49 protein-coding genes, 1 tRNA gene and 3 pseudogenes are annotated in these 50,550 nt (G+C 70.3%); 29 read left to right on the top strand and 24 right to left on the bottom strand.

Annotation, left to right across the window (positions count from 1 at the left end; genetic code table 11):
• Positions 1 to 193 precede the first annotated feature (193 nt).
• From AB0G17_RS33760 to AB0G17_RS33735, 6 genes are all read left to right on the top strand, one after another.
• Positions 194 to 1,270 carry a nitronate monooxygenase gene (locus AB0G17_RS33760; RefSeq protein WP_361390881.1) on the top strand — a complete coding sequence of 359 codons (1,077 nt, stop codon included), beginning with the start codon at positions 194 to 196 and terminating at the stop codon, positions 1,268 to 1,270.
• A 10-nt stretch (positions 1,271 to 1,280) separates the two neighbouring features.
• Positions 1,281 to 2,033 (top strand): 16S rRNA (uracil(1498)-N(3))-methyltransferase, encoded by a 753-nt coding sequence (locus AB0G17_RS33755; protein WP_361390879.1) that lies wholly within the window; start codon positions 1,281 to 1,283, stop codon positions 2,031 to 2,033.
• Positions 2,034 to 2,108: 75 nt separating this feature from the next.
• The gene (locus AB0G17_RS33750) at positions 2,109 to 2,618 is read left to right on the top strand and encodes a hypothetical protein (protein WP_361390877.1); all 510 of its coding nucleotides are present in this window, start codon (positions 2,109 to 2,111) and stop codon (positions 2,616 to 2,618) included.
• Positions 2,619 to 2,752: 134 nt separating this feature from the next.
• Entirely contained in the window at positions 2,753 to 3,112 is a 360-nt protein-coding gene (locus AB0G17_RS33745) for a histidine triad nucleotide-binding protein (protein ID WP_361390875.1), read from the top strand.
• A gap of 96 nt (positions 3,113 to 3,208) precedes the next feature.
• A complete protein-coding gene (locus tag AB0G17_RS33740; RefSeq protein WP_361390873.1) occupies positions 3,209 to 4,120 on the top strand; it encodes a ribonuclease Z in 912 nt (303 codons plus the stop codon).
• Between the two features lie 49 nt (positions 4,121 to 4,169).
• Positions 4,170 to 5,177, top strand: a complete 1,008-nt coding sequence (locus tag AB0G17_RS33735; protein ID WP_361390871.1) for an adenosine deaminase — start codon at positions 4,170 to 4,172, stop codon at positions 5,175 to 5,177.
• Between the two features lie 311 nt (positions 5,178 to 5,488).
• Here the strand turns inward: AB0G17_RS33735 and AB0G17_RS33730 are convergent, their stop codons facing one another.
• Together AB0G17_RS33730 and AB0G17_RS33725 are read right to left on the bottom strand one after the other, a co-directional pair.
• Positions 5,489 to 5,854 (bottom strand): hypothetical protein, encoded by a 366-nt coding sequence (locus AB0G17_RS33730; protein ID WP_361390869.1) that lies wholly within the window; start codon positions 5,852 to 5,854, stop codon positions 5,489 to 5,491.
• A gap of 104 nt (positions 5,855 to 5,958) precedes the next feature.
• Positions 5,959 to 7,158, bottom strand: coding sequence for an MFS transporter (locus AB0G17_RS33725; RefSeq protein ID WP_361390867.1), 1,200 nt, complete (start codon positions 7,156 to 7,158; stop codon positions 5,959 to 5,961).
• A 289-nt stretch (positions 7,159 to 7,447) separates the two neighbouring features.
• Here AB0G17_RS33725 and AB0G17_RS33720 point away from each other — a divergent pair, with 289 nt between their 5' ends.
• The 6 genes from AB0G17_RS33720 to AB0G17_RS33695 all read left to right on the top strand — a co-directional run bounded on the left by AB0G17_RS33720 (position 7,448) and on the right by AB0G17_RS33695 (position 13,539).
• Positions 7,448 to 8,755 carry a glucarate dehydratase family protein gene (locus tag AB0G17_RS33720; protein WP_361390865.1) on the top strand — a complete coding sequence of 436 codons (1,308 nt, stop codon included), beginning with the start codon at positions 7,448 to 7,450 and terminating at the stop codon, positions 8,753 to 8,755.
• Between the two features lie 215 nt (positions 8,756 to 8,970).
• On the top strand, positions 8,971 to 10,113 hold the full coding sequence (locus tag AB0G17_RS33715; protein WP_361390863.1) for a PfkB family carbohydrate kinase: 1,143 nt from the start codon (positions 8,971 to 8,973) through the stop codon (positions 10,111 to 10,113).
• Positions 10,114 to 10,373: 260 nt separating this feature from the next.
• A complete protein-coding gene (locus tag AB0G17_RS33710; protein WP_361390861.1) occupies positions 10,374 to 11,390 on the top strand; it encodes a PhoH family protein in 1,017 nt (338 codons plus the stop codon).
• Between the two features lie 12 nt (positions 11,391 to 11,402).
• A complete protein-coding gene (ybeY, locus tag AB0G17_RS33705; protein WP_101388248.1) occupies positions 11,403 to 11,900 on the top strand; it encodes an rRNA maturation RNase YbeY in 498 nt (165 codons plus the stop codon).
• Positions 11,897 to 13,189 carry a hemolysin family protein gene (locus tag AB0G17_RS33700; protein ID WP_361390859.1) on the top strand — a complete coding sequence of 431 codons (1,293 nt, stop codon included), beginning with the start codon at positions 11,897 to 11,899 and terminating at the stop codon, positions 13,187 to 13,189. The genes ybeY and AB0G17_RS33700 overlap by 4 nt, the downstream gene beginning before the upstream one ends.
• Positions 13,186 to 13,539, top strand: a complete 354-nt coding sequence (locus AB0G17_RS33695; RefSeq protein WP_361390857.1) for an MmcQ/YjbR family DNA-binding protein — start codon at positions 13,186 to 13,188, stop codon at positions 13,537 to 13,539. The genes AB0G17_RS33700 and AB0G17_RS33695 overlap by 4 nt, the downstream gene beginning before the upstream one ends.
• 4 nt (positions 13,540 to 13,543) lie before the next feature.
• Here the strand turns inward: AB0G17_RS33695 and AB0G17_RS33690 are convergent, their stop codons facing one another.
• The gene (locus AB0G17_RS33690; protein ID WP_361390855.1) at positions 13,544 to 14,959 is read right to left on the bottom strand and encodes an MFS transporter; all 1,416 of its coding nucleotides are present in this window, start codon (positions 14,957 to 14,959) and stop codon (positions 13,544 to 13,546) included.
• Between the two features lie 170 nt (positions 14,960 to 15,129).
• On the opposite strand from AB0G17_RS33690, the gene AB0G17_RS33685 reads away from it, so the two are divergent.
• The 6 genes from AB0G17_RS33685 to era all read left to right on the top strand — a co-directional run bounded on the left by AB0G17_RS33685 (position 15,130) and on the right by era (position 20,976).
• Positions 15,130 to 15,951 carry a helix-turn-helix transcriptional regulator gene (locus AB0G17_RS33685; RefSeq protein ID WP_361390887.1) on the top strand — a complete coding sequence of 274 codons (822 nt, stop codon included), beginning with the start codon at positions 15,130 to 15,132 and terminating at the stop codon, positions 15,949 to 15,951.
• A 48-nt stretch (positions 15,952 to 15,999) separates the two neighbouring features.
• Entirely contained in the window at positions 16,000 to 16,353 is a 354-nt protein-coding gene (locus tag AB0G17_RS33680) for a cytidine deaminase (protein ID WP_361390853.1), read from the top strand.
• Positions 16,354 to 16,912: 559 nt separating this feature from the next.
• Positions 16,913 to 17,389 carry a hypothetical protein gene (locus AB0G17_RS33675; protein ID WP_361390851.1) on the top strand — a complete coding sequence of 159 codons (477 nt, stop codon included), beginning with the start codon at positions 16,913 to 16,915 and terminating at the stop codon, positions 17,387 to 17,389.
• 274 nt (positions 17,390 to 17,663) lie between these two features.
• Complete coding sequence (locus AB0G17_RS33670) at positions 17,664 to 18,986, top strand: beta-xylosidase (RefSeq protein WP_361390849.1); 1,323 nt, start codon at positions 17,664 to 17,666, stop codon at positions 18,984 to 18,986.
• A 59-nt stretch (positions 18,987 to 19,045) separates the two neighbouring features.
• A complete protein-coding gene (locus tag AB0G17_RS33665; RefSeq protein WP_361390847.1) occupies positions 19,046 to 19,981 on the top strand; it encodes a DUF916 domain-containing protein in 936 nt (311 codons plus the stop codon).
• 53 nt (positions 19,982 to 20,034) lie between these two features.
• Positions 20,035 to 20,976 (top strand): GTPase Era, encoded by a 942-nt coding sequence (gene era, locus AB0G17_RS33660; protein ID WP_361390845.1) that lies wholly within the window; start codon positions 20,035 to 20,037, stop codon positions 20,974 to 20,976.
• Between the two features lie 317 nt (positions 20,977 to 21,293).
• Here era and AB0G17_RS33655 read toward each other — a convergent pair whose 3' ends face one another.
• The 3 genes from AB0G17_RS33655 to AB0G17_RS33645 are packed head-to-tail and all read right to left on the bottom strand — an operon-like array spanning position 21,294 to position 23,515.
• Complete coding sequence (locus AB0G17_RS33655; RefSeq protein WP_361390843.1) at positions 21,294 to 22,094, bottom strand: GNAT family N-acetyltransferase; 801 nt, start codon at positions 22,092 to 22,094, stop codon at positions 21,294 to 21,296.
• 46 nt (positions 22,095 to 22,140) lie between these two features.
• Positions 22,141 to 22,407, bottom strand: a complete 267-nt coding sequence (locus AB0G17_RS33650; protein WP_361390841.1) for a protealysin inhibitor emfourin — start codon at positions 22,405 to 22,407, stop codon at positions 22,141 to 22,143.
• Positions 22,408 to 22,453: 46 nt separating this feature from the next.
• Positions 22,454 to 23,515: a M4 family metallopeptidase gene (locus tag AB0G17_RS33645; protein ID WP_361390839.1), complete on the bottom strand. Its 1,062-nt coding sequence runs from the start codon at positions 23,513 to 23,515 to the stop codon at positions 22,454 to 22,456.
• A 322-nt stretch (positions 23,516 to 23,837) separates the two neighbouring features.
• Between AB0G17_RS33645 and leuA the strand changes: the two genes are divergently transcribed.
• Both leuA and AB0G17_RS33635 read left to right on the top strand, forming a co-directional pair.
• Positions 23,838 to 25,637, top strand: a complete 1,800-nt coding sequence (gene leuA / locus AB0G17_RS33640) for a 2-isopropylmalate synthase (protein WP_361390837.1) — start codon at positions 23,838 to 23,840, stop codon at positions 25,635 to 25,637.
• A 196-nt stretch (positions 25,638 to 25,833) separates the two neighbouring features.
• Complete coding sequence (locus AB0G17_RS33635) at positions 25,834 to 26,511, top strand: TerB family tellurite resistance protein (RefSeq protein ID WP_361390835.1); 678 nt, start codon at positions 25,834 to 25,836, stop codon at positions 26,509 to 26,511.
• A gap of 147 nt (positions 26,512 to 26,658) precedes the next feature.
• Here AB0G17_RS33635 and AB0G17_RS33630 read toward each other — a convergent pair.
• Positions 26,659 to 26,888, bottom strand: a pseudogene (locus tag AB0G17_RS33630) (hypothetical protein); the annotation flags it as partial.
• A gap of 216 nt (positions 26,889 to 27,104) precedes the next feature.
• Here AB0G17_RS33630 and AB0G17_RS33625 point away from each other — a divergent pair.
• Positions 27,105 to 27,458 carry a hypothetical protein gene (locus tag AB0G17_RS33625; RefSeq protein ID WP_361390833.1) on the top strand — a complete coding sequence of 118 codons (354 nt, stop codon included), beginning with the start codon at positions 27,105 to 27,107 and terminating at the stop codon, positions 27,456 to 27,458.
• Between the two features lie 146 nt (positions 27,459 to 27,604).
• Here AB0G17_RS33625 and AB0G17_RS33620 read toward each other — a convergent pair whose 3' ends face one another.
• Positions 27,605 to 29,338, bottom strand: coding sequence for a hypothetical protein (locus AB0G17_RS33620; RefSeq protein WP_361390831.1), 1,734 nt, complete (start codon positions 29,336 to 29,338; stop codon positions 27,605 to 27,607).
• Positions 29,339 to 29,482: 144 nt separating this feature from the next.
• On the opposite strand from AB0G17_RS33620, the gene AB0G17_RS33615 reads away from it, so the two are divergent.
• Positions 29,483 to 29,632, top strand: a complete 150-nt coding sequence (locus AB0G17_RS33615; RefSeq protein WP_361390829.1) for a hypothetical protein — start codon at positions 29,483 to 29,485, stop codon at positions 29,630 to 29,632.
• A 126-nt stretch (positions 29,633 to 29,758) separates the two neighbouring features.
• On the opposite strand, the gene AB0G17_RS33610 is transcribed toward AB0G17_RS33615, so the two are convergent.
• The 8 genes from AB0G17_RS33610 to AB0G17_RS33575 form a co-directional block, all read right to left on the bottom strand.
• On the bottom strand, positions 29,759 to 32,884 hold the full coding sequence (locus AB0G17_RS33610; RefSeq protein ID WP_361390827.1) for a tetratricopeptide repeat protein: 3,126 nt from the start codon (positions 32,882 to 32,884) through the stop codon (positions 29,759 to 29,761).
• Positions 32,885 to 33,815: 931 nt separating this feature from the next.
• Positions 33,816 to 34,859: a serine hydrolase domain-containing protein gene (locus AB0G17_RS33605; protein ID WP_361390825.1), complete on the bottom strand. Its 1,044-nt coding sequence runs from the start codon at positions 34,857 to 34,859 to the stop codon at positions 33,816 to 33,818.
• Positions 34,860 to 34,970: 111 nt separating this feature from the next.
• A complete protein-coding gene (locus AB0G17_RS33600; protein WP_361390823.1) occupies positions 34,971 to 36,092 on the bottom strand; it encodes a glycosyltransferase family 4 protein in 1,122 nt (373 codons plus the stop codon).
• On the bottom strand, positions 36,089 to 36,625 hold the full coding sequence (locus AB0G17_RS33595) for a deoxycytidine triphosphate deaminase (RefSeq protein ID WP_189855731.1): 537 nt from the start codon (positions 36,623 to 36,625) through the stop codon (positions 36,089 to 36,091). Before AB0G17_RS33595 ends, AB0G17_RS33600 begins: the two co-directional genes overlap by 4 nt.
• The gene (gene dcd / locus AB0G17_RS33590; RefSeq protein ID WP_361390821.1) at positions 36,622 to 37,161 is read right to left on the bottom strand and encodes a dCTP deaminase; all 540 of its coding nucleotides are present in this window, start codon (positions 37,159 to 37,161) and stop codon (positions 36,622 to 36,624) included. Before dcd ends, AB0G17_RS33595 begins: the two co-directional genes overlap by 4 nt.
• The gene (locus tag AB0G17_RS33585; protein ID WP_361390819.1) at positions 37,158 to 38,393 is read right to left on the bottom strand and encodes a bifunctional metallophosphatase/5'-nucleotidase; all 1,236 of its coding nucleotides are present in this window, start codon (positions 38,391 to 38,393) and stop codon (positions 37,158 to 37,160) included. The genes dcd and AB0G17_RS33585 overlap by 4 nt, the downstream gene beginning before the upstream one ends.
• Positions 38,390 to 39,673 (bottom strand): UDP-N-acetylglucosamine 1-carboxyvinyltransferase, encoded by a 1,284-nt coding sequence (locus tag AB0G17_RS33580; RefSeq protein ID WP_361390885.1) that lies wholly within the window; start codon positions 39,671 to 39,673, stop codon positions 38,390 to 38,392. Before AB0G17_RS33580 ends, AB0G17_RS33585 begins: the two co-directional genes overlap by 4 nt.
• Positions 39,674 to 39,705: 32 nt before the next feature.
• The gene (locus AB0G17_RS33575; RefSeq protein ID WP_361390817.1) at positions 39,706 to 40,143 is read right to left on the bottom strand and encodes an ATP-binding protein; all 438 of its coding nucleotides are present in this window, start codon (positions 40,141 to 40,143) and stop codon (positions 39,706 to 39,708) included.
• A gap of 175 nt (positions 40,144 to 40,318) precedes the next feature.
• Between AB0G17_RS33575 and AB0G17_RS33570 the strand changes: the two genes are divergently transcribed.
• Together AB0G17_RS33570 and AB0G17_RS33565 are read left to right on the top strand one after the other, a co-directional pair.
• Positions 40,319 to 41,590 carry a helix-turn-helix domain-containing protein gene (locus AB0G17_RS33570; protein WP_361390883.1) on the top strand — a complete coding sequence of 424 codons (1,272 nt, stop codon included), beginning with the start codon at positions 40,319 to 40,321 and terminating at the stop codon, positions 41,588 to 41,590.
• Complete coding sequence (locus AB0G17_RS33565) at positions 41,587 to 42,132, top strand: flavoprotein (protein WP_361390815.1); 546 nt, start codon at positions 41,587 to 41,589, stop codon at positions 42,130 to 42,132. The genes AB0G17_RS33570 and AB0G17_RS33565 overlap by 4 nt, the downstream gene beginning before the upstream one ends.
• Here the strand turns inward: AB0G17_RS33565 and AB0G17_RS33560 are convergent.
• Positions 42,133 to 42,465: pseudogene (locus AB0G17_RS33560) on the bottom strand (mobilization protein); the annotation flags it as partial. It abuts the gene before it with no gap.
• Here AB0G17_RS33560 and AB0G17_RS33555 point away from each other — a divergent pair.
• A pseudogene (locus tag AB0G17_RS33555) lies at positions 42,465 to 42,819 on the top strand (tyrosine-type recombinase/integrase); the annotation flags it as partial. The pseudogenes AB0G17_RS33560 and AB0G17_RS33555 sit on opposite strands and share 1 nt — an antisense overlap.
• Before the next feature lie 78 nt (positions 42,820 to 42,897).
• On the opposite strand, the gene AB0G17_RS33550 reads toward AB0G17_RS33555, so the two are convergent.
• The 3 genes from AB0G17_RS33550 to AB0G17_RS33540 all read right to left on the bottom strand — a co-directional run bounded on the left by AB0G17_RS33550 (position 42,898) and on the right by AB0G17_RS33540 (position 43,846).
• A complete protein-coding gene (locus AB0G17_RS33550; protein ID WP_361390813.1) occupies positions 42,898 to 43,233 on the bottom strand; it encodes a deoxyxylulose-5-phosphate synthase in 336 nt (111 codons plus the stop codon).
• Positions 43,234 to 43,337: 104 nt separating this feature from the next.
• Positions 43,338 to 43,670 (bottom strand): hypothetical protein, encoded by a 333-nt coding sequence (locus AB0G17_RS33545; RefSeq protein WP_361390811.1) that lies wholly within the window; start codon positions 43,668 to 43,670, stop codon positions 43,338 to 43,340.
• Between the two features lie 113 nt (positions 43,671 to 43,783).
• A tRNA-Arg gene (locus AB0G17_RS33540) sits at positions 43,784 to 43,846 on the bottom strand.
• Between the two features lie 50 nt (positions 43,847 to 43,896).
• Between AB0G17_RS33540 and recO the strand changes: the two genes are divergently transcribed.
• Together recO and AB0G17_RS33530 are read left to right on the top strand one after the other, a co-directional pair.
• Positions 43,897 to 44,646 (top strand): DNA repair protein RecO, encoded by a 750-nt coding sequence (gene recO, locus AB0G17_RS33535; protein ID WP_361390809.1) that lies wholly within the window; start codon positions 43,897 to 43,899, stop codon positions 44,644 to 44,646.
• A gap of 16 nt (positions 44,647 to 44,662) precedes the next feature.
• Positions 44,663 to 45,505, top strand: a complete 843-nt coding sequence (locus AB0G17_RS33530) for an isoprenyl transferase (protein ID WP_361390807.1) — start codon at positions 44,663 to 44,665, stop codon at positions 45,503 to 45,505.
• A gap of 30 nt (positions 45,506 to 45,535) precedes the next feature.
• Here the strand turns inward: AB0G17_RS33530 and AB0G17_RS33525 are convergent, their stop codons facing one another.
• A complete protein-coding gene (locus AB0G17_RS33525; protein WP_361390805.1) occupies positions 45,536 to 46,204 on the bottom strand; it encodes a ScbR family autoregulator-binding transcription factor in 669 nt (222 codons plus the stop codon).
• A gap of 144 nt (positions 46,205 to 46,348) precedes the next feature.
• On the opposite strand from AB0G17_RS33525, the gene AB0G17_RS33520 reads away from it, so the two are divergent.
• Positions 46,349 to 47,302 carry a ScbA/BarX family gamma-butyrolactone biosynthesis protein gene (locus AB0G17_RS33520; protein WP_361390803.1) on the top strand — a complete coding sequence of 318 codons (954 nt, stop codon included), beginning with the start codon at positions 46,349 to 46,351 and terminating at the stop codon, positions 47,300 to 47,302.
• Between the two features lie 29 nt (positions 47,303 to 47,331).
• Positions 47,332 to 48,177 (top strand): SDR family oxidoreductase, encoded by an 846-nt coding sequence (locus AB0G17_RS33515; RefSeq protein WP_361390801.1) that lies wholly within the window; start codon positions 47,332 to 47,334, stop codon positions 48,175 to 48,177.
• An 83-nt stretch (positions 48,178 to 48,260) separates the two neighbouring features.
• Here AB0G17_RS33515 and AB0G17_RS33510 read toward each other — a convergent pair whose 3' ends face one another.
• The 3 genes from AB0G17_RS33510 to AB0G17_RS33500 form a co-directional block, all read right to left on the bottom strand.
• Positions 48,261 to 49,493, bottom strand: coding sequence for a cytochrome P450 (locus tag AB0G17_RS33510; protein ID WP_361390799.1), 1,233 nt, complete (start codon positions 49,491 to 49,493; stop codon positions 48,261 to 48,263).
• Between the two features lie 60 nt (positions 49,494 to 49,553).
• Positions 49,554 to 49,769, bottom strand: coding sequence for a hypothetical protein (locus AB0G17_RS33505; protein ID WP_361390797.1), 216 nt, complete (start codon positions 49,767 to 49,769; stop codon positions 49,554 to 49,556).
• A gap of 97 nt (positions 49,770 to 49,866) precedes the next feature.
• On the bottom strand, positions 49,867 to 50,550 hold a 684-nt coding region (locus AB0G17_RS33500; RefSeq protein WP_361390795.1), incomplete at its 5' end, for a thiamine pyrophosphate-dependent enzyme.

Here is a 50,550-nt window from a genome sequence, read left to right as displayed (position 1 = left end):
CGCAGTTCCCCGCGCCCCTGGGTAGTTAGGGGCGCGGGGAACTGCGCGCCCAGCCCACCACGGTCCGCAGGTAAAGACGGGGCCCGGGGCGGAGCCCAGGGGCGGCCCGCAGGCCGAGCCGGGTCCGAGGGTGCAGCCCACATGGCGGGACGGGCGATTCGGTGCCGGAGCGGGCCCGTGGCACGATGCGGGCATGGCTTTGACCGATCTCTGCCGGTATCCGATCGTGCAGGCTCCCATGGCCGGTGGCGTCTCCGCCCCCGGTCTGGCCGCCGCGGTCTGTGACGCCGGTGGACTCGGGTTCCTGGCCGCCGGGTACAAGACGGCCGACGGGATGTACCAGGAGGTCAAGCAGCTGCGCGGGCTCACCGCGCGGCCGTTCGGGGTCAACCTGTTCATGCCGCAGCCGACGCACACCGACCCGGCCGTCATCGAGGTGTACCGCAACCAGCTGGCGGGCGAGGCCACCTGGTACGAGACGCCGCTGGGCGACGCCGACTCCGGCGGTGACGATGGCTACGAGGCCAAGCTGGCGATCCTGCGCGACGACCCGGTCGCGGCCGTCTCCTTCACCTTCGGCTGCCCCGAGCGCGAGGTGCTCGCCGCGTTCGCCACCCTCGGCACGTACACCGTCGTCACCGTGACCACCCCCGACGAGGCGCTGGCCGCGCAGCTCGCCGGGGCCGACGCCGTGTGCGTCCAGGGGATAGAGGCCGGCGGCCACCAGTCGACCCACCGCGACGACCCGCAGGCCGACGGCTCCGGGATCGGGCTGCTCTCGCTGATCACCCAGGTCCGCGAGAGCGTACGCCTGCCGGTGATCGCGGCCGGCGGGCTGATGCGCGGCGCCCAGATCGCGGCGGTGCTCGCGGCGGGCGCCGACGCGGCGCAGCTCGGCACGGCCTTCCTGGCCTGCCCCGAGTCCGGCGCGCACGCGCTGCACAAGCAGGCGCTGACCAACCCGCTGTTCGTCCGTACGGAGTTGACGCGGGCGTTCTCCGGACGCCCGGCGCGGGGCCTGGTCAACCGGTTCATGCGCGAGCACGGGCCGTACGCCCCGGCCGCCTATCCGGAGGTGCACCAGCTCACCGCCGGGCTGCGGCGGGCCGCCGCGGCGGCGGGCGACGCCCAGGGGATGGCGCTGTGGGCGGGGCAGGGGCACCGGCTGGCGCGGGCGCTGCCGGCCGGGCGGCTGGTGGAGGTCCTGGCGGCCGAACTGGACGCCGCGCTGGCCGCGTTGGCCGACGCATCGAGAAAGCGAACCACATGAGGAGTGCGTCATGACCGCCCCGGTCTTCGTCGTCGACCGTTTCCACGAGTCCGGGCCGGGCGGCCGGTACGTCCTGGACGGCCCCGAGGGGAGGCACGCCGTCTCCGTGAAGCGGATGCAGCCCGGCGAGGACGTCGTCCTGACCGACGGGCTCGGCAACTGGGCGGACTGCGTGGTCCTGGAGACCGAGGGCAAGGACCGCCTGATCGTCCAGCTCGACTCACTGGCGACGGAGCCCGAGCCGGAGCCGCGCATCACCGTCGTCCAGGCGCTGCCCAAGGGCGACCGGGGCGAGGTCGCCGTCGAGACGATGACCGAGACGGGCGTCGACGCCGTGGTGCCGTGGCAGGCCTCGCGCTGCATCACGCAGTGGAAGGGCGACCGGGGCGCCAAGTCCCTCGCCAAGTGGCGCGCGACGGCGCGGGAGTCGGGCAAGCAGTCGCGCCGGGTGCGGTTCCCGGAGGTACGGGACGCGATGACGACCAAGCAGGTTGTCGCGTTTTTGGCCACGGCTGATTTCGCCGCCGTGCTGCACGAGGACCGGGAGGCCCCGAGCGAGCCGCTGGCCACGGCCGAACTGCCCGCCCAAGGGGAGATCGTCCTGGTGGTGGGCCCCGAAGGGGGCGTCTCCCCCGAGGAGTTGGCGGCCTTCGCCGAGGCGGGCGCCCGGCCGTACCGGCTCGGCCCGAGCGTTCTGCGCACCTCCACGGCGGGCACGGCGGCGGCCGCACTGCTGATGGGGCGCATCGGACGCTGGTCGTGACGTCGTAAAGCCCTCTATCGCGCCCGGCGCGGTGGTGGGACGCTGGCGCGTATGGGGGCAAGGAGATACGTAACGTTGCCGCTGCGCCACCGGCGCGCGCTCGCCGCGCTCGGCCTGGCCGGGGCGGCCGCCGTCGGCGCCGCGGCGTGCGACCCGGTCGGCGGCATGAGCTCGGTCACCGTCTCGGTGACCACCGACAAGGTCGCCACGAGCAAGCTGGAGCACGACGGCATCAAGGTGCGCTACTTGACGTGCACGGCGAAGGTCGACGGCGGCGGCACCTCGACGCGTACCCCGTCGGCCGGTTCGACCCGCACGGTCGCCACGGTCGACTGCCGGGGCCGCACCGACGACAACAAGAAGATCAGCGTCACCGGCAAGGTCACGGAGGAGCGCGAGGACCGCTGCGTTCGGGGCGACCTGACGGCGAAGGTCGGGGACCGCACGGTCTTCCACGCGAACGTCCTGGGCGACTGCAACGCCCCGCCCCCCACCAGGACCACCCCCAGGCCCCCGGGCAAGCCGGGCAGCCGCCCGACGGTGACGGTCACGGTGACCGTGACGGAGACGTTCCAGGGCAAGTGACAAACCGGAGCGGGCGGGTCCGGGGCGGCGGGCCCGGGTGGACGGATCCGGGGCGAATGGGGATCGGCGGGCAAACGTCAGTAGCATGCCCCTAGCTGATCCACTGTTCCACCGCGACCGAGGAGCTCAGGACCGTGGCCGGAGAGCCGCAGGCGGACTGCCTGTTCTGCAAGATCGTCTCGGGGGACGTCCCGGCGACCGTCGTCCGGGAGACCGAGACCGTCGTGGCGTTCCGCGACATCAACCCCCAGGCGCCGACGCACATCCTCGTCATCCCGCGCGTCCACTACCCCGACGCCGCCTCGCTCGCGGCCGCCGAGCCGGTGATCGCCGCCGATGTCCTGCGCGAGGCCGGGGAGATCGCCGCCGCCGAGAAGATCGACGGCAGCGGGTACCGGGTCGTCTTCAACACCGGCAGCGGCGCGGGCCAGACCGTCTTCCACGCCCACGCCCACCTGCTCGGCGGGCGCGGCCTGCAGTGGCCGCCGGGATAGGACCGGGCCGCTCTTTCCGGGGGCGACCCCCAGCCGGACAGGCGGGCGCTCCCGGGTGCTCGGCAGGTCTTCGTGAGGCAATCGGAGTAACAGGCGTTGTCCGTACGTGAATTGGTGGTGCTCGGCACCGCCAGCCAGGTCCCGACCCGGCACCGCAACCACAACGGCTATCTGCTGCGCTGGGACGGCGAGGGCATCCTCTTCGACCCCGGCGAGGGCACCCAGCGGCAGATGCTGCGGGCCGGCGTGGCCGCGCACGACATCGACCGGATCTGCGTCACGCACTTCCACGGCGACCACTCGCTGGGGCTCGCCGGGGTGATCCAGCGGATCAACCTCGACCGCGTGCCGCACCCGGTCACCGCGCACTACCCGGCGAGCGGGCAGCACTTCTTCGACCGGCTGCGGTACGCGACGGCCTACCGCGAGACGGTCGAGCTGGCGCAGGTGCCGGTCGAGGGCGAGGGGGCGGTGCTGGCCGCGACCGACGCGTACACGCTCGAAGCGCGGCGGCTCTCGCACCCGGTCGAGTCGTACGGCTACCGGATCACCGAGCCGGACCGGCGGCGGATGCTGCCCGCGCTCCTGGCCGAGCACGGCATCGCCGGGCCGGACGTGGGCCGCCTCCAGCGCGAGGGCGCGCTCGGCGGGGTGACGCTGGACGACGTCAGCGAGACGCGGCGCGGCCAGCGGTTCGCCTTCGTCATGGACACCCGGCTCTGCGACGGCGTGCCGGAGCTCGCCGAGGGCTGCGACATGCTGGTCGTGGAGTCGACGTTCCTGGACGAGGACGCGACGCTCGCGGAGGACCACGGGCATCTGACGGCGGGTCAGGCCGCCGGGGCGGCCCGCGACGCGGGGGTCCGCCACCTCGTCCTCACGCACTTCTCGCAGCGGTACGCGGACCCGGCCGCGTTCGAGGAGCAGGCGCGGAGGGCGGGGTTCGAGGGGGAGCTGACGATCGCGGCCGACCTGACGAGGGTGCCGCTACCGAAACGGTCGGCGTAGCCGCCGTCCTACTGTTCTTTCTTACCAGCCACGTTCAGGAAGCGCCTCCATGCCCCTCCCCAAAGCCGAACTCCACCTTCACATCGAAGGCACCCTCGAACCCGAGCTCGCCTTCGAACTCGCCGCGCGCAACGGCGTACAGCTGCCGTACGCGGACACCGAGGAGCTGCGCAAGGCGTACCTCTTCGACGACCTCCAGTCCTTCCTCGACCTGTACTACTCGCTGATGGCGGTGCTGCGTACGGAGGACGACTTCGAGGCGCTGGCGGAGGCGTATCTGGCGCGGGCCGCGGCGCAGGGGGTGCGGCACGCGGAGATCTTCTTCGACCCGCAGGCGCACACGGCGCGCGGGGTGGCGATCGGGACGGTCGTGGAGGGGCTCGGCCGGGCCCTGGACCGCAGAGAGGCCCGGCACGGCATCACGACGCGGCTGATCCTCTGCTTCCTGCGCGACCAGTCGGCCGAGTCCGCCCTGGAGACGCTGGAGGCGGCGCGGCCGTATCTGCACCGGATCGTGGGCATCGGCCTCGACTCGGCGGAGGTCGGGCATCCGCCCGCGAAGTTCCGCGAGGTGTACGCGGTGGCGGACTCGCTGGGGCTGCGGAAGGTGGCGCACGCGGGGGAGGAGGGGCCGCCGTCGTACATCACCGAGGCGCTCGACGTGCTGGGGGTGGAGCGGGTGGACCACGGGCTGCGGGCCCTGGAGGACCCTTCGCTCGTCGCCCGCCTCGTCCGCGACCGGATCCCGCTGACGCTGTGCCCGCTCTCCAACGTCCGGCTGCGGGCCGTGTCCGCGCTGGAGGAGCATCCGTTGCGGCGGATGATGGACGCGGGGTTGATGTGCACGGTGAACTCTGACGATCCGGCGTACTTCGGGGGGTACGTCGGGGACACGTTCGACGCGGTCGGGGCGGCGCTGGATCTGTCTCCCGAGGATCTGCGGACGCTCGCGCGCAACTCGTTCCTGGCGGCGTTCTTGGAGGGGGAGGAGGGGGTGCGAGAGGGGTACCTGGCGGAGGTCGACGCGTATGAGTTCCCCACCCCGCCCCTTCCCTAGACCCTCCGGGGGTGGGGGTGGGCTGAGCTGGTCCCCCGGGGGCTGCGCCCCCGGCCCCCGCCCGCGGGGCCTGCGGCCCCTGCACCCCGCTTACGGGGCTTCGCCCCGGCGCTCGTGTTTGTCTGCGGGCCGGTGGGGGCTGGTCGCGCAGTTCCCCGCGCCCCTGGGGGGCGGCTGGTCGCGCAGTTCCTCGCACCCCTGGGGGGGCGCGTCCAGGGGGGTGCCGGGAATGGGGCGTCTCCGGCGGGCAGAGGGTCTTGTCGGCCCCGCCCGCAACCTGTGGCTCGCCGGGCCATAAGCCGCTGTCGAACTCAGCTCATCTGGGTCTTGATGTGCTCGACCACCTCGTGGAACTCCTTCGTCGGCGAGAAGTCCACGTACTCGCAGTCCTCCAGCGCCTCGGGGGCGTGGCCGGGGGGCCAGTAGAATGCCTGTCCCTCCTCGTAGACCTCATCGCCATGCCGCGTCCGCATTTTGAGGGTGCCCTTGAGCAGGTATCCCCAGTGCGGGCACGGGCACAGGTCGTCGGGTAGCCCCTTGCAGACCGGCGCCATGTCCGTGCCCTTGGGGAAGCGCGCGAAGACCGCGGCCATGTTTCCCCCGACCTCCCTCATACGCACCTCCACGCCGCCGCCCTCGATCACGACCGGAGCATCACTACGCGTCGTCGCTGGCATCGCCGCGCTCCTCTCTTTTGCCGTCCCCTTCCACTCTGCGACTCATCCGCGCCGTCGGCCACGCGGCAGCCTCGGCCCAGCCCCCACCGGCCCGCAGGCGGCGCTCACACCGAGAGGCTGAACTCGCTCCCGCCCGCAGGGTGGAGCGTCTGGGGCGTCGGGCCGGGGATGGGCGCGGTCGCAAGGGGGCGGTGGCGGGCCAGGGTCGTCAGGGGTGCGGCCACCACCAGTAGCACCAGCCCCAAGACCGCCCCCATCCCGCCGTACCCCGCCTGGGACGACAGCACGCTCCCCGCCAGCGGTCCGCACGCCACCCCCAGGGACGACGCCGAGCCCGCCAGGACCGCCCAGCGGCCGCGCGGGTCCAGGGACGCCGCCAGGGCGAGCAAGTACGAGAGCACCACGGGGTAGAAGACGTTCCAGAGGATCTCGCCGCACGCGAAGGACACCAGACCCCGCGCCGACGAACTCAGCACCACGCACCCCGCGATCACCACCGTCCCCACCCCGATCGGCACCGCGCGCCCCAGCCGCGCGCCCAGCGCCCCCGCCCCGGTCACCCCGAGCAGGCCCGCGCCCAGCGCCACGGCGAACACCGCGCCCACCGTGACCTCGGTCAGGCCGGCCTGGGTCAGGCCGATGCGGCCGCTCACGCCCCACAGCGCGTTCTGCGCCAGGGACCAGCAGAGCATCGCCGCCGCCAGGACCGAGCCCGAGCGGCGGCGCGGCAGGCGGGGAGACGGCAGACGCTCGGCCACGTGGACCGGCGCCGGGCCCGGCAGGTGCGTCGTCACCGGCCACACCGACCCCGCCACCCCCGCGAGCGCCGCGAACGGCAACCCGTGGCCGCCCCCGAAGTGAGGGATCGTCAGATACAGCGCCCCGGCCGTCGCGGACACGGACAGCAGCCCGAACGTGGTCAGCCGGTGCGGGTCCCGCCGCGCGGCCATCCCCGACGCGGCCACCGCCGTCGCCGTACCGGACCCGAAGCCCCCGACCACCGCCCCCGCCACGACCAGCGGGAGCAGCGACGTGAGCGCGGCGGCGCCGTAACCGCCCAGCGCGAGCAGCAGGCCGAGCCGGGCGAGGCGGCGCTCCCCGTACCGCTCCACCCGCGCCGCCAGCGTGAAGCCCGCCGCCGCCGAGCTCAACAGCAGGGTGGAGCCGATGAGTCCGGCTTGGGTGGGGGAGAGACCGAGGCCGGAGGAGAGGCGGCCCACGACGGTCGGGAGCAGATAGGCGGCGAGGTAGCCGGCCGTGAAGACGGCGACCAGAGGCCAGGCGGCACGAGGGCGTGCGGACATGGGCGTTCCAGGGAGCGGTGCCCGAACGGGCAGGAGGTGCGGAGAGGCAGAGCAGAGCAGAGGAGAAGCGGAGAAAGTTCAAAGAGGGGGATACGGCCCGGTGTTGGCACGCACGGGAACGCGGCCCAATTTGTATCAAGCGCCCGGAGTGCACGAAAAGGTAGACTGTAGTGATCTGGGTCACATTTTGTTTGGAGCGGTGGGGGCGTGGGCAGACCGTCGTTTCCCCGCCTCCGCTCCGGCGGTCTTCCCTTGACCCGCCTCGTTCACATATCTAGCCTCCATTCCCATGGATATACGCGAGCACCGCATCGTCGACATCCGGCTCACCCCTGTCCTCATCTCCGACCCCCCGCTCCTCAACGTCCAGGGCGTGCATCAGCCGTACACCCCTCGCCTCGTCGTCGAAGTCGTCACCGACAGCGGTGTCACGGGGGTGGGGGAGACCTACGGCGACACCAAGTACCTGGAGCTGGCCCGGCCGTACGCCGCCTCCCTCCTCGCCGCCGGGCACCACCTCTCCGACCTCCCAGGGCTGTTCACCCTTATGAACGAACTGCCCGTCAACGGCGATCGCGTCGACCACTCCGTCGACGTCGGCGGGCTGCGCGGTGTGCAGAGCGCCGACAAGCTGCGGCTCTCCGTCGTCTCCGCCTTCGAGGTCGCCTGCCTCGACGCGCTCGGCAAGACGCTCGGTGTGCCCGTGCACACCCTCCTCGGCGGCAAGGTCCGCGACAGCGTGGAGTACAGCGCCTATCTCTTCTACCGGTGGGCCGAACACCCGGGCGGGGCGGGCGAGAAGGACGACTGGGGGGCGGCTCTCGACCCCGCCGGGATCGTGGCGCAGGCGCGCCGGTTCGTGCGCGCGTACGGGTTCACCTCCTTCAAGCTGAAGGGCGGTGTCTTCCCGCCCGAGCAGGAGGTCGCCGCGGTCCAGGCGCTCGCCGAGGCCTTCCCGGGGCATCCGCTGCGGCTCGACCCGAACGGCGGCTGGAGCGCGGCCACTTCGCTGCGCGTCGCGGCCGAGCTCGCGGACGTACTGGAGTACCTGGAGGACCCGGCATCCGGCACGCGCGCGATGGCGGAGGTCTCCGCGGGCACCTCCGTCCCGCTCGCCACCAACATGTGCGTGACCACGTTCCCCGAGATACGCGAGGCCTTCCGCAGCGACGCCGTGCAGGTCGTCCTCAGCGACCACCACTACTGGGGCGGGCTGCGCAACACCCGGGAGCTGGCCGCCGTCTGCCGCACCTTCGGGGTGGGCCTGTCCATGCACTCCAACACCCATATGGGCATCAGCCTCGCCGCGATGACCCACGTCGCCGCGACCGTGCCCAACCTCGACTACGCGTGCGACAGCCACTACCCGTGGCAGAGCGAGGACGTCGTCGTGGACCGCCACGTCTTCCGGGAGGGGCGGCTCGCCGTCTCCGACGCGCCGGGGCTCGGCGTCACCCTCGACCGGGACGCGCTCGACCGCCTCCACCGGCGCTGGCTGGAGGACGACGGCACCCTGCGCGACCGCGACGACGCCGCCGCGATGCGCCGCGCCCCCGGCCACGAACAGTGGCGCACACCGTCCCTGCCGCGCTGGTAGGACCGCCCACCGGACCGCCACCGGACCGCCACCGGACCGCCCACCGGACCGCCACCGGACCGCCCACCGGACCGCCCACCGGACCGCCCACCGGACCGCCCACCGGCCGGTCACCGGGCCGCTCGCCGCCCCTCGCCGGGGCCGTCCGCGGCCCCTCCCCCGCGTGTACGGATCGGGCACACTGGCCCCATCCGTACGCGAACGGGGAGCCCGCCGTGACCACATCCAGCAGAGAGCAGCAGGACCGCGCCGCCCAGGGGGGCCACACCGCGGGCGTCGACCCGCTGGACAAGGTGCGCCGGCCACGCGACCCGGAGTGCGACGTCTTCCTGACCGGGACCGTCTTCCTCGACATCATCTTCACCGGGCTCGACTCGGCCCCCGTGCGGGGCACCGAGTCCTGGGCGCGCGGCATGGGCTCCAGCCCCGGCGGGGTCGCCAACATGGCCATCGCGCTCGCCCGGCTCGGGCTGCGCACCTCGCTGGCGGCGGCCTTCGGCGACGACCACTACGGCGAATACTGCTGGGACGCCCTGGAGCAGGGCGAGGGCATCGACCTCTCGCTGTCGCGGACCGTGCCCGGCTGGCACTCGCCGGTCACCGTCTCCATGGCGTACGAGGGCGAGCGGACCATGGTCTCGCACGGCCACGAGGCGCCCCTGGAGGCGGTGCCCTTCCACGCGGGCGCGCCCGCCACGCCGCCACGCGCGCGTGCCGCGATCGCCTCGCTGGTGCCCGGCCGCGCCGAGGAGTGGATCGCCGACGCCGCCCGGCACGGCTCGCGGATCTTCGCCGACGTCGGCTGGGACGACACCGGGCACTGGGACCTGGCGGGCCTGACCGGGCTCGAACACTGCGAGGCGTTCCTGCCCAACGCGGGCGAGGCGATGCGCTACACGCGCACCGACTGCCCGCGCGCGGCCGCCCGCGCCCTGGCCGAGAAGGTGCCGGTCGCGGTGGTCACCCTGGGCGCGGAGGGCGCGTACGCGGTGGACGGCTCGACCGGGGAGACCGCCGAGGTGCCCGCCATCGCCGTGGAGGCGCTCGACCCGACCGGGGCGGGCGACGTGTTCGTGGCCGGGTTCGTCACCGGGACGCTCGCGGGGTGGCCGCTGGCGGACCGCCTCGCGTTCGCCGGGCTGACGGCCGCGCTGTCGGTCCAGGAGTTCGGGGGTTCGCTCTCGGCGCCGGGCTGGGCGGAGATCGCCGCGTGGTGGCAGGCCGTCCGCACCCGGCCCGGGCAGGACCCCGAGGCCCTGCGCCGCTACGAGTTCCTGGAGGGCCTGCTGCCGGGCGCGGCCCGGCCGTGGCCCCTGCGCCGGGCGGTCCCCACGATCGGCTTCCGCAGTCCGGCGTGAGCGTCCGGCCGCAAGGGGACGCCCCGAAGGGGCGCCCTGAAGGGGCGCGGGGAACTGCGCGACCAGCCCACCACGGCCCGCAGCCGGGAGACGGCATCAGCCCCCGCGGCGCTTCCCACCCGGTAAAACCCCCGCGGCGCTTCCCACCCGGTAAAACCCCTCGGCGCTGTCAGTGCCAGGTCGTAGGCTTGGTGTTCCAGAGGTTGTCGAGCAGCGAGAACCCTGCAACGGGAGGTATGCGCAGGCCCCAGCGCCGGCCCATGACTCAGACACCCACACAGCCGCAGGCGAGTGCCCAGATCAAGGTCCCTGCCAAGCACCCGATGGTGATGCTGCTCGGATCCGGTGACTCGCTGCTGCGCGTGATCGAGAAGGCCTTCCCGGCGGCCGACATCCATGTCCGGGGCAACGAGATCAGTGCCACGGGGATCCCGGCGGAAGTCGCGCTCATCCAACGCCTGTTCGACCAGATGATGCTGGTGCTCCGCACCGGTCTGCCGATGACGGAGGACGCAGTGGAACGCTCGATCGCCATGCTCAGGGCGAGCGAGAACGGCAAGGGGGAGGACGGCCACGAGACGCCGGCCGATGTGCTGACGCAGAACATCCTCTCCAGCCGTGGTCGCACCATCCGCCCCAAGACCCTCAACCAGAAGCGGTACGTCGACGCGATCGACAAGCACACGATCGTCTTCGGCATCGGCCCCGCCGGTACGGGAAAGACCTACCTCGCCATGGCCAAGGCGGTCCAGGCCCTGCAGTCCAAGCAGGTCACCCGGATCATCCTGACCCGCCCCGCCGTCGAGGCGGGCGAGCGCCTCGGCTTCCTGCCGGGCACGCTCTACGAGAAGATCGACCCGTATCTGCGCCCGCTCTACGACGCGCTGCACGACATGCTGGACCCCGACTCGATCCCCCGCCTGATGGCGGCCGGAACGATCGAGGTCGCCCCGCTGGCGTACATGCGCGGACGCACCCTGAACGACGCGTTCATCATTCTGGACGAGGCGCAGAACACCAGCGCCGAACAGATGAAGATGTTCCTCACCCGCCTCGGCTTCGACTCGAAGATCGTCATCACGGGTGACATCACCCAGGTCGACCTGCCGAACGGGACGAAGAGTGGTCTGCGCCAGGTCCAGGAGATCCTGGAGGGTGTCGAGGACGTCCACTTCTCCCGGCTGTCGTCCCAGGACGTCGTCCGGCACAAGCTCGTCGGCCGTATCGTCGACGCGTACGAGAAGTACGACAGCCAGCAGGACCGCAACGGGAAGTAGTCAGAGCGCACCATGTCGATCGACGTCAACAACGAGTCCGGAACCGAGGTCGACGAGCAGGCGATCCTCGACATCGCCCGCTACGCGCTCACGCGGATGCGGATCCACCCGCTCTCCGAGCTCTCGGTGATCGTCGTGGACGCCGAGGCCATGGAGCAGCTGCACATCCAGTGGATGGACCTGCCCGGTCCGACCGACGTCATGTCCTTCCCGATGGACGAGCTGCGTCCGCCGATGAAGGACGACGAGGAGCCCCCGCAGGGGCTCCTCGGTGACATCGTGCTCTGCCCCGAGGTCGCCAAGAAGCAGGGCGAGGACGCGCCGACGCAGCACTCCATGGACGAGGAGCTCCAGCTCCTCACCGTCCACGGAGTGCTGCACCTGCTGGGGTACGACCACGAGGAGCCGGACGAGAAGGCCGAGATGTTCGGCCTGCAGGCGGCGATCGTGGACGGCTGGCGGGCGGAGAAGGGCCACACCGGCCCCTCCCCGGCGCCGACCGTCTCATGACCGGGCAGCTGCTCTTCGGCGCCGTCGCCCTGGTCGTGGTCGCCTGGCTGGCCGCCTGCGCGGAGGCGGGCATCGCCCGTACGTCCTCGTTCCGCGCGGCCGAGGCCGTGCGGTCGGGGCGGCGCGGTGCGGCCAAGCTCGCCCAGGTGGCCGCCGACCCCACCCGCTACCTCAATGTGGCGCTCCTCGTCCGGGTCGCCTGCGAGATGGCGGCCGGGGTCCTGGTCACCTACGTCTGCCTGGAGGACTTCGGCGAGACCTGGACGGCGCTGCTCGTCGCCATCGCGGTGATGGTCCTCGTCTCGTACGTCGCGGTCGGCGTCTCGCCGCGCACCATCGGCCGCCAGCACCCGCTGAACACGGCGACGGCCGCCGCGTATGTGCTGCTGCCGCTGGCCAGGATCATGGGACCGGTGCCGCAGCTGCTGATCCTCCTCGGCAACGCGCTCACGCCCGGAAAGGGCTTCCGCAAGGGCCCGTTCGCCTCCGAGGCCGAGCTGCGCGCGATGGTCGACCTCGCCGAGCAGGAGTCGCTGATCGAGGACGACGAGCGCCGGATGGTGCACTCGGTCTTCGAGCTCGGCGACACGCTGGTGCGCGAGGTGATGGTGCCGCGCACCGACCTCGTCTGCATCGAGCGCTACAAGACCATCCGCCAGGCGCTCACCCTCGCGCTGCGCTCGGGCTTCTCCAGGATCCCGGTGACCGGCGAGAACGAGGACGACGTCGTCGGCGTCGTCTACCTCAAGGACCTGGTCCGCAAGACGCACATCAACCGTGACTCCGAGGCCGACCTGGTCTCCACCGCGATGCGCCCGGCGGCCTTCGTGCCCGACACCAAGAACGCGGGCGACCTGCTGCGCGAGATGCAGCAGGACCGCAGCCACGTCGCCGTCGTCATCGACGAGTACGGCGGCACGGCCGGCATCGTCACCATCGAGGACATCCTGGAGGAGATCGTCGGCGAGATCACCGACGAGTACGACCGGGAGCTGCCGCCGGTAGAGGAGCTCGCGGACGGCTGCTTCCGGGTCACCGCGCGGCTCGACATCGGCGACCTGGGCGAGCTGTTCGGGCTCGACGCGTTCGACGACGAGGACGTGGAGACGGTCGGCGGACTGCTCGCCAAGGCGCTCGGCCGGGTGCCGATCGCGGGCGCCACGGCGGTCGTGGACCTGCCCGACGGGCGGGCTCTGCGGCTGACGGCGGAGTCCCCGGCGGGCCGCCGGAACAAGATCGTGACCGTGCTGGTGGAGCCGGTGCTGGTCAAGGAGGAGGAAGAGGCGTGACCCCTCAGGAGTTCCGGACCTTCTGCCTGGCGTTCAACGCCGCGACCGAGGAGTTCCCCTTCGGCTCGGAGACCTCCGTCTTCAAGGTGCTCGGGAAGATGTTCGCGCTGAGCAACCTGGGCGGCACCCCGCTGAAGGCCAACCTCAAGTGCGACCCGGACGAGGCGGTGCGGCTGCGCGCCGAGTACGAGGCGATCATCCCCGGCTGGCACATGAACAAGCGCCACTGGAACACCGTGGACGTGGATCAGCTCCCGGACCGGCTGGTCCGGGAGCTGATCGAGGACTCGTACGACCTGGTCGTGGCCGGTCTCCCGAAGGCCGAGCGGCTCCGGCTCGACCGGCCCTGACGGCTCAGCCCTTCCGGCGGCCGAGACCGACCGCCACCAGGCCCGCGGCCGCCACCACGATCACCGCGTCGATCACCAGCACCGTCCGCACGCCGTGGAAGAGGTCGCCCCCGGTCGTGGCGAGCACGCCGAGCAGCGGGATGCCGATGGTGAGGCCGACCTGCTGGGTGGTGGTGACCAGACCCGTCGCCAGCCCCTGCTCCTCGTCGGGCACACCGCTGGTGACGGTCACTCCGTACGAGATGATCGCGCCCAGGTGGCACATGCTGGCCAGCGAGACGGCGACGGTGGCCAGCAGCGCGCCCGACTCGCGGCCCAGGGCGAGCAGCAGCGCGATGAACAGGCCCTGGCCGAGCAGCGAGGCGACCAGGGTGCGGCGGGCGCCGAAGCGGCCGATGACCTTGGCGGCGTAACCGCCGGCGACGGCCGACAGGACGCCCTGGACGCCGAAGACCAGACCCGTCCGGAAGGACGACAGGCCCAGGACGTCCTGGAGGTAGAGGGTCAGCACGAAGACGACCGTCGACATCATCGAGAAGGTGACCAGACCGCCCAGGTTGCCCCACGCCACCGTGCGGCGCTTCAGCATCGGCAGCGAGACCAGCGGGGCCTGCGCCCTGGACTCGACCACCACGAACGCGGCGAGCAGCGCCAGACCGGCGACCAGGGTGCCCCATACGTCCGCGCCGCCGAAGCCGCGCTGGGCCGCCGTCGACAGGGAGTAGATCAGCGCGAGCAGACCGCCGGTGACGGCGACCGCGCCCGGCACGTCCAGGCGCGGCCGGTCCGGGGTGCGCGACTCGGACAGCAGCCCCGGCGCCAGGGCGAGGACGATCACCGAGGCGACCGCGAGCAGACCCATGGTCGAGCGCCAGCCCAGCGTGTCCGTCATGACCCCGCCGAGCACCATGCCGACGGTGAAGCCGAGCGAGAGCAGGGTGCCGCTGATGCCGAGCGCCCGGTCGCGCTGCGGGCCCTCGGGGAAGGTGGTGGTCAGCAGCGACATACCGGTCGGCACGATCACCGCGGCGCCCAGGCCCTGCAGCGCGCGGCCGGTCAGGAACGACGCCGGGTCCCAGGCGAGGGTGGCGAGCAGCGAGGCCGCGCCGAAGAGGGCGAGACCGGTCAGGAACAGCTTCCTGCGGCCGTACAGGTCGGCGATCCGGCCGAACAGGAGCAGGAAGCCGCCGGACGGCAGCGCGAACGCGGTGACCGCCCACTGGAGCGCGGACCGGCTCAGACCCAGGTCGTCGCCGAGGACGGGCAGCGCCACGTTCAGTACGGAGAAGTCGAGCGCCACCATGAACTGGGCGGCGCAGAGCACGAACAGGACCAGCTTCGCCCGGCCGGAGAGCCGGCCGTCCTGCGGGGCCTGTGCGGCGACCGGCGTGGCCGGTGCGGTGGAGGTGTCGATTGCCATGGCCACAGCCTGGCTGGCCGGGAATCGCCGTGGAGAGTGGGAACTTATCCTGTTGGCGGTACCACCAGGCAGCGGCCGGTGGCGCCGACGGGTAGTCGACGAGGGGGAGTACGGACGTGGCCACGCCGATCGACAAGTCGCTGCGGCGCACCGAACTGCGCGAGTTCCTGATGAACCGGCGGGGCCGGATCAGCCCCACGGACGCCGGGCTGCCCGACGGCGGCGCCCGCCGCCGCACCCCGGGGCTGCGCCGCGAGGAGGTCGCGGTGCTGGCAGGGGTGGGGGTCTCCTGGTACCAGTGGCTCGAGCAGGGCCGGGACATCACGGTGTCGCCGCAGGTCCTGGACTCGGTGGGCCGGGTCCTGAAGCTGACCAGCGCCGAGCGCCGCCATCTGTACGTGCTGGCCGGGCTCAACCCGCCCGCGCCCGAGGTCGATCCGGCCAATGCCGACATGTGCCAGGGGCTGCAGCGGCTGATCGACGCCTGGATGCCGTTCCCCGCGCACATCATGGACGCGTACTGGAACACGGTGATGTACAACGACGCGGCCTCCATGGTGCTCGGGATGCGCCCCGAGATCGTGCAGAACTGTCTGGTCGCCTTCTTCACCGACCCGGTCTACCGCGCCCGCGCCAAGGGCTGGGAGGAGATCGCCGGGAAGGTGGTCGCCCAGTACCGGGCGGCCTGTTCGGAACGGCCCGATGACGAGGGCTTCCAGGAGGTCGTCGAGGAGGCGTCCCGGCTCTCGGCGGAGTTCGCGCAGCTGTGGGAGCAGCGGGACATCCTGCCCGGCGGCCAGATCAAGAAGGAGTTCCAGCACCCGGTGGTCGGCACGCTGTTCGTCGAGTCCACCCAGCTGCGGGTGCCCGCCCGCCCGGACCTCGCGATCGTGCTGCACACCCCGCTGCCGGAGACCGACACGGCCGCGAAGCTGGAGTGGCTGGCCTCGCCGGAGGGGCGGCGCGGGTCGATGTACCCGGTGGCCGGCTGAGCGCGGGGGGTCGCGGGCGCGTCCAGGCCCACTCCTTATGCTCTCGCTATGACTCTGAGCACCGAACTCGACCCCGAGGACCGCAAGATCATCACCCTGGCGCGCAGCGCCCGGGCCCGCAACGGGGTGGCCGAGGGCGCGGCCGTACGGGACGAGACCGGGCGTACGTACGTCGCCGGGACCGTGGAGCTGGACTCGCTCAAGCTCTCGGCGCTGCGCACGGCGGTCGCGATGGCCGTGGCCAGCGGGGCGAAGTCGCTGGAGGCGGCGGCGGTGGTGACCGAGGCGGAGACGGCGTCCGCCGAGGACCGGGCGGCGGTGCGGGACCTCGGCGGTCCCGGCACGCCGGTTCTGGTGGCGAGGCCGTCCGGTGAACTCCGCGCGAGCGTGACGGCGGGCTGAGGGCCCGGCCTTTGTCCGCGGGTGAGTGGGTGGCTGGTCGCGCAGTTCCCCGCGGCCCTACGCTGCAACGGTTGCGTGCGCCCCAGACTGCCCAGGGGCGCGGGGAACTGCGCGACCAGCCAGCGACGGTCCGCAGCCGACGAACCACCCAGGGGCGCGGGGAACTGCGCGAGTAACCCGGCACGGTCCGCGGACGAAGACCTGGCCTTGGCCGGTTCCAGCCGCCCGGGCCGTGGCCGGTTGCGGCCCACCGGACCGGCCGTTTCGGGCCGTCCGCGGCCCGCACCGAAGAAAACCCCGGCCCCCCCTTGCGCCCCCGCGCCCCCCGCGCATCAATGAACAGCAGTTCATCCGACGGACCGTCAGATACGGCGGCCGGGCAGGGGGCGCGAGCCGCGGTCCCCGAACCGAGTCGGCCGCCCTCCTCCCGCGTGGCGTGCGCACCCCGCCCGCGGACGGTTTCACGCGCATGCGCATGCGCTTCAGCGCGGCACTCGCCATGTCCCGTACGGGAAGCACGCGACATCTCCCGGTACGGGAAGTACGGGAAGGGGAACCGATGTTACGCAAGAGGCCACTGGTGCTCTCGGCGCTCGCCGCGGGCGGCCTGGCCACCGGTGCACTGGTGCTGGCCCCGACGGCCGCGGCCGTCTCCCCGGGGTCGGCCAACGAGGTCTACGCCTGCGGTTTCTACGGCGGGGGCGAGGCGACGCTGACGGCCACCCAGAACGGCACGGCCGCCACCGTCACCCTCACCTCCTCCGAGATCACCACCCCGGTCGGGGTGGGCGCGGACTCCATCACCACGACGCTGACCATGGCCAAGGCCGGGGGCGGCACCGTGGTCTTCAGTGGGAAGCGCAACCCCGCGATGGCGGCGGGCAGCGGGGTCACGGTCGGCCCGCTCAGCGGGACCGTCTCGCCCGGGCTCTCCCTCAACGCCCACCCCGGCTCGGTCAAGATGCTGGTCTTCGGGATCCCGGTGACCTGCACCTCGACGGCGGCCCAGACGCCCGGGCCGTTCGTGTTCAGCTGACCCTGTTCGGCTGAGCCCAGCCGACCCTGGGGACGTGTCCAGCCCCCCACGCCTCACGGAACCGGCGCCGCCGCCAGCGGCGTCGGTTTCCCGCTGCCGTGAGCGGACCACGATCCACCGCTTGACCTGCGAGAACGCGGATCTTGACAGTATCTGATGGCCCATCAGTCAAGGGATTTCGATTCCATTGACTTCTTTTGGCGCCCCCAGGTCAATGGCTCCCTGCCGGCGCAGCCGAGCCGCTGCTGCGCCACAACCGCAGAGGGGGGCAGTCATGCCTTCACCACGAAGACGGCGCCATTGGGCCGCCTTGCTGGGAGCCGCGGCGCTCATGGCCGGAACCGGAGCGCTCGTCGCGCCCGCGCAGGCCCTGGCCGCGACACCCGTCGACTTCGCCACGCACTGCGTACCACCGCCCATCGCGGGCATCCCGCCGATCGACGGCACCACGAGCGCCCAGATCAGCGTCGACAACGCCATGCCCAAGGTCGGCGACACGGTCACCGTGACGTACACGGTCACCAAGCCCGCCGCCGGAAACCCGGTGGACCTGGCGCTGCCCGCCGACATCATGACCCCCACCGGAAAGGTCGCCCTCGGCGGCGCCCAGTCCGGCGACGTCACCGTCGCGGGCCCCAAGAAGAACGATCCGGTGCCGGGGAAGGGCGCGTTCCCGCCGTTCTCCATGACCGGTACGTTCACCGTCACCGCACCCGGCGCGATCACCCTGTCGCCCGGCGACTACAACATCCACACCAGCTACATCATGGAGCTGGACACCCCCTGTACGGTCACCAGCCCGCCCGCACCCGTCTCCGAGACGGTCACCGCGACCAGCGGCGGCCAGACCAACCAGCGGGCCGTCCAGCTGGGCACGGCCTCCGGCAAGCCCGGCGACAGCGTCACCGTCACCGGGTCGAAGTTCACCGCGGGCGCGACCGTGACGGTCGCGGGCCGGGCCGGGGCGGCCGAGACCGCCGACAAGACGACCGTGACGGCGGACGCGCAGGGCGCGTTCTCCGCCGCCCTCACGGTCAACGACAAGGCGACCAGCGGCATCGTCGCCTACGAGGGTGCGAGCTGGAGCGACGACAAGGGCGCGGGCCCGGCGGCGTACAGCGTCCTCGACACCACCCCGACCCCGCCGAACAGCCAGAAGCTCACCTCCTCGGTCAAGGCGGGCACGCTCTCCATGGCCCAGGCCGGCGACGCCGTCTCCATGGACGCCGTCGACTTCGGCAAGGGCGGCTTCTCCCGCGGCTCGCTCCAGACGGTGACGGTCCAGGACTTCCGCGGCGGCCCCGCGGGCTGGTCCCTGACCGGCAAGGTCACCGACTTCACCGGCCCCGGCGGGGCGAAGATCGACGCCGGAAAGCTCGGCTGGACCCCGGTCTGCGCCACCAAGGCCGGTTCCCCGTCGACCTGCGCGGCGGGCTCGCCGGGCACCGTGGGCAGCGCGGGCGCGACGCTGGCGACCACGCCCAACGCGGCGCTCGCCGGCGGAGAGTTCACCGTCGACGCCCGGGTCTCGCTGAACGTTCCGGCGTTCACCGCACCCGGCGCGTACTCCGGCGTGCTCACGCTGACGCTGGCCTGATCCACCCGTGGGCCGGGCGCGCACCCGGCCGGCCCACCCGTTCCCGGGGGTTCCGCACTGTGCGCAAGCTGTACGTCCTCCTGCTCGCCGCGGCCGTCCTGCTCCTCGGCACGCCCGCGCGCGCCGCCGACAACGGCAACTGGGCCGTCTTCCCGGCGGCCACGGGCGCGGACCGGCGCCCGTACTTCTACCTCTCCGCCGACCCCGGCGCCACCCTCACCGACAAGGTCACCGTCACCAACAAGACGGCCGCGCCGATGTCCTTCCGGCTGTACGGGGCCGACGCGTACAACACCGAACGCGACGGCGGGTTCGCCGTGCGCACCCAGCGCGAGCCGCAGCACGGCGTGGGCGCCTGGACCAGGCCCGGCCGGACGGCGGTCACCGTCCCGGCGCACGCCTCGGTCACCGTGCCGTTCACCGTCACCGTCCCGGCCGACGCGGAGCCCGGCGACTACCCCGGGGCGCTGGTGGCCCTGGACGAGAAGGTCGCGAAGGGGCGCGGGGACCTGGCCATGGGGGTGCAGCAGGCGGTGGGGGCGCGGGTCTATCTGCGGATCGGCGGCCCGGCCGTGCCCGCGCTCGCGGTCGAGAACGTCTCCCTCAGCCAGCACCGCCCCCTGGTGCCGGGCACGGGAAAGAGCAGGACCGTCATCTCGTACACGCTCCACAACCGGGGCAACGTCACGCTCGACCCCAAGGTCGAGCTGAAGGCGAAGGGCCTCTTCGGCCGTACGCTGCTCAGCCGCGCGCTGACCAGGATCCCGGCCGAGCTGCTGCCCGGCCAGCAGGTCCGCCTCACCGAGCCGTGGGCGGGCTCGCCGCAGCTGGACTGGGGCGACGTACGTCTCACCGCCAGCGCGAAAGGCGTCACCGGGTCGGGCGGCACGTCCTTCCTCGCGCTGCCCTGGCTGGGCCTCGGAGTGCTGGTGGCGGCCCTGGCGGCGGGGGTCGCGGGGTGGAGGCTGCGGCGGGTGCGGGGGCGGCGGGGCTGAGCGCGGGGCCCGCGCGTACAGCGGGGCCTTTCGGATCGGGGAGAATGGGCGGCATGAGCGCTCGTACTGTTGAGAACAACGCCCCCCACCGGGCCGGCTTCGCCTGCTTCGTCGGCCGCCCCAACGCGGGCAAGTCCACCCTCACGAACGCTCTCGTCGGACAGAAGGTGGCGATCACCTCCAACCGTCCGCAGACGACGCGGCACACCGTCCGCGGCATCGTGCACCGCCCCGACGCCCAGCTGATCCTGGTCGACACGCCGGGCCTCCACAAGCCGCGCACGCTGCTGGGCGAGCGGCTGAACGACGTGGTCCGTACGACCTGGGCCGAGGTCGACGTGATCGGCTTCTGCATCCCGGCCGACCAGAAGCTCGGCCCCGGCGACAAGTTCATCGCCAAGGAGCTCGCGGGGATCAAGAAGACCCCGAAGATCGCGATCGTGACGAAGACGGACCTGGTCGACTCCAAGGCGCTGGCCGAGCAGCTGCTCGCGGTGCAGCGGCTCGGGGACGAGCTGGGCTTCGAGTGGGCGCAGATCGTGCCGGTCTCGGCCGTCGGCGACCAGCAGGTCCAGCTGGTGGCGGACCTCCTGGTCCCGCTGCTCCCCGAGGGCCCGCCCCTCTACCCCGAGGGCGACCTCACGGACGAGCCCGAGCAGGTCATGGTGGCCGAGCTGATCCGCGAGGCGGCGCTGGAGGGGGTACGGGACGAGCTTCCGCACTCCATCGCTGTGGTGGTGGAGGAGATGCTGCCGCGCGAGGACCGTCCCGCGGACCGGCCGCTGCTCGACATCCACGCGAACGTGTACATCGAGCGGCCGAGCCAGAAGGGGATCATCATCGGGCCGAAGGGGAAGCGGCTCAAGGAGGTCGGGATGAAGTCGCGCAAGCACATCGAGGCGCTGCTGGGTACGCCGGTGTTCCTCGACCTTCATGTGAAGGTCGCGAAGGACTGGCAGCGCGACCCGAAGCAACTCCGCAAACTGGGCTTCTAGCCCCACACCACCCCTTCCCGCTGTGACATGTGCGGCTCCGCCGCGTGGCCTCCGGGGGCGGGGGTGGGCTGAGGTGATCTCCCGGGGGCTGCGCCCCCGGACCCCCGTTGCGGGGCCTGCGGCCCCTGCGCCCACGCTTCGTTCGGCTGCGGACCGTGCTGGGTTGCTCGCGCAGTTCCCCGCGCCCCTTAACTGCGCCCCTGCGGGGCGACCCGTAGGGGCGCGGGGAACTGCGCGACCAGCCCCCACCGGCCCGCAGCCGAACGAACCCGGCCGCCCGCCAGAGGGCTTTAGGGAGGGGGCGGGGTGGGGAGAACTCACGCCTCGGCTATCAGCGCCGTCCCCACCCGCACGAACCCCAGCCGCCCATAGATCCGCGCCACCGCATCGTCCCCCGCCGACAGGAACACCGTCGACGCCCCCCGCGCACGCGCGTCCGTGACCAGGGCGGACGTCACCGCCTCCCCCAGACCCCGCCGCCGCGCCGCCGGCACCGTGCCGACGCCCACGATCTCCGTCACCGGGCCCACCGGATTGTGCATGCCGGAGCAGAGCGGGAGGCCGTTCTCGACGGCCGCCGCGACCGACGTCGCGCCGGCCCTGATCCGCTCCGCGACCTGGGGCGCGCGGCCGTCGCCCGCCCGGGCGGTGATCTCGGCGGCCAGCTCGGCGGGGCCCGAAGGACCCACCGCCGTACCGGGCGCCGCGAACGCCAGATGGGGGACCACCAGGGCCGCGTGCAGAAGCGGATCGTCCGCCTCCAGGACGCGGACCAGCGGGTGCGGCCGGGGCGCGGGCGCGTCCGGGGCCAGCACCATCAGCGGGTGGGCGTGGACCGAGAGGCCCGACGCCTCGACGGCCGCCCGCAGCCCGGGCGACACCTCCTCCACCCACTCGAACGCCTCCGGGATCCCCAGCTCCCGCTGGCGCGCCCGCACCTTGTCCACGTCCGCCACGGACACCGGCCCGGCGTGGCCGAGCGTGGGCCGGGCGTAGAAGGGCCAGCCCGCACCCTCCCGTACGAACAGCGTCAGCGCACCGAAGTCCTCCGCGCGCGCGGAGGTGCGCGGCGCCGCGTCGTAATAGCGTTCCAGCAGGGCGAGTTCAGGCGTCGTCATGCTGTGAATGAAAGCAAGACGACCCCCGCTGCGCACCTTCTTTCAGCTACGCACCTTCTTTGAGCACCCGCGACACCAGCGTCCGCTGCGCCTCGGACAGCCGGGGGTCCGCGCAGTGCACCGTGCGGCCGTCGACCGTGATCTCGTAGTGGAATCCGTCCGGTACGCCGGGGGAGGGCTCGGCCCGGCCGTCGGCGAGGGCCGCCTCGGCCAGGGCCTGCCACTCCGCCGCGTCGGGCCGGCCCGAGGTGTCGACCTCGGCCCGGCGCTCGATGCCGGCGAATCCTCCTGTGCGGGTCACCTGGATGCGCATGCTCCCTGTCTAGCAGCGCACCGCCCCCGCGTCAGCCGGTCCCGGCTCAGCCGGTCTCCACGCCGACCTGGGACCAGGCCTTCAGGACGGCCTGGAGTTCCCCTCCCTCCCCGTAACGGGCGCGCGCCGCCGCCACCGTCAGGCGGGCGAAGTCCGCGAACAGGGCCTGCTTGCCGAGCTCGCCGCCGGTCAGCACGTCGTACCAGATCTGGCCCGCCCGCTCCCAGGCCTTGCCGCCCAGCGTCTGGGCGACCAGGTAGAAGGCGTGGTTGGGGATGCCCGAGTTCAGGTGCACGCCGCCGTTGTCGCGGCCGGTGGTGATGTAGTGGTCCATCGTCGCGGGCTGCGGGTCCTTGCCGAGGACGTCGTCGTCGTACGCCGTGCCGGGCGCCTTCATCGAGCGCAGCGCCGTGCCGGTGACCGCGGGGGCGAGCAGGCCCTGGCCGATCAGCCAGTCGGCCTGGTGGGCATCCTGGTCGAGGGTGTACTGCTTGATCAGCGAGCCGAAGACGTCCGACATCGACTCGTTGAGCGCGCCCGGCTGGCCGAAGTACGTCAGGTTCGCCGTGTGCTGGGTGACGCCGTGGGTCAGCTCGTGCCCGATGACGTCGACCGGGATTGTGAAGTCCAGGAAGACCTGCCCGTCGCCGTCCCCGAACACCATCCGCTCGCCGTTCCAGAAGGCGTTGTTGTAGCCGGCGTCGAAGTGGACGGACGCGTCCAGCGGCATCCCGGCGCCGTCGATGGAGTCGCGCCCGTACGCCTTGAGGTAGAGCTCGAAGGTCGCCCCGAGCCCGGCGTAGGCGCGGTTGACCGTGGCGTCCTCGACCGGCTTGTCGCCCTCGCCGCGGACCTTGCGGCCGGGCAGCGCGGTGCCGTGCCCGGCGTCGTAGATGGTGCGGTGCGGCCGTCCCTCGACGGCTTCGGCGGGCGGGGCGACCGTGGGGGCGCCGAGCACCGTGGTCAGCCGGCGGGCGGTGCGCTGGGCGGCGTCCGCGACGAGCGTCCTGCGGGCGATCTCGGAGAGCGCGGGGTCCTCGGCGGTGGCCAGTCTGTCGAGGACGTGGGGCGGCACGATGGTGCAGAAGACGGGTGTATGCGCGTTCATGTCGCGACAATGTGGCACTGGGTCATGGGGCTGTCACTACTCGCCACCATGATTGGTTCCCGGCCAGTCCGGCCGGTAGGCGTTGGCCAGGACCGGGACTTTGGTCCCTGGTCCCTTCGGCCACGTCCCGCATACTGAAACGGGACCGGCGCTTTCGGCGCCCCTCGGCTAGGCTGCGGCACATCATGCGTTTCGGGCTGCTTCTCCTTAGCTGCCGCGGCGAGGGCCTGTAGTCGTAGGCCGACCCCCTCCCCGCGGGATCTGGTGCTGCTTCGACTCAGTCGGCCGTCCTACCCAGAAGGACCCCGAGGAGCCCTACGCAATGTCTGAGAACTTCGTGTCTGAGAACTCTGTGGCTGAGAATCCTGTTTCTGTCGGTCGTCCCACGCCCGTCACCAACGCGACCCACACCCAGAAGCCCTCCGGGATGCCGGTCCACAAGTACGGCCAGTACGAGGCCGTGCACATCCCCGACCGCACCTGGCCCGAGCGGCGGATCACCAAGGCGCCGCGCTGGCTCTCCACCGACCTGCGCGACGGCAACCAGGCCCTGATCGACCCGATGAGCCCCGCCCGCAAGCGCGAGATGTTCGACCTGCTGGTGCGCATGGGCTACAAGGAGATCGAGGTCGGCTTCCCCTCCTCCGGCGAGACCGACTTCAACTTCGTACGCTCGATCATCGAAGAGGGCGCGATCCCCGAGGACGTGACGATCTCCGTCCTGACCCAGGCCCGCGAGGACCTGATCGAGCGGACCGTGGAGTCCCTGCGCGGCGCCCACCGCGCCACCGTGCACCTGTACAACGCCACCGCCCCGACCTTCCGCCGGGTCGTCTTCCGCGGCTCCAAGGACGACATCAAGCAGATCGCCGTCGACGGCACCCGGCTGGTGATGGAGTACGCGGAGAAGATCCTGGGCCCGGAGACGACCTTCGGCTACCAGTACAGCCCGGAGATCTTCACCGACACCGAGCTGGACTTCGCCCTGGAGGTCTGTGAGGCGGTCTGTGACGTCTGGCAGCCCGAGGAGGGCCGCGAGATCATCCTCAACCTGCCCGCCACGGTGGAGCGTTCGACGCCGTCCACGCACGCGGACCGGTTCGAGTGGATGAGCCGCAACCTGACCCGCCGCGAGTTCGTCTGTCTGTCCGTGCACCCGCACAACGACCGCGGTACGGCGGTGGCGGCCGCGGAACTGGCGATCATGGCCGGAGCCGACCGCATCGAGGGCTGTCTGTTCGGCCAGGGCGAGCGCACCGGCAACGTCGACCTGGTCACCCTGGGCATGAACCTGTTCAGCCAGGGCGTCGACCCGCAGATCGACTTCTCGCAGATCGACGAGATCCGCCGCACCAGCGAGTACTGCAACCAGATGGAGGTCCACCCGCGCCACCCCTACGCGGGCGACCTGGTCTACACCGCCTTCTCCGGCTCCCACCAGGACGCCATCAAGAAGGGCTTCGACGCCATGGAGGCCGACGCGGCCGCGAAGGGCGTCACCGTCGACGACATCGAGTGGGCCGTCCCGTACCTGCCGATCGACCCGAAGGACGTCGGCCGCTCCTACGAGGCCGTCATCCGGGTCAACTCCCAGTCGGGCAAGGGCGGTATCGCGTACGTCCTGAAGAACGACCACAAGCTGGACCTGCCGCGGCGGATGCAGATCGAGTTCTCCCGGATCATCCAGGCGAAGACCGACGCCGAGGGCGGCGAGGTCACGCCCGGCCAGATCTGGTCGGTCTTCCAGGACGAGTACCTGCCGAATCCGGCCAACCAGTGGGGTCGCGTCCAGCTGCGATCCGGCCAGACCACGACCGACAAGGACGGCCGGGACACCCTGACCGTCGAGGCGGTCGTGGACGGCGTGGACACGGTCCTGACCGGCACCGGCAACGGTCCGATCTCGGCCTTCTTCGAGGCGCTGGCCGCCATCGGGGTGGACGCCCGCCTGCTGGACTACCAGGAGCACACGATGAGCGAGGGCGCGTCCGCGCAGGCCGCGTCGTACATCGAGTGCGCCATCGACGGGCAGGTCCTGTGGGGGATCGGCATCGACGCCAACACCACGCGCGCCTCGCTGAAGGCGGTCATCTCGGCCGTCAACCGCTCGGCCCGCCAGTAGCCCCAGGCTGTGAACGGCGCCCCACCGGCCTCCGGCGGCCGGTGGGGCACCTTCTTTGCGCCACTCCTCCCCTCAGGGTGCTGACGCCGCCTCGTCGATGTGGCTAACATCACGTCAACGCGGCAATGTTGCCGGTCCGTTACGGAGGTGCGCGGTGGTGCTAGGCCGGGGACACAACGGTACGAACCCTCGCGCCGTGGGCATCCTCGAACGCGTGTGGACGGTCAGGACCGCCTGGACCACCGTGGGCGACGGGGAGTTCTTCTGCCCGGAGTGCGGGGGCGACCGCAACTTCCGCCGCCGCACCGGCCGTCGGCGCCTGGCCGTCCTGGGCGTCCCGCTGCTGTCGCGCGGGGCCGCCGGGCCCGTGGTGGAGTGCGCGGCCTGCGAGACCCACTTCGGGACGGACGCGCTGGACCACCCCACCACCACCCGCTTCTCGGCGATGCTGCGCGACGCCGTGCACACCGTCGCCCTCGCCGTCCTCGCCGCGGGCGGCACCTCCTCCCGTACGGTCACCTCGACCGCGGCCGCCACGGTCCGCGCCGCCGGGTACGACGACTGCACCGAGGAGCAGCTGATCACCCTGATCGAGGCGCTCGCGGCCGACACCGGGCGCTTCCTCACCGCCACCGAGGCCGACCCGTGCGGCGCGGCCCTCGCCATCGAGCTCCACGAGTCCCTGGAGCCGCTGGCCCCGCACCTCGCCCCGGCCGGCCGCGAGTCGATCCTGCTCCAGGGCGCCCGTATCGCCCTCGCCGACGGCCCCTACAGCCCGGCCGAGCGCGAGGTCCTCACCACGGTGGGCGGCGCGCTCCAGCTGTGCGCGGACGACGTGGCACGGCTGCTGGCGGCGGCCCGCACCCCGTCCTGACACCCGCTTTAGGAGTTTTTCTTGGGCAGAGCTGTGACCTGCGGAAACGTCGGCGTTGAGGTGCCTGAACTGGGAAAACACCCCTCCGTAGTTCTCATGCGTTCACGGCGATTCCCGGCGTCATGTGTGCTGAATGCGTTCTGGGCGTCAATGAGCGGGGGCTGCTGTCCCGGCACCTGCGATGCGCAGCCGGGGCGCGCACTTGATGACTTGGGTGGGTCGGCAGATGGGTTCAAGCAGTTGCAGCGGGCACGGCTCGCCGTGGAACACCTGACGGGTACGCCAGTCGCGATGGGCGGACGCAAACAAGGGCGTGCGCCGGGCTGTGGGCCGACGAGCGGGCGACCCGCGAGCGCTATGACGTTGCCCCTTCTCGCCCGCAGCGACACCAACGCCGACAACGCCACCCACCATGCGCGAGAGCACCGTCAAGGCACGTCAGCCGCATCCTGACCGTGCTGGACTTCACCAACCGCGTCCAGGCCGCCCTAGCCAACCCAGCACCTGCCGGATGCCTTGCAACTCCGCGAACTTGCCTAGTTGATCACCGACTTCAGGGAGCACATCGAGTCCGCGAAGATTATTCTTACTCGATGGACGCAGACATCTATCCTCCTCAGGCCGTGGCGAGAGTTAAGCATGTGAGCGAAGATCAAACTACAGCGTTCCTTGAGTTGCGCAATGGGAGTATCGCCACATGCACAACCTCGGAAGAATTCCGTTTTGAGCGCGGAGATATTGTCTTTATCGATGTTGAGCATAACGACATCACTCTTGCCCCTGATGAACTCTGGGACGAGGAACCTTGGGTTGGCGTCGTTCGTTTGCTGTCGCCGGGGCAAGTCGGGCGTGGCAGCTCATCGGGGCGTCTCCCGGCGGCACTATCGCACTGCCTAATTCGCCAGTGTCAGAACCAGAGTCGAATTCGGGAAGCGAGAGATATCTAGACTCCGAGTTTGTGGCGATTTACTGGTGACGGGATGGGTGCCTCACTCAGCGGGGATAAGATTTTCCCTCGCACCGCCTACGACACCGAAAGACGAGCCTGACGTGGGCTACGAGATGGAGGAGGCCGCCCAATCAGGGGGAGCCCTTACCGTGGCACGGCCACTGCCACAAGTCTGCCGTCCCCAAGGTGGAGCCAGCCCCGGCCAGGAGCGAGAGGGCGACCGACAACGGAGTCTCCCGTCTTGATGCCGATCCAATCACCAGCGTGCCGCTCCTGAGGAGACAGCAGGAGTCCGCGGTGGGCTCTCTTCGCTTTGCCTAACCAGGGGTAGCTCGGCCCGAGCTTGTCTTCATCGCCGGCTAAGACCAGCGCTAAACCCTCTTCGAAGCCATGCTCTAGCAAATTCCGCAGTACACGCCGGGCATCGCACTCGCCCAAGACCTCCGCGTCGTCCATCACGACAACGACCGGCTCCTCAGCGGACGCCACTGACAGGGCCTCCTCAAGTTCGTCGTGCCCGATGTCGCCTTGATCGAAGCAAGCAACCACGCCGTCCCGATCGGCCAACTTCCGTAGAGGCGACGGCCTGGGCGTGGCCAAGGCGAGCTGGGCGCCAGATGCGAGGAGGGAGCGTGCGATGTTCACCAGCGCCGTGGAGCGACCTGACTTTGCGGGCCCGGCCACAACGAACGCGGGAGCAGTACCGGAGGCCAGATCAGGGCCATATGCGGCCAGGTTGTCGCCCCCGACACCCGCAAGTGCCCACAACCTCGGTGCCGCCGGATCGCGCATGGTCCACGCTTCATCGAAGCTGATGCTGGACGGCAATGAGGCAGTGCGTTGCTGCACCTCCAACGCGTCATGGGCTGCGTCCCACAGACCGAGCAACAGGACGTGATCCTCTTGCGTCAGGCTCGCCATGTGGGAGAACGCGACAAGTGCCTCCCGCTCGGGCAGCTCATCGTGGGTGTACCAGCGGATCCACGCATCCGACGAGATCCCCGTCTGCTCCTCCATATCGGTGAAGGACCACTTGCGCTTCAGCCTGTGTTCGTCAAGGCGGCGATGCAGCGTGACCAACTCCATCCGCGCCGGGGAGCGGTCCACCTCGAACTCTCTGCTCTTCACTCCGTAGAACGTCGCGTTCGCCGGCCGTTGCTCCTCTGCGGCGTCAGCCATCCTGACGAAGCCTTCACTACGGCGAACTACACCAAGGAACACTCTCAACGCGTCCTTGTCGTGCCACAGAGCCTGCGCCGCATTGAGGATCAGTCCCTTCAATGACTCATGTGCGTAGTTGAACTGCGCAGAGTCTTGGCTGGCGTTGGCCGGTGTCTCCTTGCCGGCTGGTGGCTCTTCTGCTGCCTGCCCACCTGGGGCTCCGGCGTCCTGCTTCGGCAAGCCCTCGGAAGGGGCAGTCGCGTCGTTCACGTCACCGTCTCCGGCGGATGCTGTGGTATCTGCCGGAGGGTGTACTGATGCTTGGGCGACCGTTTCCCTGACGACCTGCTTCCACAGAGCCTTGAAACGATCAACTTGGGCGTCTACGTCGCTGTGTCGAGCGAATTCGGCCAGGACACGGGCGATCAACTCAAGGCGGCCCCACGGCGGTAAGTCTGGCTTCTGGAAAGTGTCCAACACTGCTTGGTGATTCACGATCCAGTAGTCCTGCACGTCCTTCCCGACACGGTCGCGAATAGCGCGTGCTGACGGGAGTCCCGCGTCCAGCCTCAGATCGTGGAGCTCGTCGTTCAGCTTCTTCAGGTCAGGCTGGTCAGCTAGATCGGGCCTCTTCCACGGCTGAGCGACCACTATCTCTGCCCCCTCCTGGTGCTTCTGCATCGTTTCCAAATCAGGCGCGTTGGCGCCTGCACTCACGGGCGTCAGGATCTGTCATGCGTGTCATGCAACTGCTGTTCTTGGCCGATGCTGTCAGCGATCGTCTTGAGTCGTCAGGGCCGCCCGGGAAGCACCCACGCTGGATGCACAACCCAGTCGGTACCATACGGAAGGTAGATCCTCATGGAACAGATCAGCGTGCGCCTCGTAGTCCTTCTGCTGGTCGGAGCCCTCGTCGTCGCCCTGACGCTGCATGCACCCGAATTCGGCGCGGCCTTGGTGGGAGCCACTGCAGTGGTGGCACTACTTGCCCAACTCATGGGCCGTGAATGACCCTGCCGGAGCGGAGAAGCTTGCAGCGATGGGCTACCTGATCTCCCATGTGGGTCGATACCTTGCGGACGGCTCCACCGAACCCAGAGCACATCTGCGGCTTCATGGAACCTGTGGTGGTGGGTCTCAGCGTCGGTGGCGGTGTTCCTCAATGTCGGCCTGATTCAGCCAGTAGGCGATGTTGTTGCTGATGGTGGTGATGATGGGATGAGCAGGGTCTACGAGGCGTCGTGTGTCTGTGAGCATCCGAGTGAGAATGCGGACGGCTTCCTCGGGGTGGCCAGCGCGTCCGCGCCACATGGCGAGCTTGTCCAGTACCGACAATGTGGCGACGTGATCAGTGCCAAGGTGGCGTTCGATGTGGGCCAGCAGGGCCTGGTAGGTGTCGCTTGCCGTCTGTGCGTCGCCCGTTTCGCCCTGCCAGCGGCCAAGGCTATCGAGGGTCGTCAAAGTTTGGAGGTGGCCAGGGCCCAAGACGCGTTCCTGGTCGGGGAGGAGCTCTTGCAGTGCGGCGATGGCTGCCTGGGGTGCTCCTGCAAAGCCACGCATGACGGCGAGGCTGTGGCGGGTGCTGAGAATCTCTGCGCCTTCAGGCACGAGGCGGCGCTGCTGATCACGGAGGACGTCCTCCAGTGCTTGTACAGCTTTCTGGGGCTCTCCTGCCCGGCCCAAGCACAGGGCGTGGCTGTGTCGGGAGCTGAGTGTGTCGGGGTGGAGAGGGCCGAGGACTCGGGTTCTGTCGGCGACGACGGCGGCGAGGTTCTCGGATGCGGTGGCCGGATCGGTTCTTTCCTGCAAACGGGCGAGGTTGTGGCGCGCTGTGAGCAGCTCGGGATGATCTGGGCCCAGGACCTCACCCATGCCGGGGATCAGCGCCTGATATCCGTCGATGGCCTTATCCGTCTCGCCCGCTGCTCCCTGCCAGCGGGCAAGGCTTTGCCTGGTCGTCAGGACGCGCAGGTGCCGGGGCCCGAGCGCTCGTGTTTGGTCGGGTAGCAGCGCTTCGAGCAAGCTGACGGCCTCGGCAGCGTTGCCTGCTTCGCCCAGCCAGCGGGCCAGATTGTGACGGGCGGTTAGGGTGCCATCGGCATCGGGGCCGAACTCCTCTTCCATGAGGGGGATCAGCCTGCGGTAAGCGGCAGCGGCCTCTACTGCGTCACCCGCGACGCCCTTCCAATAACAAAGGTTGTGGAGAGTAGCGAGTATCGCCCCACGGCTCGCTCCGTTGCGCTGGCGGACAGCGAGAATTTCATTGAGGGTCGTGATGGCGCCGCTAGTGTCGCCGGCCGCACCTCGCTCGATTGCAAGGTTGTGACGAGTCACGAGCGTCTCGGGGGCCTCGTAGCCGAGCAACTGGATCTGGTCCGTCTCAAGACTTTCCAGGGTCTGGATTGCTCCGGCATGATCTCCGGCTTGGCTTTGCCAGCGGGACAGCTCGCTTCGGGCGACAAGGGCGTGCTGGTGGTCGGCTCCGAGGTGCCGGTGGGCGAGGGAGCGGAGCGCGTCGAAATGGTCGCGTGCCCAGGAAATGTCGCCGGATTCACCCGCGCTGGTGCCCAGCCGGAAGAGGACGGTGTACGCGGTGTCGTCCTGCCACAGGGGGTGGCTCTCGCCGTCCTGGTCGTGAGTGGCCAGCGAGCGGGCGCTGGCCCGCAGCCGTAGTGCGTGGTCCTGGTCGCGCTCGGTGTCGGGCCAGATGTCAAGCAGGGCGTGGGCAGCCGCTGGCAGGACGGTCTCCCTACGCTGTGTCCGGACGTCGTGCGATGAGCCAGAAGGTTGCTGCTCGCGCACAGCACGCTGGATGAGCTGGTGCACGCGGACCAACCATGCGTCGTCACAGCCCTCGCCCGGGGTGTGATCGATGAGATGGAGTCGGTCCAGCGTTGCCAAGGTGTGCTCGGCCTCGATCTCGTCGACGGGTCGGTCTGTTCTGCTGCGCTCGGTCAGCCAGGCGCGGGCGGCGCCGCTGGTGAACAGCGGGGCGGGAATGCCGGTTGTTCCGTCGAGGACGGCGGCCAGTTCCAGCATGGGGCGAGCCAGCATGCCGGTGTGCTGGTCGGCCTGGTCGACGGAGATGTCCCATAGCGCTGCGAGTGAGCTTGTCGTAGCACTGCCGCGCACAGCAGGGATCAGTCGTTCAAGGGTGAGCCGGCGGTCCGCGAGCAGGCTTCGGTAACGGGCGATGCTGCATGAGGCGTTGTAGTCGAGGTATGCGCCGGCCCGCGACAGCGCCAGGGGAAGATGACCGAGGTCATCGGCGAGCCCCGCCAGATCCGCGTCGGCCTTGGCGGGCACAGCCCGTTGCAGCGTGTTGCGCAGGTGGGTGAGGGATTCCTCGGCAGTGAAGACGCCAACCGATAGGAACGAATGTCCACTTGCCGTGACGAGGTCTCTTTCGCGGCTGCGCGTGGTGATGATGACCCTCCCACGACCGGCGGTGCGTCGAGGCATCCACAGTCCCTCGAGTGCGCCGGGGGACTGCACGTCGTCGAGGACGATCAGCCAGCTGAGTTCAGTGACGCGGAGCCAGTTGAGGAATTGCTCAGCGGCATACGCGGTGTTCTCACCGCTGGGTACCAGCTCAAGATCGCGGGCTGCCTGAGCATAGGCATCGGTCACGGCAGGCGTGTTGTTCGCCGTCACCCACATCAGCATGTCCACTCCACGGCCTGCCTCGTCAGCGGCACGGTGGCAGTAGTCGGCGGCCAGGCTGGTTTTGCCGACGCCTCCGGCTCCTGTGATCACGCGGCCCGTAACAGCTGTGCTCGCTGCGTCCCCGATGTCACTGTCCTCGGGGCCATCCAGGGCGCGTGCCAGGGCATCGCGATGTCCCCGCTCGACGAGCACTTCGGCTGGTTCGGGGACCAGACCTATGCGCAGCGGCTTTGCGCTGCGGGGCTTATCGCCAAGCCGCTTCTGCGTGCGAGTCCCGGACGCCGCAGTTTCGCGGCGGGTTGTGGTTCTGCTTTGCTCGGCCGCTCGGCGTAGATTCTCCCATCGAGCACGGGACTGTGGCCCGGGCCTGGAACCGGCGCGGCTATCGAGGAGTTCGGTCAGGAAGGCGAAAGACGCCCCGGCCCGCGGAACACTCTGAGCGCTGAACCACGCGCTGAGAGTGCTCTTGGTCAGGGCGACGGGAGGAGACTGCCGCTTGCCCAGCTGGATGATCTGACCGAACGTGAGCCCAGATGCTTGCCGATTTGCCCTCAGCTCCTCGGCCAGGCGTGAGGCTGCTGCCGGGACGTCCACCATGCCATTCCCCGTTCGTTCCGAACCTTCTACGAACCCTATTCCTTGCCTGTCTGACCACCACATACCTGTAGTTCGGCGGAAGTTACTGCTCGCCGAACCCCGATCCGAACAGGTCAGGTGACGTGTGATCGATCGCTTGGTTGGTCAAGTCCACGGATGGGATAGACAATGCGCATTCTCTGTCGTAAAGCCCGGTATGTGTGGCGAACGCCAAGGCTGCGGCGGCGGATCGCCACTCTCCTTGTGCGGTGGATTGTCGGTGCCGCGCTGCGGACACTGGCGGGCCTCTTGTGGGGGTGGTGGACCAACTAGTGACGGACTTCGGGGCCGGGTTGGTCGCCGCCAGAGACGGCGCGGGGTGGGTCTGATCCAGCCGCGACCCCGGTATCCGCCGAATCGCTGAAAAGAGAACTGGCGATCGACGTGGACAGATCGAGGCTGAACCTCGAATCGGTACGGGCGACGGCAACGTCAGCGTCCGAGACCCACGTCCTTGATCCCGCGTTGGAGTACGGACTGTCGAGGTATCCACGGTCTGGCCGGGAGGGGGCAAAGAAAACACCGTCGGTGCCCCTGCGATCAGAGCACGCTTGCCCAGCCCGGCACGATGGTCACGACGGATCGCCGCGTACAGCTCAGACCTCGAATTCGACGCCATCGGCGGCCCCCATCGGCATGGAGCACCCTCCTGCTCCCACCGCAAGCCCCAGGTATTGCTGGAACTCATCAAGACCGTTCCCCGCAAACTCCCGGTGTTGTCCGCGCTCAACGACAACCGTTGCTGGAAATCCTCTACATACTCAGCCGTCCCGACCGGCAGGGCCGACTGAGCGCCTCCGCGGCGCTGGGCTGCCCGCCGTGTATCTCGGACCGTGCACCGCACAATGCGTGGCCGGCCGTACCCCTCTCAATGGATTCGCCGCAGGTTGCTTTAGACAAACGCAAGCGCACGGAAGGTGTTGCGGACGTCGGTCAGGGGCTGGCGGTCGCGGGTGTAGTAGAGCTTGTTGGTCAGGAGTACGGCCCAGCGCCCCTGGTGGGGTGAGATCCACATGCCGGTGCCGGTGAAGCCGTAGTGGACCCAGATGCCCTCAGCGGAGTGCGTGCCAGGGGCGGGGTGCCAGAACAGGCCGCGCACTGGTTCCAGGGTGCCGGTCTGGATGATCAGTGACTGCCTGGTCCAGTCGGGGCCGAATCCGGCTTGCCCGTGGCTGGTTGAGGTGTCCAGCATGTAGCGCAGGAAGACGGCGAGGTCGTCGAGGACGGTGAAGGCGCCGGCGATCCCGCACACTCCGCCCAGGAGGCGGGCGGAGAAGTCGTGGGCGACGCCCTTGAGGTGGGTGTCGGTGTCCTGGTCGAGTTCGGTTGGTGCGCACCGCGTGGTGATCTCGGCGGGCAGGGGTCCGAAGCGGGTGGAGCGCATGCCCAGCGGCTGCCAGGTCCGTTCCGTGGCGAGCTGGTCGAGGCGTCGCCCGGAGAGGTATTCGGCGAGGTATCCGAGGATGAGGGCAGCTCGGTCGGTGTACTCGACGGCCTTGCCGGGCGGGCGGTGAAGTGCCTCGTGAAGGACACCGTCGCGGATGTCCTGGGGGTCGGTGCCGTAGAGGTTTTTGAGCTGGGCGCGGAGCGGTACGCCAGCGGTGTGGGTGAGGAGTTGACGGGTGGTCACTGCACGGAGCGGGTGGCCGTCGACCTCGGACCAGAAGGCACCGAGCGGGGTGTCGAGGTCGAGCTTGCCTTCCTCCCACAGGGCTCCGATGGAGGACCACACGGCGAGGATCTTGGTGAGGCTGGCGGCGTCGAAGACGGTGTCGGCCTGCATCGGCACGTTCGGCTCGTTGGGGTCGAGGACCCCGGTGGCGCCGTGGGCGCGGGTGCCGGTGGCGTCACCGACTGCCCATACGGCGCCGGGGTAGACCTTGTCGCGGACGCCTTCGTTCAGGAGGGCTTCGATGCGGTCGGTGCTGTACGTCATGGTCTCCCTGTTCGCCGTGGCCAACCCGCCGGATCAGCGTAGTGACGCGGGCGGCACCGGTGGGGCAATGGCGTGTCGGACGTCGGCTGTGGGGCCTGGTCGGTGTGCGGCTCAGGTGAGCTGGCGGCCGAGGTCGGCCAGGGCCTGGGCGGTGGTGGTGAGGGGGTAGCGGGCGGCGTTCGCGTAGCCCGCCTGTCGCAGGGCGGGCAGCAGGCCGGGGGCGGTCCGTAGGCGGTCGAGGTCGCGGGCGAGTGCGGCGGAATGGGTGAAGTCGGTGGCCACTCCGGACGCGGCGACGACTTCGTTGAGGCCGGGCACGGGTTGGTACAGGACAGCCAGACCGCATGCTTGGGCCTCCAGCGCGACCAGGCCCATGGCTTCCAGGGTGGTGGACGGCATGACCAGGACGTCGTGCTCGGCGAAGGCTTTCCACAGCTGTGGACGGCGGAGCCAGCCGAGGTACCGGGCCCGCACTCCGGTCCGTTGGAGGAGCGGGGCCAAGGCGTGGAACTGGGCTCTGGGGGCGGCGATGCTCAGCTCGACTCCTGGAATGGGCGCCAGGCCCGTGATCAGGCGCTCTGCGCCCTTCTCGGCGGTCAGCCTGCCTGCGTAGAGCAGTCGTAGATGGCTGGTGGAGGTGCGGGCGGGCCGCGCCGGCGGATCGGTGAGCAGATGGTCGGGGATGCCCCACGGAACGCGGACGAGCTTACGGCGGTCGATCTGCGGGGCGAGCTTGAGAAGGTGGTCGGCCATCGCGCCGGTGGGGACGACAATCGTGTCGGCGGCCCTCGCCGTCTCGCGGAGAACTTGGAGCTGGTCGCGGTGGGCCTCGGCGAAGATCAGGTCGGTGCCGTGGACCAAGGCGATCCTGGGGTGGGCCGGCAGAGCCCGGAGCAGGGCGGGCGTGGCGCCGAAGGCGAGGTGCTGCAGGTGCAGTACCCCGATCTGGGCTGGATCGATCGCGGTCACCAGCGCCCGGCGCAAGGCTGCGACATAGCGGCTGAAGGCAGCGCCCTCCAGGCACTTGCCGGCGACCGTCAGCAGGTCGAGCCCGGCGGGAAGGTGGGCTTTGGGGCGGGTGGGGGCCAGCATGAAGGCCCGTGCGGGGATGAGGGGCCTGTCGCCGGTGTACAAGTCGAGGAAGAGTTCGACGCTGCCGCCGGGGCTTCCGGCTGGGAGGTCGAGGAAGGTGGCGGCCAGCGGCCCCGCGGCCGGGCGGACGAGGGGGCTCACAGCGCTCCTTGGGGGATCTCTTCGTACAGGCGGGAGATGTCGATGCCGTGCGTGGCGGCGTACTTGGCGCGCTGTTGCTGGTAGCTGGCCGGGGTGCCGAGGGTGGTGAGGAAGACGAGCTTGCCGAAGGTCATTCCCGGATAGACACGGGCGGGCTTGGCGGCGCGGATTTCCAAAGTCCAGCGGATCGCGTGGCCCTGGTGGCCGAGTGGGGCGGAGACGTGGACCCAGATGCCGAGGGCGCCGATGGTGCGGTTGCCGTTGAGGAGCTGTGCGTACGTTTCCGAGCCGGTCCTCTCCAACGTGACGCCGAGGTAGAGCATCCCGGGCTGCAGGACCAATCCGGAGGCGGGGATGACCAGTTCGGTGAACGTGGTGGGGGCGGCGGCGTCCAGGTCGCCGTCGCAGATGCGGATTGTGTCGCCCAGCCGCCAGTCGTAGGCATTGGGGGACAGGCGTGCCGGGTCGTAGGGTGCGATGGTGATCTCGCCTGCGCTGACGGCGGCGGCAATGGCGGAGCCGGTGAGGATCACGAGGCGCTCGCCTGCACGTGTGCCGCATCCCGCCAGTAGCAGGAAGGCTGAGGGCCGGCGGCGCCCTGGTACTTGCCTCGGTACAGCTCGACGTCCCCGGTGGAGACGAAGAACATGATCTGCCCGATCTTCATGCCCGCGTACACCCGCAGAGGGCGGATGGGGGACAGCATCAAAGTCCACTGGCCGTGGAAGCCGATGTCACCGATAGGGGCGGTGATCTCGACGAATAACCCCAGTCGTCCGACCGAGGAGCGGCCGAAGAGCAGTGGGATGAAGAGGTCCGAGCCGACCTCCTCGACGGTGTGGCCGAGGTACAGCTCGCCGGGCTGGAGGACGTATCCGTCTGTGTCGATTCGGATGGTGTGCGTGGGGTTGGCGTGGTGGGCGTCGATGACCTTGGTGGCGTAAGTCAGCAGGGTGGCGCCCAGGCGGACGTTGTAGCTGTTGGGGTTCGTCTGCTTCGGGTCGAACGGGGTGATGCGAAGGCGTCCGTCGGCAACGGCCGTGTTGATCTCAGGCCCGGTGAGGATCATTGATAGCCCCCTTGAAGAGCGTCGGCAGAGTCAGCGAACGGGGCCGCCAGGACGCTGCGCACCGCCTGGCCCAGACGCAGTCCGGCTTGATGAGTGCGGCCGCCGAGATAGGTGTCGGCGATGTAGTCGGTGGTCAGCACTATGCGCGCTGTGGGTGGAAGGGGCGTGGGCGCGACTGCCAAGGGGCCGACGTGTTCGGCGAGATGAGCGAGCAGCTCGGCGTGGTCCTCGGACTGATCGTCGGGGAAGAAGGCGTGGACGAGCTGGTTGCCGAAGGGCTCGATGGCGAGCAAGTCGCCGAGAGTGAGGACATCGCCGAGCGGTACGGGGCGTAGAGCGGTCTCGTTGAGGATGACCGCGTCCGCTCCGAGGCCGATGTGCAGGCGGGCGGCGATCTCGTCCAAGAGGAGGCGTCGGTCCAACAGGCTATTGAGATATGGCTCGTTCACGATGCCGAGCCGGCTTCCCAGGGTGCTGCCGATGAGGGCGATCTTCTCCTGCAGTACGGCGAGGTCCTCGGGGATTACGGAGGTGTCGGGGAAGGCGCCTACGCGGGCGGCCCAGCCGGCCCCGACCGGTTCGGCGGTGGCGTACCCGACGCCGAGTTCGTGGCCCTTGACGACGAGGGTGTCGCCGACGGGCACGGGGCCGTAGGTGTCGCTGTGGCAGTGCCCGGCGAAGATGACGTCCGCGAACGGGCAGGCGGCGGCCAGCTTCAGGTCCTCGTCGAAGCCCGAGTGGGACAGCACCATCCAGGCGTCGGCACGCTGATGGTGCTCCAGCATCACCTCGCGCAGGGCCTGGGCCTGGTCGGTGACGTGGTGGCCGGTGCGCTGCTCGGCGGGGATCGCGTTGAAGGCTTGCGGGCCGATCACTGCGGTGATGGCGATTTTCCGGCCGCCGATGTGGTCGAAGCGCACGCGGTCGAAGAGCGGCTTGCCACTGCTATCGGCTGCGTTCGCGCACACGGTCATCTCGTGCAGCTGCGGTTCGAAGTAGTGCGGCCAGCCGTGGTTTCCGGGGGCGAGCAGGTCGTACAGGCTGGTGAGGACCTCGCTCTCGATCTGACCCTGGCCGAAGCGGTAGAAGCCGGTGCCTTCGAAGAAGTCGCCGCAGTCCACGACCAGGCTCTCGGCCCTGGCCGCGTGGAGGTAGGCGAGCATCGGAGTGGCCTGGGCGAAGGAGGAGTGGACGTCGGTCGTGGCGGTGATTTGCCGGAGCTGCCGGGTCATGGAGTGACCTCGCAGATGTCGGCGCCCAGGGCGTGCAGTTTGGTGGGCAGGTCGGCGTGGCCGCGCCGGAGCTGTTCGAGCCCGCCGAGGGTGGTGACGCCCCTCGCTGTGAGGCCGGCGATGAGCAGGGCCGAGCCCGTGCGGATGTCGGTGGCCTCCACGCCGGCGCCGGTCAGCTGCTGCGGTCCGGTGAAGCGGCATTCGGTGGGCGAGAGCTCGTGGATCTCCGCGCCGAGACGACCGAGCTGGGGGAGCAGGTTGCCGTGACGGCCGGGGTTGATGGTGTCGGCGAACAGGTGAGTGCCGGGCAGACCGAGGGCGAGAGCCATCAGCGGTGGTTCGAAGTCGGCGTCCAGGCCGTCGGGGGAGAGGGAGGCGATGGCGCGCAGCGATCGCCCGGTCGGCTCGGCGTCGTGGGCCCGGACGGTGAGGGCATCGCCCTCGGCGTCGGCGGGGACTCCGAGCCAGTTCAAGGCGGAGACCAGGGGAGCGACGTCGTCGCCGCGTACGCCACAGATGCGTGCGTCCCCGCCGGTCGCCGCGACCGCACAGGCCAGGGTCCCGGCTTCGACCTTGTCGCCGGGCACCGACCAGACGGCGGTCTCCGTCGGGACAGAAGTGGGTGGCGACAGCGTCAGGACCGACTCACTGACCCGGCACTCCCATCCCGCCACCTGCAACGCCTCTACGACGCTGATCACTTCAGGCGAGAGATTGGGGTGGCCAAGGCGCAGGGGCCGGCCGGCTACGACCGCGCGCAGGAGGGCAGCGACGCTCGCCCCACGAGAGCGGAATGGCAGCACCACGGACACGGTTCCGGTCCCACCAGTGGCTGCTTCCACGAGGTAGCCGCGTCCATCGACCGTCGTGCGGTCACCGAAGCGCTCGTAGACGTTGAAGTGCTGCTCCATCCCGCGTTCCCCGATCCGGCAGCCTCCCGGCCAGGGCAGCCGGGCTCGCCCGGACGCGCCGAGCAGGGCCGGTACGAGGTAGTACGAGGCCCGGATGCGGGCGGCGACCTCGGGATCGGGGCCTGGCTGGGGCTTGTCGCTCGGCAGGATCACGGTGGTGTGCGGATCGCTGACTGGACGGGCCGTGTGCCAGCCGACCTGCTGGAGTAGGGCGAGCATGGTCTCGACGTCCGTGTTCGACGGGACGTTGCTCAGATGCACCGGGTGATGCAGGGCTGCGGCGGCGGCCAGCAGGGGCAGGGCCGCGTTCTTGGAGCCGTCGACGGTGATGGAGCCGGCGAGTGGGCTGCCGGGTCGCACGGCGACCACTTCTGCGGCGACGGGGGGAATCCGTACGGCTGTCAACGGTCAACTCCTCTGCAGGGAAGGTGTGATGCGGTGGGTAGTGGGGTGCTGACCTTGAACTCGGCCCAGCAGCGTTTGCCGGGCGGCAGCGGATCGAAGCCGTGGCGGTCCGCGAGTGCTGCGACGAGGAACAGCCCGCGTCCGCCTTCCTCGTCCACATCCGACAGGCCGACCTGTGGGACGGCGGGGTTGGCGTCGTTCACCTCGATCCGCAGTCCCCTGTCGCTCAGGCAGGCGTCGGCCGTGATCGGGCCGTCGTTTGCGTGCTGGACCGCGTTAGCGATGAGCTCTGCGGCCACCAGCTCTGCCGCGTCCAGGAGTTCGGGGTCGAGGAAGGCGCCGAAAGTCCGTATCCCGTCCGCGAGCTGCTTGCGCGCGGACGCTGCGGCAGCTGGCGTGCCGGAGACGGGAATCCGGATGTGATGCGCTTCCATGAGCGGCCTCCTGGTCAGTTCGGCCACTCCACGCAACCGCTCCAGAGGTAAGCGGAACCAGTCGGTGTGCCGGGGCTGCATCACTTATGCAGGAGTTGCATCACTGCCAAATGCCGCTCGGTTACCCTCGGTTGAGCAGGCAGGATCGGCGACGGCAGAAGGGGCCGTGGCACAGATGGCCGAGGCACAGAGCGAAGCGAGACGGATCGGCGAAGTGATCCGTCAGGCACGCGTGTTACAGCGGCGCTCGCAGAGGGACGTTGCCGCCGCGCTTGGGTATCACCAGTCGAAGGTGAGCCGCCTGGAGAGCGGCAGGGGTACCGAGGACGTGCGAGTGCTGCGCGAGATCGCGCAGGTACTGGAGATTCCGCCGCAGCGTCTCGGCCTCGCCGCCGCTTCTGATGCCAGCCCCGCCGAGCCCGGAACAGAGGACATGCACCGCCGTACCTTCCTTGCTGCGAGCGTCGCCGCGCTCGCGGCTCCGCCGTCGTCGAGCGCGGCACATCACGACCTGATCCAAGTCCTGTTGCCAGGCACGAGCCCCGCGGCGACCGGGCAAGCCCTGGGCCTCGACGAACTGCGGGACCGGGCACGGGCCGTACGCCGGATGTTCTGCACGTGCGACTACGCGGAACTGGAGCAGACCTTGCCGGGCCTGATCGCCGACCTGCGTCAGGCCGCCGGAGGCTCATCCGGCTCGGCGGAGGTGTCCGGGCTGCTCGCGATCGCCTACCAGACGTCGGTGAGCCTGTTGCTGAAGCGGGCCGATCAGGGCAACGCCTGGCTCGCGGCCGGTCGGGCCATGGCCGAGGCGGAACGGTCCGGGGATCCTGTCGTCCTCGCCGCCAGTGTCCGCGTCCACGCGCACGTCCTCGTGCGCGAGAAGCACACGGCCCAGGCCCTGAACATGGTCCGCCACACTGCCGACCAGCTCACCGGCTCCTACGACCAGCGCTCGCCCCGGTACCTGGCAGCGGTTGGTCTGCTGTTGCTCCGCGGGGCGACTGCCGCCAGCAGAAACGGCGACCGCGACACCACCCAGGACTTCCTCACCGAAGCCAAGGAAGTCGCTCGCTACGTCTCCTTCGACCGGCCCGACGCATGGGCGAACTTCAGCCCCACCAACGTCGCACTCCACGAGATCAGCGCAGCCGTCTCCTTCGGTGACGCCGGCATCGCCCTGGAAACCGCACGGCCGCTCATGCGGCGGCACATTCCTGTCCCCGAGCGCCGGGCCGCGCTGTGGGTGGAGACCGCCCGCGCCTACAGTCAGCAGGGCAGGCTCGCCGACGGCTACCAGGCCCTGCGTATCGCCGAGAGCTGCGCGGCACAGGACATCCGCCGCCCGGCCGTACGCGAACTGGTCGCCGACATGGCAGCCCGCGACCGCCGCCGGGCACTGCCCGAGCTGCACCACTTCAGCCGCCAACTGGGAGTGCCCGCGTGAGTGATCAGCCCGACAAGCCGTTCCTCCAGATCGTGGTCTGCGCGGCCGGTGTCGCCGCCGACGTCGGCCGGCTGATCACCGCAGCACAGGAGCGGCACTGGGATGTCGGCGTCATCGCCACCCCACAGGGCCTCGGCTTCGTTGACGTGGAGGCGGTCGAGGCCCAGACCGGCCACCCCATCCGCTCTGCCTGGCGGTCACCGGGTGAACCGCGCCCGACTCGGCCCGCGGACGCGATCGCGGTCGCCCCGGCCAGCTTCAACACCATCAACAAGTGGGGCGCCGGGATTTCCGACAATCTCGCCCTGGGCGTCCTGTGCGAAGCACCCGCCATGGACATCCCGGTCGCTGTGCTGCCATACCTGAATTCGGCCCAGGCGGCCCACCCCGCGTACCGCCAGAGCCTGGAACGGCTACGCGAGATGGGCGTCCTGATCGGCTCGTACAAGCCGCACCGGCCAAAGGCCGGCGGCGGGGCCGATCGCTACCGCTGGGAGGAAGCCCTGGAGCTCCTCGCGCCCAAGCTGTCCGCTCCCGCCTGATCAGTGCCGCCGTGTCGGTGACCCCTGTGGTGGCCGAGCAATGGCTGCCGCGGGGTGGACCGGCATGCTGGGCCGTTGCATGGCACTGTGGGCCCTGGCTGCCTGGGCCCATGGACTGGGAACGTGGCGGTCGCCGAGGCGGCGGATACGCCAGGTCAGCGCGCGGGCGGGACTGCGGGCGTCGTCCAGGGCACGTTGGTGCAGCGCTTGGCCGAGGACGGTGGCTGCGTTGTGTCCTGCTGCCTCTGCCTCGGCGAGCACGGTGGGGAGTGCGTCCCAAGCGGGGTCGTTGAGGATGCGCTCGGCGTGCTCCGGAACCACATCCTGAAGGTGGTGGGCCGGGCCCGCAACTTCCGTCAGCGGTTCTTCGCGCCGGCGGTTGTGAAGGCCGGACTGGGACACCTCAAGGTCACCCCGCACAAGCTGAGGCACACGGCAGCCTCGCTCGCCATCGCCAGCGGCGCGGACGTCAACGTCGTCCAGACGATGCTGGGCCACAAGTCCGCGACGCTGACCCTGGACACGTACGGGCATCTCTTCCCGGACCGCCTGGACGAGGTCTCGAAGAAGATGCACAAGCGCCGCTCCAAGCAACTGGCCAAGGCGAAGGCCAAGCTGGAGAAGGCGGAGAAGAAGGCCCGTAAGGCTGCCGAGGCCGTGGCCGTCCTGGAGGATCCCGCGGCGTGATGTGTGCCTTATCCGTGCTGTCTTTGACAGCAGGGGTCGCTTCGGCGGCGCGACGGAACGCCCCTTGCTGTCGGGCTGCTACGGCAGGTCGCGGCGGACCAACGCCTGAGCGAACGGTTCACCGGTGACCCGGGCGTAGGCCATCCGCTCGCGCACCTCGCTGAGGGTGCGCGGGCGGTAGCCGGGACCGCCGCAGCAGCTCTTGTGGAAGCGCACACCGGCGTGCAGCAGCACGGAGAGAGTGCGCCAGGCGTCAGTGTCCCGCCTCTTGGGTGCCGCGAAGGCGGAGCCGACGTGGATCAGTGGTTCGGCGCAGCGTGGACAGACCCGGTCGTGGTCGTGGTACCCGGGGTAGGGCTGCTTGTACGAGGCCCGGCAGGGCAGGCAAACGTACGAGGTCTTGGCATGGGCCATGCGGGAAGGGTAGAGCCCCCACAGGGTCGGGCTCGACAGATTTCCGGCAGCCTGCGCAGGCCCTTCAGTAAAGGTGGGGCGGCGATGGCCGGCCGTACTTGCTTCTACTCGCCTCTTCGGAGTGCTGCGTCGACGGCGTCAGCAGCATCCCTCGCGGCCAGCTCCCTGATCTCTCTGGGGACCTCGCGGTCGTCGTACACGAAGAGTCTTGCGTCGACGACGTGGGTCTTCGCTTGCCAGCCGAGACGACGGCCCGCCTCGCGTGCAGCACGACGGACGTCGTTCAGTTCGCCCATCTCCTCAAGATCGCCGCTGCTCAGGATCAGCTGCCCGTGGTAGCCCTGGTAGCGAGGCTTCAGTGAAGCTCGCATCAGGCTCTCCAAGCGGTCGACCAGCTTGTCGTGCCGGCGCCGGGCCAGCTCGTCCTTCGCGGGCATCTCGCACAGCTCCCCACCTCCGCCCGCAGCCGCATGTGTGCCATATGTGTGCTGCGAGTACGAAGGCCCTCCCGTCCGATGGACGGAAGGGTCTCTGACCTGGCGCTTTGCTGTGCCCCCGGCAGGATTCGAACCTGCGACACCCGCTTTAGGAGAGCGGTGCTCACCGCCCGGGCCGTGCCCCCGTCGGTCCGGCCGCGCGGCGGACGGGTGAAACAATGGCTCCATGAGTCTGTTCCGGGACGACGGCATCGTGCTGCGGACCCAGAAGCTCGGTGAGGCCGACCGGATCATCACGCTTCTGACCCGCGGGCACGGGCGGGTGCGCGCCGTCGCCCGCGGGGTGCGGCGCACCAAATCCAAGTTCGGGGCGCGGCTGGAGCCGTTCTCCCACGTGGACGTGCAGTTCTTCGCGCGCGGCAGCGAGCTGGTCGGGCGCGGCCTGCCCCTGTGCACCCAGAGTGAGACGATCGCTCCGTACGGTGGCGCGATCGTCACCGACTACGCCCGGTACACCGCCGGCACCGCCATGCTGGAGACGGCGGAACGGTTCACCGACCACGAGGGCGAGCCCGCCGTGCAGCAGTACCTGCTGCTGGTGGGCGCGCTGCGCACGCTCGCGCGCGGCGAGCACGCCCCCAACCTGATCCTCGACGCCTTCCTGCTGCGCTCGCTCGCCGTCAACGGCTACGCGCCGAGCTTCGAGGACTGCGCGAAGTGCGGTATCCACGGCCCGAACCGGTTCTTCTCGATCGCGGGCGGCGGTGTGGTCTGCGCCGACTGCCGGGTGCCCGGCAGCGTCGTACCCTCTGCGGAGGCGGTCGCACTGCTGAGCGCGCTGCTCACGGGGGACTGGGCGACGGCGGACGCGAGCGAGCCCAGGCACGTGCGCGAGGGCAGCGGACTCGTCTCGGCCTATCTGCACTGGCATCTGGAGCGCGGCCTGCGCTCACTGCGGTACGTAGAGAAGAACTGAGGGAGAAGAACCCCACATGGCACGACGCGGAATCCTGGGCGGCAGGTCCCGGCGCGAGTACACGACCCCCGAGCCGCACCCGTCGGGTGCGCGCCCGCCGAAGATCCCCGGCGAGCTGGTCCCCAAGCACGTGGCGGTCGTCATGGACGGCAACGGGCGCTGGGCGAAGGAGCGCGGGCTGCCGCGCACCGAGGGCCACAAGGTCGGCGCCGAGCGCGTCCTCGACGTGCTCCAGGGCGCGATCGAGATGGGCGTCGGCTCCATCTCGCTGTACGCGTTCTCCACCGAGAACTGGAAGCGCTCGCCCGACGAGGTGCGCTTCCTGATGAACTTCAACCGCGACTTCATCCGCAAGACCCGCGACCAGCTCGACGAGCTGGGCATCCGGGTGCGCTGGGTGGGCCGGATGCCGAAGCTGTGGCGCTCGGTGGCCAAGGAGCTCCAGGTCGCCCAGGAGCAGACGAAGGACAACGACCGGCTCACGCTGTACTTCTGCATGAACTACGGCGGCCGGGCCGAGATCGCCGACGCGGCGAAGGCGCTTGCCGAGGACGTGAAGGCGGGCCGGCTCGACCCGTCGAAGGTGAACGAGAAGACCTTCGCCAAGTACCTCTACTACCCGGACATGCCGGACGTGGACCTGTTCCTGCGGCCCAGCGGCGAGCAGCGCACCTCCAACTACCTTCTCTGGCAGAGCGCTTACGCCGAGATGGTCTTCCAGGACGTGCTGTGGCCGGACTTCGACCGCCGCGACCTGTGGCGCGCCTGCCTGGAGTACGCCCAGCGCGACCGCCGCTTCGGCGGGGCCGCCCCCAACCTCGACATCCCCCGGCAGGACGGCACCGGGGCGAGCGAGTAACTCCCGTACCGGGGCGGGGCGGCCGGGTCCTCAGACCGCGGCCGCCGCGCACTCGGCGACGGCCGTCGCCTCCAGCTCCTCGGTGAGCCGGGCGCCGCGGTCTTCGGAGAAGTCCAGGGCCGCGAGCACCGACGGCACGGCGATGCTGGACATCACATGGCGCTGCAGGACCGAGTGGCGGTGCGAGAGGTCCTGGTAGTCGCTGAGCGTCTGCGACATCATCTGGAGCCCGGCGAAGGCGCCCACGTACAGCTCGGCCGTGTCGGAGATGACCACGTTGGGCATCAGCTCGCCGCGCTGCTGCGCCAGCGTCAGCACCTCGACGTTCACCTCGCTCCAGTGCCGGAACGGGCCGCTGCGGTCGAGGCCCGTCGCCTGCTGGTCCAGGGTCAGCCGGATGCTGGCACGAACCAGGTGGTCGGTACGGAGTCGGTGCGCGAGCACCGAGCCTGAGTCGATCAGCTCCTGGAGCTTGACGGGCTGCGGCGGCAGCGAGGGGCCGGAGCCCTGCTCGTTCAGGACCCCGTGCGCGAGCGCTTCCTTCGACTGGAAGTGGAAGTAGAGCGCACCCTTGGTGACCCCGGCCATCTTCAGGATGTCCGTAATGGTGGCGGCCTGGAAGCCCTGCTTCTCGAAGACGATGGCCGCGGCCTCCAGGATCGCCCTCCTGGTGCGGATCGCACGGTCCTGCTTCGCCACGCTGCCTCCTTGTGTTGCGCCGCGGTTTCGACGCTGTGAACCTTCGGGGCCGCCCGCAGCCCCCTCTTGAAAAAAACCGTCTAGTTTGTATCTTAACAGTGGGACACAGGACTATGTTCTTCAGTACATGCCTCGGGGGGAGCCATGTCCAAAACAGCAGAAGTATTGACCAGCGCCATACCCATAACCGGCGCCGGGCCCACCCATATGACTCAATCGCACCCGGTCTCACCGGAACTGGTCCACCGGGCCAGGCCGTCTGACGCCTTCCCGCGCGGCTGGCGCCGACGCGACGAGCACACGTTCTCGGTCACCGCGCACTGGCCGCACGACCATGTGTTCTTCGAGCCCGTCGCGGGCGATCTGCACGACCCGATGCTCGTCGTCGAGACGATGCGGCAGTCCGCGATGCTCATCGTGCACGCGGGCTACGGGGTGCCGCTCGACTGGCACTTCATGCTCACCGACCTCGAATACACCGGCAATCCGAGCCAGTTGGACGTCGGCGGGCAGCCGGCGCTCATCGACGTGGAGCTGGAGTTCTCCCGGCTGGAGTGGCGCGGCGGCAAGCTCTCGCGGCTCAAGGTCCGCTGGGCGCTGCGCCGGCTGGGACGGCTCGTGGCCACCGGCTCCGGCCAGGCTCGCGTCCTGAGCCCGGGCGTCTACCGGCGGCTGCGCGGCGACCGGACGGCCCCGGGCGTCACCACGAACCTCCCGCTGCCCGTCCCCGCCGACCTGGCGGGCCGCAACCGCTCCGCCGATGTGGTGCTCGCGGGCTGCCCGCAGGAGCGCGTCTGGCTGCTGCGGGTGGACACCACGCACCCCACGCTCTTCCAGCGCCCCAACGACCACGTGCCCGGCATGCTCCTCCTGGAGGCGGCCCGGCAGGCGGCCGGCGCGGCCCTGGGGCCCGCGCCGTTCGTCCCGGTCGCGGGTGACATAGCGTTCCACCGGTACGCGGAGTTCGACAGCCCGTGCTGGATCCAGGTCACCGACACGGCGCCCCGGCGGCCCGGCATGACCACTGTCCAGGTCACCGGCCACCAGGACGAGAGTCTGGTCTTCCTCGCCACGCTGTCGGCGCCGCGCGCCGACTGACCAGTGGGGCGAGGGAGAAGAGGACGACCATGATTCTGGTGACCGGGGCGACCGGAACCGTGGGAGGCGAGGTCGCCCGGCTGCTCGCGGCCGGCCATCCGCTGCGCATCCTGGCCAGACGGCCGGAGCGGGTAGCGGTCACCGGCCCGGCGGTCGAGGTGGTCGGCGGCGAGTACGCCGACCGCGACAGCCTCGACCGCGCGCTCAAGGGCGTACGGGCGGCCTTCCTGGTCACCGGCAGCATCGGGGAGCCGGACGACGTCCGGTTCGTGGAGGCGGCCCGCGACGCCGGAGTGCGCCACCTGGTCAAGCTCTCCGCGATGGCCGTCACCGACCCGGCCGCCGACGACCTCATCACCCGCCGCCAGCGCGAGAACGAGGAGGCCGTACGGGAGTCCGGGCTCGCCTGGACCCTGCTGCGGCCCCGGGCCTTCATGACCAACACCCTGTCCTGGGCGCGCTCGGTGCGCGAGGAGGGCGTGGTCCGCGCGCTGTACGGGGACGCGCCCAACGCGACCGTGGACCCGCGCGACATCGCGGAGGTGGCGGCCAGGGCGCTCACCGAGCCGGGCGTCCACGAGGGCCGCGCGTACGCGCTCTCCGGCCCGGCGGCCCTCACGCCCGCCGAACAGACCGCGCTCCTCGGCGACGCCCTGGGCAGACCGCTGCGGTTCGAGGAGCTGGCCCCCGAACGCGCCCGCGCCGCGCTCCTCGCGCGCTACCCGCAGCCGGTGGCCGAGGCGCTGCTCCACAGCGCTGAACGCCAGCGGGCCGGGGCGAAGGCCGGAGTGTCAGGGGCGGTCGAGGAGCTGACGGGGCACCCGGCGCGGTCGTACGCGGAGTGGGCGCGGGACCACGCGCAGGCCTTCGCGTGAGGTTCTCAGTACGTACGTAAGGGGCCTTGCCGGAAGTGTCCGGCAAGGCCCCACTTCTTTTACCCCGTTACCCCGTTACCCCGTCAGCCGTTCAGCAGGAGCGGCACTTCCCGGTGGCCGTTGGAGATGAACGACGGGAGCTGGGCGGGCTGTTCGCCGGGGGTCGCGAGGGCCACGTCCGGGAAGCGCTCGAACAGGGCCGACAGCGCCACCGTCGCCTCCAGGCGGGCCAGCGGGGCCCCCAGGCAGTAGTGGACGCCGTGCCCGAAGGCCAGGTGCTCGCGGCGCAGCGGGCGCGACGGGTCGAAGCGGTCGGCGTCCTCGCCGTGCACCGCGGGGTCGCGGCCGGGCCCGGCGAGCGCGACCAGGATCGGCTCGCCCCGGGGGATCACCACGCCGCCGATCTCGATGTCCTCCACCGCGTACCGCAGCGGCACATGGGCGGCCGGCGGCTCCCAGCGCAGGGTCTCCTCGATCACGTCCTCCCAGGCGACCTCGCCGCTGCGGACCCGGGCGAGCTCCTCGGGGTGGGTGAGCAGCGCGTACGCGGCCTGGTCGATCAGATTGACCACGGTCTCGAACCCGGCCGAGATCATCAGCAGCAGGGTGTCCACGAGCTCGACCTCGGTGAGGCCGCTGCCGTCGTCCTCGTCGCGGGTCGCGATGAGGCCGGTGGTCATGTCGTCGCCGGGGTTGGCGCGCTTGAAGGCGATGAACTCGTTGAGCGCCACATAGAGTTCGCGCCCGGTCGCCTCGGCCTCCTCGGCCGTCACCTCGGTGAGGAAGGTGATGTCGATGAGGCGGCAGAGCCGGTCGCGGGCGCTCTCCGGGACGCCGAAGAGCTCGCAGATCACCTGGACGGGCAGCGGGCTCGCGAACGCCTTGCGCAGATCGACCGGCTGGCCCTTCGGGGTGTCCGCGAGCTTGTCGAGGAGGTCGGAGACGATCCGCTCGATCGTCGGGCGCAGCGCCGCCGTCTGGCGTGCGGTGAACGCCCTCGACGTCAGCTTGCGCAGCCGGCTGTGCTCGTCCCCGTACGCGGTGATCATGCTGCGGACGGATATCCAGATGGCGAGTGGCCAGGTCCGGGGGATCTCGCCGTTGATCCAGGCGGGCCAGTGGCGTTCGGCGTCCTTGGAGACGCGCGGGTCGGTCATGAGGCTCTTGGCCGCCTCGGCGCTGGTGACCGACCAGGCGGCCACGCCGCCCGGCAACTCGATCCGGGTGACCGGGCCTTGCTCGCGGATGCGGGCGATCTCGCCGTGGATGTCGGTCCCGGAGGCGTCGATGGCGAACGGGCAGTGCTGCTGGGGCATGGAGGTGCTCCGTAAGAACGGGATGGGGGTGTGTGGCAGGGCCGCGTACTTCTGTGCCGACTACTGTGGGCGCAAGGGAAGAGGGGCGTCGACGTCGGTGCCGTTCCCTGACGCGCTCTCGACGCTGAGACACGCGCCGAGGCCGCCGCCGGTCCGGGCGGCGTACGACTCCATACGGTCGGCCGCGACGGCGGGCGCGGTGCCGAGCTCGTGGTGCGTCGTCCGCCCGAGCCCCCTTGCCCGCGACGGTACGACTGGATACAGCTGTGCGCTCATATGTCCTCCCCCCGCTTGCTCGGACGAGAGGACATTAACCAACCGGACCCCCGGTTTGACATCGGGGGTCCGGTTGGTGGGTGGGGGCGTTCCTGTCCTAGCCGGTGACGGTCCAGGTGTCGTTGCCGGTGAGGAGGTGGGTGAGGTCGCCTTTGCCGTGTTGTTCGATGGCGCGGTCGAGTTGGTCGGCCATTTGGGTGTCGTAGACGGGGCGGTTGGTGCTGCGCAGGACGCCGATGGGGGTGTGGTGGAGGGTGTGGGGGTCGGCGAGGCGGGAGAGGGCGAAGGCGGTGGTGGGGGAGGGGGCGTGGGCGTCGTGGGTGAGGACGGTGTGTTCGTTTTCGGGGGTGACTTCGATGATGTGGAGGTCGCCGGTGGCGGGGTCGCGGGTGACGCCTTTGTGGTTGTTGGTGCCGAAGCGGATGGGCTGTCCGTGTTCGAGGCGGATGACGGCTTCTTGTGCTTGTTCGTGGTCTTTGAGGGTGTCGAAGGCGCCGTCGTTGAAGATGTTGCAGTTCTGGTAGATCTCGATGAGGGCGGTGCCGGGGTGGTCGGCGGCCTGGCGCAGGGTTTCGGTGAGGTGTTTGCGGTCGGAGTCGATGGTGCGGGCGACGAAGGTGGCTTCGGCTCCCAGGGCGAGGGAGACGGGGTTGAAGGGCGCGTCGAGGGAGCCCATCGGCGTGGATTTGGTGATTTTGCCGAGTTCTGAGGTGGGGGAGTACTGGCCTTTGGTGAGGCCGTAGATGCGGTTGTTGAAGAGGAGGATTTTGAGGTTGACGTT

Origin of the sequence: Streptomyces sp. NPDC023838 (assembly GCF_040639555.1) — a bacterium.
Classification (GTDB): Bacteria; Actinomycetota; Actinomycetes; order Streptomycetales; family Streptomycetaceae; genus Streptomyces.
The sequence above is the reverse complement of the archived record's forward strand: the minus strand, read 5'-3'. Positions and strand labels throughout refer to the sequence as shown.

Excerpts from the sequence above, each read along its gene's own strand:
- AB0G17_RS33505 (WP_361390797.1), bottom strand. The coding sequence starts at position 49,769 with ATGAGCGCACAGCTGTATCCAGTCGTACCGTCGCGGGCAAGGGGGCTC.
- recO (WP_361390809.1), top strand. The coding sequence starts at position 43,897 with ATGAGTCTGTTCCGGGACGACGGCATCGTGCTGCGGACCCAGAAGCTC.
- AB0G17_RS33585 (WP_361390819.1), bottom strand. The coding sequence starts at position 38,393 with ATGACCCGGCAGCTCCGGCAAATCACCGCCACGACCGACGTCCACTCC.
- AB0G17_RS33655 (WP_361390843.1), bottom strand. The coding sequence starts at position 22,094 with ATGACGACGCCTGAACTCGCCCTGCTGGAACGCTATTACGACGCGGCG.
- AB0G17_RS33645 (WP_361390839.1), bottom strand. The coding sequence starts at position 23,515 with ATGAACGCGCATACACCCGTCTTCTGCACCATCGTGCCGCCCCACGTC.
- AB0G17_RS33760 (WP_361390881.1), top strand. The coding sequence starts at position 194 with ATGGCTTTGACCGATCTCTGCCGGTATCCGATCGTGCAGGCTCCCATG.
- AB0G17_RS33735 (WP_361390871.1), top strand. The coding sequence starts at position 4,170 with ATGCCCCTCCCCAAAGCCGAACTCCACCTTCACATCGAAGGCACCCTC.
- AB0G17_RS33550 (WP_361390813.1), bottom strand. The coding sequence starts at position 43,233 with ATGGCCCATGCCAAGACCTCGTACGTTTGCCTGCCCTGCCGGGCCTCG.
- AB0G17_RS33610 (WP_361390827.1), bottom strand. The coding sequence starts at position 32,884 with ATGGTGGACGTCCCGGCAGCAGCCTCACGCCTGGCCGAGGAGCTGAGG.
- AB0G17_RS33725 (WP_361390867.1), bottom strand. The coding sequence starts at position 7,158 with ATGTCCGCACGCCCTCGTGCCGCCTGGCCTCTGGTCGCCGTCTTCACG.
- AB0G17_RS33615 (WP_361390829.1), top strand. The coding sequence starts at position 29,483 with ATGGAACAGATCAGCGTGCGCCTCGTAGTCCTTCTGCTGGTCGGAGCC.
- AB0G17_RS33685 (WP_361390887.1), top strand. The coding sequence starts at position 15,130 with ATGAACCGGCGGGGCCGGATCAGCCCCACGGACGCCGGGCTGCCCGAC.
- AB0G17_RS33650 (WP_361390841.1), bottom strand. The coding sequence starts at position 22,407 with ATGCGCATCCAGGTGACCCGCACAGGAGGATTCGCCGGCATCGAGCGC.
- AB0G17_RS33755 (WP_361390879.1), top strand. The coding sequence starts at position 1,281 with ATGACCGCCCCGGTCTTCGTCGTCGACCGTTTCCACGAGTCCGGGCCG.
- AB0G17_RS33520 (WP_361390803.1), top strand. The coding sequence starts at position 46,349 with ATGTCCAAAACAGCAGAAGTATTGACCAGCGCCATACCCATAACCGGC.
- AB0G17_RS33730 (WP_361390869.1), bottom strand. The coding sequence starts at position 5,854 with ATGCCAGCGACGACGCGTAGTGATGCTCCGGTCGTGATCGAGGGCGGC.
- AB0G17_RS33675 (WP_361390851.1), top strand. The coding sequence starts at position 16,913 with ATGTTACGCAAGAGGCCACTGGTGCTCTCGGCGCTCGCCGCGGGCGGC.
- AB0G17_RS33700 (WP_361390859.1), top strand. The coding sequence starts at position 11,897 with ATGACCGGGCAGCTGCTCTTCGGCGCCGTCGCCCTGGTCGTGGTCGCC.
- AB0G17_RS33575 (WP_361390817.1), bottom strand. The coding sequence starts at position 40,143 with ATGGAAGCGCATCACATCCGGATTCCCGTCTCCGGCACGCCAGCTGCC.
- AB0G17_RS33510 (WP_361390799.1), bottom strand. The coding sequence starts at position 49,493 with ATGCCCCAGCAGCACTGCCCGTTCGCCATCGACGCCTCCGGGACCGAC.
- AB0G17_RS33670 (WP_361390849.1), top strand. The coding sequence starts at position 17,664 with ATGCCTTCACCACGAAGACGGCGCCATTGGGCCGCCTTGCTGGGAGCC.
- AB0G17_RS33530 (WP_361390807.1), top strand. The coding sequence starts at position 44,663 with ATGGCACGACGCGGAATCCTGGGCGGCAGGTCCCGGCGCGAGTACACG.
- leuA (WP_361390837.1), top strand. The coding sequence starts at position 23,838 with ATGTCTGAGAACTTCGTGTCTGAGAACTCTGTGGCTGAGAATCCTGTT.
- AB0G17_RS33605 (WP_361390825.1), bottom strand. The coding sequence starts at position 34,859 with ATGACGTACAGCACCGACCGCATCGAAGCCCTCCTGAACGAAGGCGTC.
- AB0G17_RS33545 (WP_361390811.1), bottom strand. The coding sequence starts at position 43,670 with ATGCCCGCGAAGGACGAGCTGGCCCGGCGCCGGCACGACAAGCTGGTC.
- AB0G17_RS33515 (WP_361390801.1), top strand. The coding sequence starts at position 47,332 with ATGATTCTGGTGACCGGGGCGACCGGAACCGTGGGAGGCGAGGTCGCC.
- AB0G17_RS33570 (WP_361390883.1), top strand. The coding sequence starts at position 40,319 with ATGGCCGAGGCACAGAGCGAAGCGAGACGGATCGGCGAAGTGATCCGT.
- era (WP_361390845.1), top strand. The coding sequence starts at position 20,035 with ATGAGCGCTCGTACTGTTGAGAACAACGCCCCCCACCGGGCCGGCTTC.
- ybeY (WP_101388248.1), top strand. The coding sequence starts at position 11,403 with ATGTCGATCGACGTCAACAACGAGTCCGGAACCGAGGTCGACGAGCAG.
- AB0G17_RS33720 (WP_361390865.1), top strand. The coding sequence starts at position 7,448 with ATGGATATACGCGAGCACCGCATCGTCGACATCCGGCTCACCCCTGTC.
- AB0G17_RS33710 (WP_361390861.1), top strand. The coding sequence starts at position 10,374 with ATGACTCAGACACCCACACAGCCGCAGGCGAGTGCCCAGATCAAGGTC.
- AB0G17_RS33625 (WP_361390833.1), top strand. The coding sequence starts at position 27,105 with ATGGACGCAGACATCTATCCTCCTCAGGCCGTGGCGAGAGTTAAGCAT.
- AB0G17_RS33690 (WP_361390855.1), bottom strand. The coding sequence starts at position 14,959 with ATGGCAATCGACACCTCCACCGCACCGGCCACGCCGGTCGCCGCACAG.
- dcd (WP_361390821.1), bottom strand. The coding sequence starts at position 37,161 with ATGATCCTCACCGGGCCTGAGATCAACACGGCCGTTGCCGACGGACGC.
- AB0G17_RS33680 (WP_361390853.1), top strand. The coding sequence starts at position 16,000 with ATGACTCTGAGCACCGAACTCGACCCCGAGGACCGCAAGATCATCACC.